This is a genomic window from Tabrizicola sp. TH137 (assembly GCF_002855575.1).
Lineage (GTDB): Bacteria > Pseudomonadota > Alphaproteobacteria > Rhodobacterales > Rhodobacteraceae > Paragemmobacter.
Genome location: NZ_PKRQ01000002.1, coordinates 393,009 through 448,822, shown reverse-complemented (window position 1 = coordinate 448,822; position 55,814 = coordinate 393,009). Strand labels below are relative to the sequence as shown.

General features: G+C 65.5%; 54 protein-coding genes (2 of these 54 cut by a window edge). 32 read left to right on the top strand and 22 right to left on the bottom strand.

The genetic code is table 11. From position 1 onward, the window contains the following. The 4 genes from C0V75_RS07540 to C0V75_RS07525 form a co-directional block, all read left to right on the top strand. Positions 1-718 carry the 3' portion of a PfkB family carbohydrate kinase gene (locus C0V75_RS07540; protein ID WP_101920291.1) on the top strand. It extends 179 nt beyond the left edge of the window, so only the last 718 of its 897 coding nucleotides appear in the window; its start codon lies beyond the left edge, outside the window; it ends in the stop codon at positions 716-718. Beyond that, entirely contained in the window at positions 715-1,296 is a 582-nt protein-coding gene (locus C0V75_RS07535) for a DUF1349 domain-containing protein (protein WP_216821425.1), read from the top strand. Before C0V75_RS07540 ends, C0V75_RS07535 begins: the two co-directional genes overlap by 4 nt. A 1-nt stretch (position 1,297) precedes the next feature. Next, entirely contained in the window at positions 1,298-2,209 is a 912-nt protein-coding gene (locus C0V75_RS07530; protein WP_173861054.1) for a pseudouridine-5'-phosphate glycosidase, read from the top strand. A 62-nt stretch (positions 2,210-2,271) separates the two neighbouring features. After that, on the top strand, positions 2,272-2,949 hold the full coding sequence (locus C0V75_RS07525; protein ID WP_101920289.1) for a DUF502 domain-containing protein: 678 nt from the start codon (positions 2,272-2,274) through the stop codon (positions 2,947-2,949). A gap of 1 nt (position 2,950) precedes the next feature. Here the strand turns inward: C0V75_RS07525 and C0V75_RS07520 are convergent, their stop codons facing one another. Together C0V75_RS07520 and C0V75_RS07515 are read right to left on the bottom strand one after the other, a co-directional pair. Next, the gene (locus C0V75_RS07520) at positions 2,951-3,964 is read right to left on the bottom strand and encodes a patatin-like phospholipase family protein (protein WP_101920288.1); all 1,014 of its coding nucleotides are present in this window, start codon (positions 3,962-3,964) and stop codon (positions 2,951-2,953) included. A gap of 70 nt (positions 3,965-4,034) precedes the next feature. After that, a complete protein-coding gene (locus C0V75_RS07515; RefSeq protein ID WP_101920287.1) occupies positions 4,035-4,808 on the bottom strand; it encodes a 3-hydroxybutyrate dehydrogenase in 774 nt (257 codons plus the stop codon). 280 nt (positions 4,809-5,088) lie between these two features. On the opposite strand from C0V75_RS07515, the gene C0V75_RS07510 reads away from it, so the two are divergent. Further along, positions 5,089-6,900, top strand: a complete 1,812-nt coding sequence (locus C0V75_RS07510; protein WP_101920286.1) for an extracellular solute-binding protein — start codon at positions 5,089-5,091, stop codon at positions 6,898-6,900. Between the two features lie 10 nt (positions 6,901-6,910). Then, on the top strand, positions 6,911-7,027 hold the full coding sequence (locus tag C0V75_RS07505; RefSeq protein ID WP_101920285.1) for an entericidin A/B family lipoprotein: 117 nt from the start codon (positions 6,911-6,913) through the stop codon (positions 7,025-7,027). Positions 7,028-7,128: 101 nt separating this feature from the next. On the opposite strand, the gene C0V75_RS07500 is transcribed toward C0V75_RS07505, so the two are convergent. Further along, positions 7,129-7,752 carry a helix-turn-helix domain-containing protein gene (locus tag C0V75_RS07500; RefSeq protein WP_101920284.1) on the bottom strand — a complete coding sequence of 208 codons (624 nt, stop codon included), beginning with the start codon at positions 7,750-7,752 and terminating at the stop codon, positions 7,129-7,131. Between the two features lie 63 nt (positions 7,753-7,815). Between C0V75_RS07500 and C0V75_RS07495 the strand changes: the two genes are divergently transcribed. The 3 genes from C0V75_RS07495 to C0V75_RS07485 all read left to right on the top strand — a co-directional run bounded on the left by C0V75_RS07495 (position 7,816) and on the right by C0V75_RS07485 (position 11,318). After that, positions 7,816-9,336: a class I adenylate-forming enzyme family protein gene (locus C0V75_RS07495; protein ID WP_101920283.1), complete on the top strand. Its 1,521-nt coding sequence runs from the start codon at positions 7,816-7,818 to the stop codon at positions 9,334-9,336. Positions 9,337-9,340: 4 nt separating this feature from the next. Further along, positions 9,341-9,982 (top strand): DsbA family oxidoreductase, encoded by a 642-nt coding sequence (locus tag C0V75_RS07490; RefSeq protein ID WP_101920282.1) that lies wholly within the window; start codon positions 9,341-9,343, stop codon positions 9,980-9,982. Positions 9,983-10,139: 157 nt separating this feature from the next. Further along, complete coding sequence (locus C0V75_RS07485) at positions 10,140-11,318, top strand: multidrug effflux MFS transporter (protein WP_254216401.1); 1,179 nt, start codon at positions 10,140-10,142, stop codon at positions 11,316-11,318. A 67-nt stretch (positions 11,319-11,385) separates the two neighbouring features. Here C0V75_RS07485 and mfd read toward each other — a convergent pair whose 3' ends face one another. Then, on the bottom strand, positions 11,386-14,829 hold the full coding sequence (mfd, locus tag C0V75_RS07480) for a transcription-repair coupling factor (protein WP_101920280.1): 3,444 nt from the start codon (positions 14,827-14,829) through the stop codon (positions 11,386-11,388). Positions 14,830-14,882: 53 nt separating this feature from the next. Further along, entirely contained in the window at positions 14,883-15,407 is a 525-nt protein-coding gene (locus tag C0V75_RS07475) for a component of SufBCD complex (protein WP_101920279.1), read from the bottom strand. Between the two features lie 202 nt (positions 15,408-15,609). On the opposite strand from C0V75_RS07475, the gene hemB reads away from it, so the two are divergent. After that, positions 15,610-16,623 (top strand): porphobilinogen synthase, encoded by a 1,014-nt coding sequence (hemB, locus tag C0V75_RS07470; RefSeq protein WP_101920278.1) that lies wholly within the window; start codon positions 15,610-15,612, stop codon positions 16,621-16,623. 259 nt (positions 16,624-16,882) lie between these two features. Beyond that, entirely contained in the window at positions 16,883-17,440 is a 558-nt protein-coding gene (locus C0V75_RS07465) for a YSC84-related protein (protein ID WP_101920277.1), read from the top strand. A gap of 30 nt (positions 17,441-17,470) precedes the next feature. On the opposite strand, the gene C0V75_RS07460 is transcribed toward C0V75_RS07465, so the two are convergent. Further along, on the bottom strand, positions 17,471-18,334 hold the full coding sequence (locus C0V75_RS07460) for an NAD(P)-dependent oxidoreductase (RefSeq protein ID WP_101920276.1): 864 nt from the start codon (positions 18,332-18,334) through the stop codon (positions 17,471-17,473). An 81-nt stretch (positions 18,335-18,415) separates the two neighbouring features. Between C0V75_RS07460 and C0V75_RS07455 the strand changes: the two genes are divergently transcribed. From C0V75_RS07455 to C0V75_RS07445, 3 genes are all read left to right on the top strand, one after another. Continuing rightward, positions 18,416-20,884, top strand: coding sequence for a penicillin acylase family protein (locus tag C0V75_RS07455; protein ID WP_101920275.1), 2,469 nt, complete (start codon positions 18,416-18,418; stop codon positions 20,882-20,884). Between the two features lie 85 nt (positions 20,885-20,969). After that, positions 20,970-21,785 carry a MaoC family dehydratase N-terminal domain-containing protein gene (locus C0V75_RS07450; RefSeq protein ID WP_101920274.1) on the top strand — a complete coding sequence of 272 codons (816 nt, stop codon included), beginning with the start codon at positions 20,970-20,972 and terminating at the stop codon, positions 21,783-21,785. Positions 21,786-21,788: 3 nt separating this feature from the next. Then, on the top strand, positions 21,789-23,024 hold the full coding sequence (locus C0V75_RS07445) for a CoA transferase (protein ID WP_101920273.1): 1,236 nt from the start codon (positions 21,789-21,791) through the stop codon (positions 23,022-23,024). A 15-nt stretch (positions 23,025-23,039) separates the two neighbouring features. On the opposite strand, the gene C0V75_RS07440 is transcribed toward C0V75_RS07445, so the two are convergent. Next, positions 23,040-23,879, bottom strand: a complete 840-nt coding sequence (locus C0V75_RS07440; protein WP_101920272.1) for an SDR family oxidoreductase — start codon at positions 23,877-23,879, stop codon at positions 23,040-23,042. 110 nt (positions 23,880-23,989) lie between these two features. On the opposite strand from C0V75_RS07440, the gene C0V75_RS07435 reads away from it, so the two are divergent. Genes C0V75_RS07435 through C0V75_RS07425 form a run of 3 tightly spaced genes read left to right on the top strand, consistent with a single transcriptional unit; the run spans position 23,990 to position 26,248 of the window. After that, a complete protein-coding gene (locus C0V75_RS07435) occupies positions 23,990-24,391 on the top strand; it encodes a helix-turn-helix domain-containing protein (RefSeq protein WP_101920271.1) in 402 nt (133 codons plus the stop codon). A 49-nt stretch (positions 24,392-24,440) separates the two neighbouring features. After that, on the top strand, positions 24,441-25,778 hold the full coding sequence (locus C0V75_RS07430; protein ID WP_101920270.1) for a hypothetical protein: 1,338 nt from the start codon (positions 24,441-24,443) through the stop codon (positions 25,776-25,778). A 5-nt stretch (positions 25,779-25,783) separates the two neighbouring features. After that, the gene (locus tag C0V75_RS07425; RefSeq protein ID WP_143710396.1) at positions 25,784-26,248 is read left to right on the top strand and encodes a CesT family type III secretion system chaperone; all 465 of its coding nucleotides are present in this window, start codon (positions 25,784-25,786) and stop codon (positions 26,246-26,248) included. A 120-nt stretch (positions 26,249-26,368) separates the two neighbouring features. Here C0V75_RS07425 and hflX read toward each other — a convergent pair whose 3' ends face one another. From hflX to dusB, 9 genes are all read right to left on the bottom strand, one after another. After that, entirely contained in the window at positions 26,369-27,676 is a 1,308-nt protein-coding gene (gene hflX, locus C0V75_RS07420; protein WP_371410677.1) for a GTPase HflX, read from the bottom strand. Positions 27,677-27,708: 32 nt separating this feature from the next. Next, a complete protein-coding gene (gene hfq, locus C0V75_RS07415) occupies positions 27,709-27,942 on the bottom strand; it encodes an RNA chaperone Hfq (protein ID WP_023664101.1) in 234 nt (77 codons plus the stop codon). A gap of 170 nt (positions 27,943-28,112) precedes the next feature. Continuing rightward, positions 28,113-29,630 carry a potassium transporter TrkG gene (locus C0V75_RS07410; RefSeq protein WP_101920267.1) on the bottom strand — a complete coding sequence of 506 codons (1,518 nt, stop codon included), beginning with the start codon at positions 29,628-29,630 and terminating at the stop codon, positions 28,113-28,115. Continuing rightward, the gene (trkA, locus tag C0V75_RS07405; RefSeq protein WP_101920266.1) at positions 29,630-31,006 is read right to left on the bottom strand and encodes a Trk system potassium transporter TrkA; all 1,377 of its coding nucleotides are present in this window, start codon (positions 31,004-31,006) and stop codon (positions 29,630-29,632) included. The genes C0V75_RS07410 and trkA overlap by 1 nt, the downstream gene beginning before the upstream one ends. Positions 31,007-31,102: 96 nt before the next feature. After that, positions 31,103-32,527 (bottom strand): sigma-54 dependent transcriptional regulator, encoded by a 1,425-nt coding sequence (locus C0V75_RS07400; RefSeq protein ID WP_101920265.1) that lies wholly within the window; start codon positions 32,525-32,527, stop codon positions 31,103-31,105. Positions 32,528-32,530: 3 nt separating this feature from the next. Next, the gene (locus C0V75_RS07395) at positions 32,531-34,837 is read right to left on the bottom strand and encodes a PAS domain-containing sensor histidine kinase (protein ID WP_173861053.1); all 2,307 of its coding nucleotides are present in this window, start codon (positions 34,835-34,837) and stop codon (positions 32,531-32,533) included. Positions 34,838-34,888: 51 nt separating this feature from the next. After that, positions 34,889-36,253, bottom strand: a complete 1,365-nt coding sequence (locus C0V75_RS07390; protein ID WP_101920264.1) for a response regulator — start codon at positions 36,251-36,253, stop codon at positions 34,889-34,891. Then, positions 36,253-37,356 carry a nitrogen regulation protein NR(II) gene (locus C0V75_RS07385; protein WP_101920263.1) on the bottom strand — a complete coding sequence of 368 codons (1,104 nt, stop codon included), beginning with the start codon at positions 37,354-37,356 and terminating at the stop codon, positions 36,253-36,255. Before C0V75_RS07385 ends, C0V75_RS07390 begins: the two co-directional genes overlap by 1 nt. Next, positions 37,353-38,339, bottom strand: coding sequence for a tRNA dihydrouridine synthase DusB (gene dusB / locus C0V75_RS07380; RefSeq protein ID WP_101920262.1), 987 nt, complete (start codon positions 38,337-38,339; stop codon positions 37,353-37,355). Before dusB ends, C0V75_RS07385 begins: the two co-directional genes overlap by 4 nt. 205 nt (positions 38,340-38,544) lie before the next feature. On the opposite strand from dusB, the gene C0V75_RS07375 reads away from it, so the two are divergent. From C0V75_RS07375 to C0V75_RS07365, 3 genes are read left to right on the top strand one after another with little or no spacing between them, the layout of a single operon-like run. Beyond that, positions 38,545-39,675, top strand: coding sequence for a bifunctional 2-C-methyl-D-erythritol 4-phosphate cytidylyltransferase/2-C-methyl-D-erythritol 2,4-cyclodiphosphate synthase (locus tag C0V75_RS07375; RefSeq protein WP_101920261.1), 1,131 nt, complete (start codon positions 38,545-38,547; stop codon positions 39,673-39,675). Beyond that, positions 39,672-40,154, top strand: a complete 483-nt coding sequence (locus C0V75_RS07370) for a phosphatidylglycerophosphatase A (protein WP_101920260.1) — start codon at positions 39,672-39,674, stop codon at positions 40,152-40,154. Before C0V75_RS07375 ends, C0V75_RS07370 begins: the two co-directional genes overlap by 4 nt. Positions 40,155-40,159: 5 nt before the next feature. Beyond that, on the top strand, positions 40,160-40,630 hold the full coding sequence (locus C0V75_RS07365; RefSeq protein WP_101920259.1) for a CinA family protein: 471 nt from the start codon (positions 40,160-40,162) through the stop codon (positions 40,628-40,630). Between the two features lie 35 nt (positions 40,631-40,665). Here the strand turns inward: C0V75_RS07365 and C0V75_RS07360 are convergent, their stop codons facing one another. Together C0V75_RS07360 and C0V75_RS07355 are read right to left on the bottom strand one after the other, a co-directional pair. Then, positions 40,666-41,514: a PHB depolymerase family esterase gene (locus tag C0V75_RS07360; protein WP_158241797.1), complete on the bottom strand. Its 849-nt coding sequence runs from the start codon at positions 41,512-41,514 to the stop codon at positions 40,666-40,668. Positions 41,515-41,578: 64 nt separating this feature from the next. Further along, entirely contained in the window at positions 41,579-42,034 is a 456-nt protein-coding gene (locus tag C0V75_RS07355; protein ID WP_101920257.1) for a type II toxin-antitoxin system RatA family toxin, read from the bottom strand. A gap of 70 nt (positions 42,035-42,104) precedes the next feature. Here C0V75_RS07355 and hpt point away from each other — a divergent pair, with 70 nt between their 5' ends. The 4 genes from hpt to C0V75_RS07340 all read left to right on the top strand — a co-directional run bounded on the left by hpt (position 42,105) and on the right by C0V75_RS07340 (position 44,768). Further along, complete coding sequence (hpt, locus tag C0V75_RS07350) at positions 42,105-42,644, top strand: hypoxanthine phosphoribosyltransferase (protein ID WP_101920256.1); 540 nt, start codon at positions 42,105-42,107, stop codon at positions 42,642-42,644. Positions 42,645-42,648: 4 nt separating this feature from the next. Next, positions 42,649-42,816: a hypothetical protein gene (locus tag C0V75_RS23150; RefSeq protein ID WP_173861052.1), complete on the top strand. Its 168-nt coding sequence runs from the start codon at positions 42,649-42,651 to the stop codon at positions 42,814-42,816. A gap of 86 nt (positions 42,817-42,902) precedes the next feature. After that, complete coding sequence (locus C0V75_RS07345; protein ID WP_101920255.1) at positions 42,903-43,787, top strand: cytochrome c; 885 nt, start codon at positions 42,903-42,905, stop codon at positions 43,785-43,787. Between the two features lie 99 nt (positions 43,788-43,886). Beyond that, positions 43,887-44,768 carry a hypothetical protein gene (locus tag C0V75_RS07340; protein ID WP_101920254.1) on the top strand — a complete coding sequence of 294 codons (882 nt, stop codon included), beginning with the start codon at positions 43,887-43,889 and terminating at the stop codon, positions 44,766-44,768. A gap of 44 nt (positions 44,769-44,812) precedes the next feature. Here the strand turns inward: C0V75_RS07340 and C0V75_RS07335 are convergent, their stop codons facing one another. Next, positions 44,813-45,646 carry a capsular polysaccharide synthesis protein gene (locus tag C0V75_RS07335; protein WP_101920253.1) on the bottom strand — a complete coding sequence of 278 codons (834 nt, stop codon included), beginning with the start codon at positions 45,644-45,646 and terminating at the stop codon, positions 44,813-44,815. Between the two features lie 2 nt (positions 45,647-45,648). Next, positions 45,649-46,599, bottom strand: a complete 951-nt coding sequence (gene lipA / locus C0V75_RS07330) for a lipoyl synthase (protein WP_254216400.1) — start codon at positions 46,597-46,599, stop codon at positions 45,649-45,651. A 173-nt stretch (positions 46,600-46,772) separates the two neighbouring features. On the opposite strand from lipA, the gene C0V75_RS07325 reads away from it, so the two are divergent. Continuing rightward, complete coding sequence (locus C0V75_RS07325) at positions 46,773-47,345, top strand: hypothetical protein (RefSeq protein WP_101920251.1); 573 nt, start codon at positions 46,773-46,775, stop codon at positions 47,343-47,345. Here the strand turns inward: C0V75_RS07325 and C0V75_RS07320 are convergent. Beyond that, entirely contained in the window at positions 47,342-48,466 is a 1,125-nt protein-coding gene (locus tag C0V75_RS07320; RefSeq protein ID WP_101920250.1) for a DUF6456 domain-containing protein, read from the bottom strand. The two genes, C0V75_RS07325 and C0V75_RS07320, sit on opposite strands and share 4 nt — an antisense overlap. A gap of 209 nt (positions 48,467-48,675) precedes the next feature. Here C0V75_RS07320 and C0V75_RS07315 point away from each other — a divergent pair, with 209 nt between their 5' ends. Further along, entirely contained in the window at positions 48,676-48,975 is a 300-nt protein-coding gene (locus C0V75_RS07315) for a DUF6477 family protein (RefSeq protein ID WP_101920249.1), read from the top strand. A gap of 65 nt (positions 48,976-49,040) precedes the next feature. Here C0V75_RS07315 and C0V75_RS07310 read toward each other — a convergent pair whose 3' ends face one another. After that, the gene (locus tag C0V75_RS07310) at positions 49,041-50,600 is read right to left on the bottom strand and encodes a trimethylamine methyltransferase family protein (RefSeq protein WP_101920248.1); all 1,560 of its coding nucleotides are present in this window, start codon (positions 50,598-50,600) and stop codon (positions 49,041-49,043) included. 293 nt (positions 50,601-50,893) lie between these two features. Between C0V75_RS07310 and guaA the strand changes: the two genes are divergently transcribed. From guaA to C0V75_RS07280, 6 genes are all read left to right on the top strand, one after another. Then, positions 50,894-52,471 (top strand): glutamine-hydrolyzing GMP synthase, encoded by a 1,578-nt coding sequence (guaA, locus tag C0V75_RS07305; protein WP_101920247.1) that lies wholly within the window; start codon positions 50,894-50,896, stop codon positions 52,469-52,471. After that, positions 52,468-52,746, top strand: a complete 279-nt coding sequence (locus C0V75_RS07300; RefSeq protein WP_101920246.1) for a putative quinol monooxygenase — start codon at positions 52,468-52,470, stop codon at positions 52,744-52,746. Before guaA ends, C0V75_RS07300 begins: the two co-directional genes overlap by 4 nt. A 77-nt stretch (positions 52,747-52,823) precedes the next feature. Continuing rightward, entirely contained in the window at positions 52,824-53,621 is a 798-nt protein-coding gene (locus tag C0V75_RS07295; RefSeq protein ID WP_101920245.1) for an FkbM family methyltransferase, read from the top strand. Between the two features lie 58 nt (positions 53,622-53,679). Then, positions 53,680-54,675: a zinc-dependent alcohol dehydrogenase family protein gene (locus tag C0V75_RS07290; protein ID WP_101920244.1), complete on the top strand. Its 996-nt coding sequence runs from the start codon at positions 53,680-53,682 to the stop codon at positions 54,673-54,675. A 3-nt stretch (positions 54,676-54,678) separates the two neighbouring features. Continuing rightward, positions 54,679-55,452, top strand: a complete 774-nt coding sequence (locus C0V75_RS07285) for an SDR family NAD(P)-dependent oxidoreductase (protein ID WP_101920243.1) — start codon at positions 54,679-54,681, stop codon at positions 55,450-55,452. 135 nt (positions 55,453-55,587) lie between these two features. Beyond that, positions 55,588-55,814, top strand: the 5' portion of a protein-coding gene (locus tag C0V75_RS07280) for a hypothetical protein (protein ID WP_101920242.1). 31 nt of this gene lie beyond the right edge of the window; 227 of the gene's 258 nt are visible here — the first part of the coding sequence; the start codon lies at positions 55,588-55,590; its stop codon lies beyond the right edge, outside the window.

Genomic DNA, 55,814 nt, shown 5'->3' with positions numbered 1-55,814 from the left:
GACCTCCATCGGGCGGGATGCGGCGGGGGAGGAACTCGTGGCGGCCTGCGGCCGGCTGGGGGTGGAGACCCGCTTTGCCTATCGGTCAGAGGACCTGCCGACGGATCAGTATATGGCTGTCGAGGGGGCGAACGGGTTGATCGCGGCGATTGCCGATGCGCATTCGCTCGAGGCGGCGGGGGAGAAGATCCTGCGGCCCTTGGCCGATGGCACCCTTGGCACGGAGGCCGCGCCCTGGGGCGGGATGATCGCGCTGGACGGCAATCTGACGGTGCATCTTCTGGCGGAAATCGCGACCTCGGCCCTGTTTGCCGCCGCTGATCTGCGGGTTGCGCCAGCGAGCCCCGGCAAGGCGGAGCGGTTGCTTCCCCTCATGGCGCATGGGCGGGCGGTGCTTTACGTCAATCTGGAGGAGGCGCGGCTGATCGGGCATGAGCCCTACGAGAGCGCGGGGGCCGCAGCCGAAGGCCTGCTGGCGCGCGGCGCGGCGCGGGTTCTGGTGACGGATGGCGGGCGTGCCTGCGCGGAGGGGACGAAGGGCATGGGCGTGATTGTCGATCATCCGCCGCAGGTGATGGTGACGCGGGTCACCGGCGCGGGCGACACCTTCATGGCGGCGCATGTGGTGGCAGAGCGGCGCGGTGCGGATCGCGCCACGGCGCTGGCATCGGCGATCCGGGCGGCGGCGGTCTATGTGAGCGGGGAGGCCCCGGCATGAGCCGCTTTTCCCGCATGACATGGCTGAACCCGCCCGAGGAGGCGACCGAAACTCCGGGCGGGATCGAGGTGGTGACCGGCGAGCGGACGGATTTCTGGCGCGAGACCTTTTACGGGTTCATCCGCCACAATGGGCATTTCCTGTGGGAATCGGTGCAGGGTGATTTCACCGCGGAGGTGACCATCGCGGGGAAATATCGCGCGCTTTATGATCAGGCGGGGCTGATGATGCTGCTGTCGGACCAGCACTGGATCAAATGCGGGGTGGAGGTGAATGACGGGGTGCCGGTGTTTTCGACCGTGGTGACCAATCTGCGGTCGGACTGGGCGACGATGCCCCTGCCCTTTGACCCTGCCACCGTCCGGCTGCGGCTGTCGCGGCATGGCGATGCGGTGCGTGTGGACGTGGCGCGGCCCGAGGGCGGCTGGTGGCTCGCACGGCTGGGCTATATGCCGGCGGGGCTGCCTGCCAAGGTGGGGATCATGGCCTGTTCGCCGGAGCGGGCGCGGTTTCGGGTGATGTTCAGCGATTATCGCTGCGGTCCGGCGATTGCCCGCGACCTGCATAACGGGGAATGAGATGGACGGTCTGATCTTTGCGCCGGAGGTGGCGCGGGCGCTGAAGGATGGGGCGCCGGTGGTGGCGCTGGAATCGACGATCATCACGCATGGGATGCCCTGGCCACAGAATGTGGAGACGGCGCGGCGGGTGGAGGCCGAGGTGCGCGCCCATGGCGCTGTGCCGGCCACCATGGCGGTGATGGCGGGGCGTATCCATGTCGGGCTGACCGAGGCGGAACTTGACGCGCTGGGTCAGGCGAAGGGGGTGGCGAAGCTGTCGCGGGCGGATCTTGCAGCCTGTCTTGCAACGGGTGGCACGGGGGCGACGACGGTGGCTGCAACGATGATCTGCGCGCGGCTGGCGGGGATTGCCGTCTTTGCCACGGGGGGGATCGGTGGTGTGCATCGCGGCGCGGAGACGAGTTTCGACATTTCCGCCGATCTGCCGGAACTGGCGCAGACGGCGGTGACGGTGGTGGCGGCGGGGGCGAAGGCCATTCTGGACCTGCCGAAGACGCTGGAATGGCTGGAGACGGCGGGGGTGCCGGTGATCGCCTTCGGGCAGGACCCGTTTCCCGCCTTCTGGTCGCGCGACTCGGGCCTGAAGGCACCACTCCGGATGGACCGGGCCGAGGAGATCGCGGCGGCGGCACGGATGCGGGCGGCGCTGGGTCTGCCGGGGGGGCAGCTTGTGGCCAATCCGATTCCCGCAGCGGCGGAGATCCCGCGGGCCGAGATCATGCCGGTGGTGGAGACGGCGCTGGCCGAGGCCGCGGCGCGGGGGATCGCGGCCAAGGCCGTGACGCCCTTCCTGTTGCAGCGCATCTTCGAACTGACGGGCGGGCGGTCGCTTGAGGCGAATATCGCCCTTGTTCTGAACAATGCGCGCCTTGCGGCGGCGATTGCGGGGGCCATGGCGCGCGGCGTGTGAAGGTTCGGGTTGTGCGGGCCCGTCGCTGTTCCTAGATTGGCGGGAAAAAGGGAACCGGGGCAATGAGCGAAGCAACACCGCCGCGGCGCAGCCTTCTTGGCGCGCTGCGGGCGAGTTTTCTGACAGGGCTGGTCGTCGTCTTGCCCACAGGGTTGACCCTGTGGCTGATCTGGTCGGTCGTGGGCTGGCTGGACGGGTGGATCCTGCCCCTGATCCCGGCGGCCTATCAGCCCGAGGCGCTGATGCAGCGCCTGTTCGGGCCGGAGGTGAATTTCCCGCTGCGCGGCGTGGGGGTGGCGGTTTTCCTCGTCTTCACGGTGCTGATCGGCTGGATGGCGCGGGGCTTTCTGGGCCGGACGCTGATGGGTCAGGCCGAACTTCTGGTGGACCGGGTGCCTGTGGTGCGGTCGGTCTATGGCGGGTTGAAGCAGATCACCGAGACGGTCTTTGCGCAGAAGGAAAAGACCTTTGACCGGACCTGTCTGCTGGAGTTTCCCCGACCCGGCGCCTGGGCGGTGGGCCTTGTCGCCTCGTCACCCAAGGGAGAGATAGCGGCGAAGCTGCCCGGCGACATGATCGCGGTTTTCGTCGCGCTGACGCCGCTGACCTCGGGCGTGCTGATCTATGTGCCGCGCGAGTCGGTGATCCTTCTGGAGATGAAGCCGGACGAGGCGGCCAAGCTGGTGGTTTCGGGCGGGCTGGTCTATCCGGCGCAGAAGGAACCGCTGATTTCCAAATAGGTCAGCCGAAGAGCGCGCCGAGGTCGAGGCTGGCGCGATGGCCGAGATCGCCGCGATGGGTGGCAAGGAAGCTGTGGCAGGCGTCGCGCCCGGCTGTGAAGAGGTGGTCGATCAGCGCCGGGTTCGGGCTGAGCTTCGAGGTGGCGGAAAGCTCGGTCATCGTGGCGTCATCGGCGACGAGGTGAAGGAGGACGTCCTTCATGCGGCCCTTGTCCATGCGGCCTTCGGCGATCAGGCGCTTGACGAATTTTACGGCGCGCAGTTCGCCCAGAAGGGCGGCGTGGAAGCTGATTTCGTTGATGCGGTTCTGGATGTCGAGCGGGGACATCGGCACCGCGTCGCGCAGCCAGGGATTGATCGAGACGATGACGATGTCGTCGGGCAGGTCGGGCGCATAGAGCGGGAAGAGCGCCGGGTTGCCGGAATAGCCGCCGTCCCAATAGGTTTCGCCTTCGATGGTGACGGCCTGAAAGACGGTCGGCAGGCAGGCGGAGGCGAGAAGCGCCTCGGGCGTGAGGTCGTCGCCTTCGAAGATGCGGATGCGGCCCGTGCGGACATTGGTCGCGCCGATGAAGAGGCGCGGGCCCTCCGTGCGGCAGACATGGCTGAAATCGAGGCGGCGGACGACGGGTTCGAGCGGGTTTTCCCAGAACGGACCCCAGCCATAGGGGGACCAGACCTGTGCGGCGATGCCCTGCGGCGAGACGGGGAAGGCGTTCTCCACCGCCTCGGACATCAGGCGGGAGGCGGACCAGAAGGGTTGCATCCAGCGGGCCATGCGGAAATCGCCGACATTGGCGACCTGCGCCCAGAGCGCGGCGAGGCTGTCTTTGGCGCCTTGCCTGCCGCCCGTGATCATGCCGGCCTTGAGCGCCGCCGCGTTGAGCGCCCCGGCAGAGGTGCCGGAGAGGGCGGCGATGTCGAGACCCTCATCCTCCAGCAAACGGTCGAGGACACCCCAGGTGAAGGCGCCATGGGCGCCCCCGCCCTGAAGCGCGAGGTTGAGGCGGATCATGCGCGCCACCCGGGATGGCGGCGCCAAATTTCTTCGAAGAAATTTGCAAAAATCTTCGAAGATTTTTGGGTCATAGCGCCGTCCATCCGCCATCCACGCTGATCGTGGTGCCGGTCACCTGATCGGCATAGGGCGAGCAGAGATAGAGCACCGTGCCGCCGATCTGTTCGGTCGTGGCGAATTGGCGCGAGGGTTGGCGCAGGAGCATCACCTCGCGGATGACGGTGTCGCGGTCCATGTTGTGGACCTTCATCTGATCGGGGATCTGCGCCTCGACCAGCGGGGTGAGGACATAGCCGGGGCAGATGGCATTGCAGGTGATCCCCTGCCCCGCCGTTTCCAGCGCGACGGTCTTGGTCAGGCCGACCACGGCATGTTTGGACGCGACATAGGCGCTTTTGTAGGGGCTGGCCGTGAGGCCATGGGCAGAGGCGATGTCGATGATCCGGCCCCACCCCTTGGCGCGCATGCCCGGCAGGGCGGCGGCGATGGTGTGGAAGGCGGAAGAAAGGTTGATCGCGATGATCTGGTTCCACTTGTCGATCGGGAAGTCCTCGACCGGGGCGACATGCTGGATGCCCGCATTGTTCACGAGGATGTCGCAGCCCCCGGCCTTGGCGATCAGGGCGCGGCAGTCTTCGGCCTTGGACATGTCGGCGGCGATGTAGCGGGCCTCGACGCCGTGATCGGCGGCGATTCGGGCGGCGAGGGCGTGATCCTCGGGCCGGTCGGTGAAGCTGTTGATCACGACGGTTGCACCGGCCTTGGCCAGTTCCTCGGCCACGCCGAGGCCGATGCCGGAATTCGATCCGGTGATGATGGCGGTCTTGCCCTTCAGGTCCATGTCGGCCCCCTTTTGCTGCATGTGCGAAGCTATGCCTGCTGCGGGGGCGAAATCCAGCCCTGATGCGCCATCATCGCGGGGGCGTGAAGCATAAAAAAACGCCGGCGCGAGGCCGGCGTTCAGTTATTGAGGCAGGTTTCATACAGGCAAGAAACCTATCGAGCAGTGCCCTCTATATACGCGCCCTGTTGCCGGTATCCAAGCTAAAAGTTTGAAAAGGCAGGCAAGCGGGTCTAGGGTCTGAGCCAAGAAAAACAATCGGTGTGGGAGTGTCGCAGGAATGGCAACAGTGATTTTCGCCCGTCTGAAGGGGTTCGCGGCGGCGGTGGCATGCAGCGTGATTCCGCTGGTGGCGGCGGCGGACACGCATGGCATAGCTATGTATGGCAAGCCCGCCCTGCCCCCGGATTTTGTGTCCTTGCCCTATGCCAACCCGGATGCGCCAAAGGGCGGGCGGATCGTTTTCGGGGAAAGCGGGGGGTTCGATTCCCTCAATCCCTTCATCGTGAACGGTATCGCGCCGGCGGGCGTCAGCGCCCATACCATCGAGACGCTGCTGGGCCGATCCTATGACGAGCCCTTCACCCTTTATGGCCTGCTGGCCGAATCGGTGGTGACCGATGATGCGCGGAGTTTCGTGGAATTCACCCTGCGCCCTGAGGCCCGATTCTCGGATGGCAGCCCGGTGACGGTGGAGGATGTGATCTGGTCCTTCGAGACGCTGGGGACGCAGGGGCATCCGCGCTTTGCGGCGGCCTATGGGAAGGTGTCGAAGGTGGAGAAGGTGGGAGAGCGCGGCGTGCGATTCACCTTCAACACGGAGGACCGGGAATTGCCGCTGCTTCTGGGCCTGCGCCCGGTGCTGAAGAAGGCGCAGTGGGAGGGGAAGGATTTCACCGTCTCTTCGCTGGAGCCGATCATCGGGTCAGGCCCCTATGTGGTGGCCGAGGTCGAGGCGGGCCGTTTCATCACCTATCGCAAGAACCCTGACTGGTGGGGGGCGGATCTGGCCTTCAACCGGGGTCAGCATAACCTGGACGAGATCCGCTATGACTATTTCGGCGATGCGGGCGTGGTGTTCGAGGCCTTCAAGGCGGGCGAGATCACATCCTGGCGCGAGACGAACCCGGTGAAATGGGACCAGCAATATGACTTCCCGGCCGTAACTTCCGGAGATGTCGTAAAGTCCGTCATTCCCCATGCGCGGCCTTCGGGGATCGAGGGGTTCGTGTTCAACACGCGGCGCCCCTTGTTCCAGGACTGGCGGGTGCGCGAGGCGCTGATCACCGCCTTCAATTTCGAGCTGATCAACAAGACGCTGAACGGGGGCATCCCGCCGCGCATCCAGAGCTATTTCTCCAACTCGCCGCTGGGCATGACGCCCGGCGCACCCGCCGAGGGGCGCGTTGCCGAACTGCTGGAACCGTTCAAGGCGGAACTGCTGCCCGGTGCGTTGGAGGGCTACTCCCTGCCCGTCGGCGACGGGTCCGAGGCGAACAGGGGCGCGATCCGCAAGGCGACGGCGTTGTTGGAAGAGGCGGGCTGGACGGTGCAGGACGGCGTGTTGAAGAACGCGGCCGGGGAACCCTTCGCCTTCGAGATCGTGCTGGTGAACGGGGCGACGGATATCATCAACGCGGCGACGATCTACGTCGAGGGGCTGAAGCGGCTGGGGATCGAGGCGACGCTGACCACCATCGATTCGGCGCAATACAAGGAACGGACAACGAATTACGATTTCGACATGACCCATTACATCCGGTCGCTGTCGCTGTCGCCGGGGAATGAGCAGACGCTCTATTGGGGATCGGGCGGGGTGACGGAGCCCGGCACGCGCAACTGGATGGGCATGAATTCGCCTGCCGCCGAGGCGATGATCGCCACGATGGTTGCCGCGCGCAACCCGGACGAGTTCATTGCCGCGGTGCAGGCCCTGGACCGCATCCTGACGAGCGGGCGCTATGTCATTCCGATCTGGTATTCGGATGTGTCGCGCCTTGCGCATCGGAAGGAGTTGAAGTTCCCCGAGCGCCTGCCGCTTTATGGCGACTGGCCGGGCTTTCAGCCGGAAGTCTGGTGGTATGAGGAATGAGGAGCGGGCGATGAAGAAAGCGATGGTTCTGATGGCCATGCTGGCGGCGCTGGCAGGCTGTGCGACGATCGAGGGCGCGGGTCAGGACATTTCGTCCGGGGCGCGGGCGGTGGGGAACCTGTTCTAGGGCGTTTCCTGCGGGGTAAGGGGTGCGGGCCGGGCGTGATGCCCGGCCTTTTGCTTTGGGGGGCGAGCCCGCGCGCATCCTGCATCAGGACAGGCGGGCGGTCAGGCGAGCGAGGTGACCCAGAGGATGGTTGCATCCTCTTCCGACAGGCTGATCACGTTATGCCCCATCGAGGCATCGTAATAGGCGCTGTCGCCCCGGCGCAGATCGACGGGTTCGTAGAATTCGGTGTAGAGGCGGATGACCCCGGTCAGGACGTACAGAAACTCTTCGCCGTCATGGCGGACCCAGCCGTCGAATTCCTCGATGTCGCGGGCGCGGATGCGGGCGCGGTAGGGCAGCATCTGCTTGCGCGTGAGCTGGCCTGCGAGGAGTTCATGTTCATAGGTGGCAGTCGCATGGCCCTGCCCTTCGCCCTGTTTCGTCACCGCCATCCGCCCCGAGACCTGAGCGCGGGAGGGCGGGGTGAAAAGCTGGGGCACGGAGATGGCAAGGCCTTCGGCCAGTTTCTTGAGCGCCTCGTAAGTGGGCGACATCTGGCCGTTCTCGATCTTGGAGAGCGTGGAGCGGGCAAGACCGGCCTGGGTGGCGGCCTGTTCCAGTGTCCAGCCGCGGGCCTTCCGCAGGTCGCGCACCCTTTCGCCGAGATTGAGCGGCGCGACAGGCGCATCTGCCCCGCTCTCGCGGGCGATGCGGATGAGGGTCTTGGGATCGGAACCGGCCATGGGCGGGGATTACTTGCTTCGGCCCGCGCTTGCAACGGCGGCGTGGGCGGCTAGAACCGCGGGATGCTGTCCGAGATCGACCTTTCGCCCTGGCCCCCCTGCCCTGCGCCCTTCAACCTGGCGCGGCATGTGCTGGAGGCATCGACGGAGCGCTTTGCGGACCGGATGGCGTTGCAGATCCTGAGCCCGAGGGGCGCGGAGCGGTGGAGCTATGCCCGGCTGATGGCGGCGGTCAGGGGTTGCGGGACGGGGCTGCTGGCGCAGGGTCTGCGGCCTGGTGACCGGGTGCTGATGCGGCTGGGCAATGAGGTGGCCTTTCCGGTGCTGTTCCTTGGGGCGATTGCGGCGGGGCTGGTGCCGGTGCCGACATCGGCCGCGTTGACGGAAGCGGAGATCACGCGGATGGCGGGGGTGGTTGCGCCTGCACTGATCGTGGCGGGGGATGGGGTGGCCTTGCCCGACACCCTGCCCTGCCCCGTGGTGGCCGCGGCGGAGGTGATGGGATGGGAGCGGCTGCCGCCCTGCGACTGGGACATGGGTGATCCGGAGCGGCTGGCCTATGCGGTGTTCACCTCCGGCACCTCGGGGCGGGCGCAGGCGGTGGGACATGCGCATCGGGCGATCTGGGCGCGGGGGATGATGCATCGCGGTTGGGAGGGATTCACGGAGGCGGACCGGGTGCTGCATGCCGGGGCCTTCAACTGGACCTATACGCTGGGCACGGGGCTGCTGGACCCCTGGACGCTGGGGGCGGTGGCGATGGTGCCGGCACGGGGTGTGGAGGTGGCGGCCCTGCCCTTGCTGATGAAGCGCTTCGATGTGACGGTCTTTGCGGCCGCACCCGGGGTTTACCGGCAGATGCTGCGCGCGCCGATGCCCGCCCTGCCGAGGCTGCGGCACGGGTTGAGCGCGGGGGAGGCGATGACGGCGGAGGTGCGCGCGGCCTGGGAGGCGGCGACGGGGCGGCCCGTGCATGAGGCGCTGGGGATGACGGAGGTTTCGACCTATGTGTCGGGCTGTCCGGATCATGCAGCGCGGGCCGGATCGGCGGGATGGGCGCAGCCCGGCCGTCATGTGGCGGTGCTGGGCGAGGATGGTCTTCCCGTGCCGCGCGGCGCGCAAGGCGTGCTGGCGGTGCATCGGACCGATCCGGGGCTGATGCTGGGCTATCTGGGGGACGCGGCTGCGACGGCGGCGCGGTATCGCGGTGACTGGTTCGTGACCGGCGATCTGGCCGAGATGGCAGAGGATGGCGCGATCTTCTATCGCGGGCGGGGGGATGACCTGATGAATGCGGGCGGGTTCCGGGTGTCGCCTCTGGAGGTGGAGGGGGCGATGGCGTCCCTGCCCGGTCTGGCCGATTGCGCGGTGACGGAGGTCGAGGTGGCGGCAGGGGTGCGGGTCATCGGCTGCTTCTACGTCAGCGATGCCCCGCTGGAGGTGGCGGTGCTGCACGCCCATGCGGAGCGCTGTCTCGCGCGCTACAAGCAGCCGAGGCTTTGGGTCAGGCTTGACGCCCTGCCCCGTTCGGCGAACAACAAGTTGAACCGTCGCGCCCTGCCGGGCCTGATCCCGAAGGAGTGAGGGGATGATCCGTCTCGACATCTTTTCCGATCCCGTCTGCCCATGGTGCCTGATCGGGAAGACCAATCTGGACCGCGCGCTGGAAAGCCGACCGGACCATCCGTTCCGCATCGAATGGCACCCGTTCCAGTTGAACCCCGAAATGCCCAAGGAAGGCGTGGGGCATGTGGAGTATCTGGCCGGGAAATTCGGCGGCAAGCAGCGCGCGATACAGGCAATGCTTCAGGTGGCGGAGCATGCGAAGAAGGCCGGGGCCGAGATCAACATGGACAAGGTCCTGCGGCTGCCCAACACGCTGGACGCGCATCGGGTGATCCATTGGGCGGGGATCGAGGGCAGGCAGACGCCGATGGTGGCGCGGCTGATGCGGGCGCATTGGCGCGATGGCGAGGATATCGGGGACCCTGCGACGCTGGCGCGGCTGGCAGGCGAGGTGGGGATGGATGCGGCGGCGGTGGCGCGGCTGCTGGCCACGGATGCCGATGCAGAGGATATCGCAGCGCGCGACATGGATGCGCGGCGGAAAGGCGTGACGGCCGTGCCGACCTTCCTGATCGCGCAGCACTATGTGGTGTCGGGGGCGCAGCCCGTCGAGGTCTGGCAGCGGGTGATCGACGAGCTGGGCGAGAAGCTGGCCGAGGGGTGAGCTGCGGGGCTGCCGTCCTGCCGCGCGCGCCGGCCTATCGGGGCCGGGACTGTGCGGGATATCCGGGGGGTCTGTGCGTGGCGGGTGCTGTCGGCTGCGGGCCGCGCGTGGTAAGCGCGGAGCCATGACACAAAGCGCCCCCCCGTCCGCGCCCCGCATGGGGCAGACCGAATTCATCGTGATGATCGCGCTGCTCTTTGCGACCATCGCCTTTTCCATCGACGCGATGCTGCCCGCCCTGCCCGAGATCGCGGCGGAACTGTCGCCGGATGCGCCGAATGCGGCGCAGCTTATCCTGACATCCTTCGTGCTGGGCATGGGGATCGGGACGCTGTTTGCGGGCCCGCTGTCGGATGCCTTCGGGCGGAAGCCCGTGATCCTAGCGGGAGCGGCCCTTTACTGTGTGGCGGCTCTGGTCGCCTATGTGTCGCCCACGCTGGAAGGGGTGCTGGTCGCGCGGCTGTTGCAGGGGCTGGGATCGGCGGGGCCGCGGGTGGTGTCGCTGGCGCTGGTGCGCGACCTTTACAAGGGGCGCGAGATGGCGCGGGTGGTGAGTTTCGCCATGATGATCTTTACCCTCGTGCCTGCGATCGCCCCCTTCATCGGGCAGGGGATCATCTGGGTGGCGGGGTGGCGGGGGATTTTCCTGTCCTTCGTGGTGTTCTCGCTTCTGTCGATGCTGTGGTTCTGGCTGCGGCAACCCGAGACGATGCCGAAGGCGGCGCGGCGGCCCTTGCAGGGGGCGGTGCTGAAGGCGGCCTTCCGGGAGGTGCTGTCGCATCGGGTGGTGGTGGTGTCCATCGCGGTTCAGACGCTGGTTTTCGCCTGCCTGTTCGCCACGCTGTCGGCGACGCAGCCGATCCTTGACCAGGTCTATGGCGAGGGGGAGAGGTTCCCGATCTGGTTCGCGCTGATCGCGCTGGTTTCGGGGACGGCGAGCCTGATCAACGCGCGGCTTGTGGTCCGGCTGGGGATGCGGCGGATGATCACGGCGACGCTGGCGGCGCAGGTGGTGTTCTCGGTGGTGATGCTGGCGGCGAAGGCGGGCGGGGTCTGGCCTGCGGCCCTGGCCTTTCCGGCGCATCTGCTGTGGACGACCGGGGTCTTTTTCATGACGGGGCTGACCATCGGCAATCTGAATGCGCTGGGCCTTGAACCTGTGGGCCATGTCGCCGGGATGGCGGCAAGCGTCATGGGGGCGATTGCCACGGTGGCCTCGGTGATGCTGGCCGCGCCGGTGGGGTTGATGTTCGACGGGACGGCCTATCCGCTGATGGCCGGGGTGGCGGTGTTTGCGGCGGCCGGGTGGGGGTTGATGCGGTTGATCCCGCGGTGACGCCCGCGCGTGGCGGGGAGACCCTCGCCCCACGGCGGCGGTTAGGCATGGCGGGGAGACCCCCGCCCTACCCTTTCGGGCGCGCCACCTTTTCCGCCAGATCCTTCGCAATCGCGAAGGCGCCCTTGATGCGGTCGCCTTCCGTCTTCCAGTCGCGCATGAGGACGATCTTGTTGCCCTGCACCCGCGCCGCCGGATCGGCCTTGATAAAATCGACCAGCCCCGCCGGATTGGCGAATTTATCATTGTGGAACTGGACCGTGGCCCCTTTCGGCCCGGCATCCAGGCGGCTGATGCCGGCGCGTTTGCACATCGACTTGATCCGCATGATGAGGAGCAGGGTGTTCACTTCCTTGGGCAGCGGACCGAAGCGGTCGATCAGTTCGGCGGCGAAGCCTTCCAGTTCCACCTTTGTGGTGAGGCTGGTCAGGCGGCGGTAAAGGCCGAGGCGGATGTCGAGGTCGGGGATATAGTCTTCGGGGATCAGGACCGGGACGCCGAGGTTGATCTGCGGTGCCCATTGGTCATCCAGCGCGGCGGGACCGGCGAGTTCGCCCGATTTCAGCTTGGCAATCGTTTCTTCCAGCATCTGCTGGTAGAGTTCATAGCCCACTTCCTTGATATGGCCCGACTGTTCCTCGCCCAGAAGGTTGCCGGCGCCGCGCAGGTCGAGGTCGTGGGAGGCGAGGTTGAAGCCCGCGCCAAGGCTATCGAGCGAGCCGAGGAGGCGCAGGCGTTTCATGGCCTGCGGGGTTAGGGGCGTGCGGGGGCGCGTGGTCAGGAAGCAATAGGCGCGGGTCTTGGCGCGGCCGACGCGGCCGCGGATCTGGTAGAGCTGCGAGAGGCCGAACATGTCGGCCCGGTGGATGATCATCGTATTGGCGGTGGGGATGTCGAGACCGGATTCCACGATGGTGGTGGAGAGCAGCACGTCATACTTGCCGTCGTAGAATTCGTTCATCCGTTCGTCGAGATCGCCCGCCGCAAGCTGGCCATGGGCGATGATATAGCTGGCCTCGGGCACGTGGGTTTTCAGGAAATCCTCGATCTCTGGCAGATCGGCGATGCGGGGGACGACGATGAAGCTCTGCCCCCCGCGATAGCGTTCGCGCAGTAGCGCCTCGCGCAGGGTGACGGGGTCGAATTCGCTGACATAGGTGCGGATCGCCAGACGATCGACCGGCGGCGTGGCGATGATCGACAGGTCGCGGACCCCGGTGAGCGAGAGTTGCAGCGTGCGCGGGATGGGGGTGGCGGTGAGGGTCAGGACGTGGATTTCCGACCGCATCTCCTTGAGCCGTTCCTTGTGGGCGACGCCGAAATGCTGTTCCTCGTCGATCACCAGAAGGCCGAGGGAATTGAAGCGGATGTCCTTGGCCAGAAGGGCATGGGTGCCGACGCAGATGTCCACCGTGCCTGCGGCGAGCCCTTCGCGGGTGGCCTTGGCCTCCTTGGCAGAGACGAAGCGCGAGAGGGGTTTGACGTTGATCGGAAAGCCGCGGAACCGTTCGGCGAAGCTGCGGTAATGCTGCCGGGCGAGGAGTGTGGTGGGGCAGACGACAGCGACCTGCATGCCCGCCAGCGCCGCGACGAAGGCGGCGCGCATGGCGACTTCGGTCTTGCCGAAGCCCACATCGCCCACGACCAGCCGGTCCATGGGCCGGCCGGATTCCAGATCGGCCACCACATCGGCGATGGCGGCAAGCTGGTCATCCGTCTCTTGCCAGGGGAAGCGGGCGGCGAAAGCCTCCCACAGGGAATGCGGCGCCTCGAGGATCGGCGCGTGGCGCAGGGCGCGTTCGGCGGCGATGCGCATGAGACGATCGGCAATCTCGCGGATGCGTTCCTTGAGTTTCGCCTTCTTGGCCTGCCAGGCGCCACCCCCGAGACGGTCGAGCAGCCCCTCTTCATGCCCGTAGCGGGAGAGAAGTTCGATATTCTCCACCGGCAGATAGAGCTTGGCCCCTTCGGCATATTCCAGCGCCACACAGGCATGGGGCGCGCCGAGGGCGGTGATGGTTTCGATGCCGAGATAGCGCCCGACGCCATGTTCGACATGTACGACCAGATCGCCGGGGGTGAGGCTGTCCACCTCGCGCAGGAAGTTTTCGGCCTTGCGCTTGCGCTTTGTCTTGCCGACCAGACGGTCGCCCAGCACATCCTGTTCGGAGATGACGGCAAGGCCGGGGGCGGTGAAACCTGCCTCCAGCGCCCAGACAAGGAGGAACAATCCCCCCTTGCCATCCGGGACATCGCGCATGTCCTTGATGCGGCGGGCGCCGGTCACGCCCTGATCGGCGAGCAGCCCTTCGAGACGTTCGCGCGCGCCATCGGACCAGGAGGCGATGATGACCTGCCGATCCTGAAGCAACTCCTTAAGATGGGCGGCCAAGGCACCGAAAAGGCTTATGCTTTCCTGCTGCCGCTCGGGCGCGAAATTGCGCCCCATGCGGCCGCCGGCATCCAGCACGCCGGGGCCGGGGGATTGCGGATTGGGCGAAAGCTGGATCACGCGGTGGCGGGCGGTCGCCCCATCCCATGCGGCATCGTCGAGATAGAGCAGGCCGGGGGCGCAGGGCTTGTACACGGAATCGAGCCGCCCCTTTGCCTGCATCGCCTCGCGCCGGGCGTCATACTGGTCTTCGATCCCTTCCCAGCGCGACAGGCGGGCGGGGGTGATCTGGTCATCCAGCATCACCGTCGCCTCGGGCATGTAGTCGAAGATCGTTTCCAGCCGATCATGGAAGAAGGGGAGCCAATGTTCCATCCCCTGATGCTTGCGCCCGGCGCTGACCGCCTCATAGAGCGGATCGTCCGATCCCCCTGCCCCGAATTCCAGCCGGTAGCTCTGGCGGAAACGGGTGATGGCGGCCTCGTCGAGAATGACTTCAGACATGGGGGCGAGGTCGATGGCGGCGAGCTTTTCTGTCGTGCGCTGGGTTTCGGGATCGAAGCGCCGCGCGCCATCCAGCACGTCACCGAAGAAATCGAGCCGGATGGGCGTGCGGCTGCCCGGCGGCCAGAGGTCAACGATCCCGCCCCGGATGGCATAATCGCCGGGTTCGGCCACGGTGGAGGCGGGCGAGAACCCCATGCGCGACAGAAAGGCCTTGAGCCGGCCCTCATCCACCCGTTCGCCGACGCGGGCGGAGAAGGAGGACGTGCGGATCACCTCGCGCGACGGAAGGCGCTGGGTGGCGGCGTTGAGCGTGGTCAAGAGGACGAAGGGGCCGGAGAGTCCTTCGGCCAGGGCGGCCAGCGTGGACATGCGACGGGCGCAGAGCGCCGGATTGGGCGAGACGCGGTCATAGGGCAGGCAGTCCCAGGCCGGGAAATCCAGCACCACCGCATCGGGTGCCATCACGGCCAGCGCCGCCGCCATCGCCTCGGCCCGCTTGTCGTCACGGGCGATATGGAGGATGGGCGCGCCCTTCTGAAGCTCGCGGGCAAGGAGGCGGGCGTCATAGCCTTCGGGCGCGCCGCCGAGGAGGAGGGGAGTGGCTGTCTGCATGATGCGCCGTGACTTAACCGCAGGGGCGGCGACGTCAACGGCTTTCGGGCCGGTCAGCCGAAGACCCCGAGGGTCAGGTTCTGATACATGCCGAACAGGCTGGTGAAGAAGAGCGCGAACATCCCGATGACCTGGATCATGGTCCGGTGCCGACGCAGGCGCGCCATCAGGGGCCGGCCTTCAAGACCATCCCTTTCGATGATGCGGCAAATTCGCAGGGTGAGAAAGCCGATGAGTTGCAGCGGGATGAGCAGGCAAAGCACGGCCTGGGCGAATTCCACCGCGTAGAAGACCGCCAGCAGAAGCAGGCCCGTGGTCACGAAAGACGCGAAAGCGACGAGGAAAATCCCCCCCTGACGCGCGATGTATAGCACCCGGCGGGTGTAGATGAGGGCCAGCGCCTCGGCATCGGCGAGGGCGACCCCGCCTTCGCGTTCGGCGCGGCGGATCAGGTCATGCGGGACCCCGACGACGAAATGGCTGACCGTGGACCACATGACCGCCAATGCCAGCCAGAACCAGAGGTTCGAGAAGGATCGCATGTCGATCACTTCGAAGATCGTCTCGTACCAGTCCAAGCCGCCCTATCCCCGCCCTAGTCCCGCCGCCTGCCCGCAGGCGCGCGGCCCCTGCTGCCCTCCGACCTTCTGATGGCTTGAGGCGCGCCCCTTTCTCTGGCAGGCAAGGCGCGGGGGTGCAAGCCCCTGCTTGATCCGGCGACATGGCCGTCGCCTTGCCTCTTGCGGTGCCTGCGCCGCTCTGAACCCCGGAGTTATCCTGATGCGCCCGATCTCTGCCCCCGTTCCGGCCGCCCGCTTTCGCAGGCTGCGCCGGACCCCTGCCCTGCGGGCGCTGTCGCAGGAGACGCTGCTGGCCGTGGGCGATCTGATCTGGCCGGTCTTCGTGCGGGATGGCGTGGGGGTGCGGGAACCCGTCGCCTCGATGCCGGGCGTGGAGCGGCTGAGCGTCGATCTGGTCGTGGCGGCGGCAGAGATGGCGGCGGGGCTGGGGATACCGGCCATCTGCCTGTTCCCCTACACCGACCCGGCGCTGAAGACCGAGGGCTGCGAAGAGGCCTGGAACCCCGACAACCTTGCCAACCGGGCCATCCGGGCGATCAAGGCGGCGGTGCCGGAGATCGCGGTGATGACGGATGTGGCGCTGGACCCCTATAACGCCAATGGCCATGACGGGCTGGTGCGGGATGGCATCATCCTGAATGACGAGACGGTGGAGGCGCTGGTGCGGATGGCGCTGGTGCAGGCCGAATGCGGGGCCGATATCCTGGGTCCGTCCGACATGATGGACGGGCGGATCGGCGCGATGCGCAGTGCGCTGGAAGCGGCGGGGCACAAGGATGTGGCGATCCTCTCCTATGCGGCGAAATATGCCTCGGCCTTTTACGGGCCCTTCCGCGATGCGGTGGGGGCCTCCGGGGCGCTGAAGGGGGACAAGAAGACCTATCAGATGAACCCCGCCAATTCCGACGAGGCGCTGCGTCTGGTCGAACGCGACCTGCGCGAAGGGGCCGACATGGTGATGGTCAAGCCGGGGATGCCCTATCTCGACATCTGCCGCCGTGTGAAGGAGGCCTTCGGCGCGCCGACTTATGCCTATCAGGTGTCGGGGGAATATGCGATGATCCGGGGCGCGGCAGAGCGGGGCTGGATCGACGGCGAGAAGGCGATGATGGAAAGCCTGATGGGGTTCAAGCGCGCCGGCTGCGACGGCATCCTGACCTATTTCGCCCCCGAGGTGGCCCGCAAGCTGCGCGCCGGGTGGAGCTGGGGCTGACCGGGAAACGCCCCTTGCCCGGATGCCCTCACTTTCTGTCGGAAAATATCCTCGGGGGGTGAGGCGCGGCACGCGCCGAGGGGGGCAGACAGCCCCCCTGCCCGGCCTGCCGCCCCTGGACTAGGTTTCCGGGAAAGCGCGCCTCGGCAAGGCTTTGCCGCCCGTTGTTGCAGGCCATGACAGGGCCGGGCAAAGGCGCTATCTTGTGCTCGAGCGGGGTCGGATGAGAACCCTGCCACAGGCAAGAGAGGGCGGTTTCATGGATCGGATGACGAGACGGGCGGTTCTGGCCGGGGCCGGGGCGAGCATGCTCTTGACCGCGGCCTGCGGCAATGGCGTGGGCTCGAACGGGGCGCAGCAGATCGACGCGCGGGTGGAGGCGACCAAGAGTTTCCTCTTCGACCGCTATCCCGGCACGCGCGATCTGGCGAGCCGGGCGAATGGCGTGCTCTACATGCCGCTGATCACCGAGGCCGGGTTCTTTGTGGGCGGCGCCTATGGGCGCGGTGCCTTGCAGATCCGCGACGTGACGGTGGATTACTATTCCTCCACCAAGGCGAGCTATGGATTGCAGATCGGGGCGCAGCAATATGCCCATGCCCTGTTCTTCATGACCGATGCCGCGCTGGCGGAATTCCGCGCCTCGACCGGATGGGCGGCAAGCGCGGACCTCAAATATGCCACGCCCGAACAGGGGGCGAGCATCGGCAAGGAAACGACCGAGATCGACCCCGTGGTCGCGCTGGTCTTCGGTCAGCAGGGGCTGATCGCCGGGGCGACGCTGGCCGGTGTGAAATACACGCGGATCATTCCCTGACACGCCCAAGGATGGGCAGCACTGCCCATCCTACCGCAGCCGCCGGATCAGGCTGGACGTGTCGTTGCGCCCGCCGCCCATCAGTTGCACATCCTTGTAGAACTGATCCACGAGGGCGGTGACGGGAAGGCTGGCCCCGATCGCATCCGCCGTGTCCAGGCAGATGCCCAGATCCTTGCGCATCCAGTCCACGGCGAAGCCGAAGTCGAACTCATCCCTCAGCATCGTCTTGTGCCGGTTGACCATCTGCCAGGACCCTGCGGCGCCCTGGCTGATGACTTCGACCACCGCCTCGCCATCGAGCCCGGCCTTCTGGGCGAAGGCCAGCGCCTCGGACAGGCCCTGCATGAGCCCCGCGATGCAGATCTGGTTCACCATCTTGGCCAGTTGTCCCGAACCGCTGTCCCCCAGACGGCGGCAGATCCGGGCATAGGCGGCCATGATGGGTTCGGCACGGGCATAATCGGCCTCGGTGCCGCCGCACATGATGGAGAGGGCGCCGTTCTCGGCCCCTGCCTGGCCGCCGGAGACGGGGGCATCGACAAAGCCGATCCCCTGCCCTGCGGCAATGGCGGCGAGGTCGCGCGTGACCTGCGCCGAGACGGTGGTGTGATCGATGAAGAGCGTGCCGGGGGCCATGCCGCTGAAGGCCCCGTCGGGGCCGGTGCAGACGGCGCGCAGGTCATCGTCATTGCCGACGCAGGCCAGGACGGCCTCGGCGCCCGCCGCTGCCGCCGCCGGCGTGGCCGCCTGGCCGCCGCCATGGGCGGCGACCCAGGCGGCGGCGCGGGAGGGGGTGCGGTTGTAGACCGTCACCTCATGCCCCTTTGCCGCGAGATGGCGTGCCATCGGCCCGCCCATCACGCCCAGACCCAGAAAGGCCAGTCTTGCCATCCTCACCCCCGCTTGCATTGCCCTTTGTCCGCCGATGGACTAGGAAGCCATCCGTCACCCGTCGTCAAGAACAGGGCCCGAATGTTCCTCGTCTTCCGCTGGATGTTGCGCCTGTTCACAGGAATGATCGTTCTGGCGCTGCTGGCGCTGGTCATCCTCTATTATTTCCTGTCGCGCTCGCTGCCTGATTACAGCGAAAGCTTCACCATCGACGGGATCACCGCTCCGGTCGAGATCGTGCGGAACAATGATAATGTTCCGCATATCTTCGGGGCGACGGATGAGGATGTCTATTTCGCCCTGGGCTTTGCCCATGCGCAGGATCGGCTGTGGCAGATGACCATGCTCCGCCGCACCGTGCAGGGGCGGTTGTCGGAAGTGTTCGGCGAACGGACACTGAAGATCGACGAATTGCTGCGGCGCTATGACCTTTACACCCTGGCCCTGCAATCGGTGGAGGTGCAGGACGAGCCGACGCAGCGCGCGCTGGAGGCCTATGCGCGGGGGGTGAATGCCTGGATCGGACAGGTGAACGAGGATGCGCGCGGGCGCGGGGCGCCCGAGTTCTTCCTGTTCTCCAACGAGATCGCGGCCTGGCAACCGGCGGATTCCATCGCCATCCTGAAGCTGATGGCGCTACAGCTTTCGGGGCAGATCGAAAGCGAGGTTCTGCGCGCCCGCGTCTCGCTGGTGCTGCCCGAGGCGCGGCTTGGCGATATCCTGCCGGATGATCCCGGCCAGGGCGTGATGGCGCTGCCCGATTATGCCGAGATCGTGCCGGGCGTGCCGGCAGGGACCGGGCCGCTGCGGCGCGCTTCTGCCGATCCGCTGTCGCCCTTCCCGACGCGCGAGCGGGCGGGGGCCTCGAATGCCTGGGCCGCCGCCCCGGCCCGATCGGCCGCGGGCGGGTCGATCCTGGCCAATGACCCGCATCTGGGCTTTACCGCGCCGACGGTGTGGTATCTGGCGCGGCTGGAGCTTGCCAGCGGGGGGGTGATCGGCGGGACGATTCCGGGCATTCCGGCCGTGCTGCTGGGCCGGTCGGAGCGGCTGGGCTGGGGGCTGACCTCCAGCTATCTGGACGATCAGGACCTGTTCATCGAAGAGGTGAATCCGGAGAATCCGGAACAGTACCGCACGCCGGACGGGTGGAAGGAGTTCACCACCCGGCGGTCGATCATCACGGTCAAGGATGCCGCCCCGGTGACGATCACCCTGCGCTGGACCGATAACGGGCCGGTGCTGCCGGGAAGCCATTACGACCTTGCCTCGGTGACGCCGCCCGGACATGTGGTGTCGCTGGCCTGGACGGCGCTGAGCGGGGCCGATACCTCGATGACGGCGGCGATCCGCACCATGCAGGCGGGCAGCATCACCGAGGCGATGGAGGCGGGGCGGCTGTTCGTGGCCCCGGCGCAGAATGTGATGCTGGCCGACCAGCGCGGCATCGCCTTGCAGATGGTGGGGGCGATGCCCGCCCGCGACCGGGCGCATCAGAGCCAGGGGCGGATGCCCGCGCCGGGCTGGATCGCGGCGAACCGCTGGCAGGGCGTGCTGCCCTATGAGGTGAACCCGCGCGAGATGAACCCGGTCTCGGGCCTTCTGGGCAATACGAACAACAAGACGGTGGACCGGCCCTTCCCCGAACATGTCAGCTTTGACTGGGGTGACACGCAGCGCATCCAGCGCTGGCTGACGCTGATGAAGGCGCGCGAGGTGCATACGCGGGAAAGCTTCATCGAGGCGCAGCTTGATACGGTGAGTTTCACCGCGCGGTCGCTGCTGCCCCTGATCGGGGCGGATCTGTGGTTCACGGGGGAAGCCGCGCCGGAGGGCACGCCGGAACGGCTGCGCCAGCGGGCGCTGGAGATCTTGGCGGCCTGGAATGGCGAGATGAGCGAGCATTTGCCGGAACCGCTGATCTATCAGGCCTGGGTGCGCGCCTTGCAGGAGCGGCTGATCCGCGACGAGATGGGGCCTTTGGCCGATGCCTTCACCCATATCCAGCCGCTGTTCCTGGAGCGGGTCTATCGCAATGTGGACGGGGCGAGCGTCTGGTGCGACGTGGTGCAGTCGGCGGCGGTGGAAAGCTGCACCGACCTGGCCCGGATCGCGCTGGACGAGGCGCTGCTGACTCTGGTGGAGACCTATGGGCCGAACCCCGAAAGCTGGCGCTGGGGCGACGCGCATCAGGCGACGCATGACCATCCGGTGCTGGGCAACCTGCCGCTGCTGCGGTATTTCGTGAATATCCGGCAGTCCACCAGCGGCGATGACCATACGCTGCTGCGTGGCAAGACACGGGGCGAAGGGCCGGAGCCCTTCCAGAACGTGCATGGGGCGGGCTATCGCGGGGTCTATGACTTTGCCGATCCGGATTCGTCGGTCTTCATCACCTCGACCGGGCAATCTGGCCATCCGCTGAGCCGGTTCTATGATGATCTGGGCGAGATGTGGCGGAGGGGCGAATATGTGCCCATGTCGTTGGACCCGGAACTCGCGCGGGCGGCGGCGGTGGGCGTGACGGTGCTGTCCCCTTCCCGGCCCTGAGGCCGCCTGCTGCCCCTTGACCTTTGCCCGGGGCGCAACACCTTGCGCAATAATATTGCGTGACGGCAGGGATCGGGGAAAAAAGATGACCGGCGCTTTCGACCCTTGGCTGGGTCGGGTCGAAGAGGCCCGCGACTCGATCACTGCAAGGCAGGCGCGGCAGATGGCGGCGACGCTGGCCGTGGCCGGGGATTTCGCATCGGGGGCGATGCTGCCGCCGCTGTGGCACTGGATGGGCTGGACGCCCGAAGCGCCGATGACGGAACTGGGCCCCGACGGGCATCCGGCGCGGGGCGGCTTCCTGCCGCCCGTGCCGCTGGAACGGCGGATGTGGGCGGGCGGGCGGCTGCGGTTCCATGCGCCGCTGCGGATCGGGGAAGAGATGTTCCGCCGCTCGGAGATTACGAAGGTTTCGGAAAAGACGGGAAATACGGGGCGGATGGTCTTTGTCACCGTGCGCCATGATGTGCATGGCGCGGCCGGGCTGGCGGTGGAGGAGGAGCAGGACATCGTCTTCATCGCGATGCCGGACCGCTTTGCCCCGCCACCTCCGGTGGAGGCCCCTGCCCCGGACTGGCGCGAGGCGGTGGTGGTGGATGAGGTGCGGCTGTTCCGCTTTTCGGCGCTGACGTTCAACGCGCATCGCATCCATTTCGACTTGCCCTACGCGACCGGCGTGGAGAAATACCCCGGCCTTGTGGTGCATGGGCCGTTGCAGGCGATGCTGCTGATGGAGGCCGCGCGGGCACGGCGCGCAGGGGCGGTGCCTGCGGGATACCGGTTCCGGGGCGTGCGGCCTGCCTTCCATTTCGACCGCCTGTCGTTGCAGGGGGTGGCGGATCGGCTGGCGACGGTGAACGGGGACGGGCTGGTCTGCATGCAGGCCGAGTGGGAGGGATAGGCGATGGCGGGCGTGCTGGCGGGGATGCGGGTTGTTGAGGGATCGGCCTTCGTGGCTGTGCCGCTTGCGGGGATGACCCTGGCGCAGATGGGGGCGGATGTGATCCGGTTCGATCGGCCGCAGGGCGGGTTGGACGCCCATCGCTGGCCGGTGACGAAGGAGGGGACGAGCCTCTTCTGGGCGGGGCTGAACAAGGGGAAGCGGTCGCTGGCGGTGGATATGACGCGCCCCGAGGGGCAGGAGATCGTGACCGATCTGATCTGTGCGCCGGGGCCGGATGCGGGGCTGTTCCTGACCAATCTGCGGGTGCGGGGCTGGATGGATTACCCTGCCCTTCAGGCGCGGCGGGAGGATCTGATCATGGTCTCGCTGACCGGGACGCGGCGGGGGGAGCCTGCGGTGGATTACACGGTGAACCCCTCGCTGGGCTTTCCGATGACGACGGGACCGGAAGGATCGGCGGAGCCGGTGGCGCATGTCCTGCCGGCCTGGGATTGCATCGCGGGGGGCATGGTGGTGAATGCCCTGCTGGCGGCAGAACGGCACCGGTTGCGGACAGGGCGCGGGCAGTTGGCGGAACTGGCACTGAAGGATGTGGCGGCGGCGATGCTGGCCAATCTGGGGATCGTCGGCGAGGTTGTGGCGAATGGGGTGGACCGGCCGAAGGCCGGAAACGCCCTTTACGGGGCCTATGGGCAGGATTTCGTGCTGGCCTGCGGGCGGCGGATCATGGTGATCGGACTGACGGACCGGCAATGGCGCGGCCTGGTGAAGCTGCTGGCCGTGGACCGCGAGATGGCGCAGCTTGGGCAGCGGCTGGGGCTGGACCTTGCACGCGAGGGAGATCGCTGGCTGGCCCGGAAGGACATCACGGCCATCCTTGCGCCCTGGTTTGCGGCGCGGCGGCTGGAGGAGGTGGGGCCGCTGTTCGACGGGGCGGGGTTGACCTGGTCGGTCTTCCGGTCCTTCGCGCAGGCGGTGGCCGAGGACCCCGACCTGTCGCCGGACAATCCGATGATCCGGATGGTGCATCAGCCGGGGGTCGGGATGCTGCCCGTGCCGGGATCGCCGGTGACCTTTTCCGATCTGGAGCGGATGGCACCTGCCCCGGCCCCGGTTCTGGGCGAGCATACGGAAGAGATTCTGGGCGATGTGCTGGGGCTGGGATCCGGGCAGATCGGCAGGCTGATGGATGCGGGGGTGGTGGCGCAGGGGGCCGTGCCGAAGCGCGCGGCCTGACCCCCTGCCCTTCGGTCAGGCCAGCGCCTGCGCGACGGTATCGGCCATCGGCGTGGTCGGCCGCCCGATGAGGCGCGAGAGGGTGCGGCTGTCGTCATAAAGCGCGCCCTGCCCTGCCTGAACGTCGCTGTCGGCCAGGACATGCGCGAAACCTGCGGGAAGGCCGAAGGATTCGAGGATGCCCGCATAGGTGGCGGGGGGCAGGTCATTGTAGGGGATGGTCTTGCCGGTCTGGCGCGACACTTCGGCGGCGAGTTCCGCATAGCTGTAGCCCACATCGCCGGCGAGTTCGTAAATCTTGCCGACATGGCCCTCTGTCGTGGCGGTGACGGCGATGGCTTCGGCATAGTCGGCACGGGCGGCGGAGGAGAAGCGCCCGTCACCGGCAGAGCCGATCAGCGCGCCGGCGGCGATGGCGCCGCCAAGGCTGCCGGTGTGGTTTTCGGTGTACCAGCCGTTGCGCAGGAACGTGAAACCAAGACCGGAGGCGCGGATCAGCCCCTCGGTCGCCTTGTGATCGGCAGCGAGCAGCATGGGCGTGGTTTCGGCGCGCAGGATGGAGGTGTAGAGGATGCGGGACACGCCCGCCTTCTGTGCCGCGTCGATCACGTTGCGATGCTGGCCCATGCGATCGTCGAAATCGTTGGAGGAGATGAGGACGAGCGTCGTCACCCCGGCCAGAGCGGGGGCGAGGGTCGATGTGGCCTTGTAATCGAAGGCGCGGGCCTCGGTGCCGAGATCGGCGGCCTTGGCCAGATCGCGGACCAGCGCGATGGGGGCGTGGCCGCGTGCCTTGAGGGCGGCGATGGCAAGGCGGCCGAGTTGGCCGGTGGCTCCGGTAAGGGCGAGGGTCATGGGTCACTCCGTTCACATGATTGATGGGAAGGAGATGACGCCTTTACTTACCAAAAGGAAGTACCTACATTTCTGTTAGTGTTCCACATTTCGATACAGGACCCTGTGCGATGAAGGATTATCCGGCCCCACCGCCCGGCGCGGCGGCGAATGTGCTACATCCGCGCTGCCCGTCGCGGCAGGTGCTGGGAATGCTGACCAGCCGTTGGGGCGCCCTGATCCTTGTTGCCCTGGCGGGGCGGACGCTGCGTTTTTCGCAGTTGCGGCGCGAATTGGGGGATGTGAGCGAACGGATGCTGGCGCAGACCCTGCAAGGGCTGGAAGCGCATGGCATGGTGCGGCGGGTGGCCCATGAGGTGGTGCCGCCGCATGTGGATTATTCCCTGACCGAGATCGGCGAGGAGGCGGCAGGTCTGGTGCGCGGTCTGGCCGGCTGGGTGGAGCGGCGGCTGCCGGAGATTTTGGCAACGCGATGTGTTCCGGCTTCTGTGTCGGACAATACAAGTGGTTAGCCTGAACGGGCTTAGACAGTGAGGGCAACTCAGGTGATAGAGGCCCAGCATGCCAATCGATTTCAGGACCGGCAACGCCTACAACTTCAATCCGAAGAATATGCAAGTCCCGACGAAAGTCGTCGAACGGTTGAATGAAAAGGGCGAGCTGATCCGTGAAAGGGTTGTGGATCGTGAAGCCTTTCTTGGCCTGAACAAGATTGAACTCCGCTACAATGTCAGACGAGGGCAACCCGAATACAAAGCGATGGAGTCGCTTTACAAGTTGCGCTCGGTCTTTGGGTATCGGCTTGGCGGTGCGATCCGCCGCGCCTATGTGAAACTGGCAGAAGTGACGCGTCACGGGCATAATTTAGTGAGCTTGTGCAAGGCGATATCCAAAACCCAAAGTCAAAAGGCCGAAGCAAAAAAGAACGACGAGGATATCGGTCAAACGAAGCTTGACAAGCATGTGCGCCAGTACTCTACGCGCGATATCATGCTTGCCTTGAGTAAAAATCATCAAGGTGACCCGAACAGCGTAAAATACCTGAAATATCTGACTTGGAACCAGCATGGCCAGACGGAGCACAAGATTGCTGCCACGCAGGACTATTCATTCCGCAAACTTGTAATCGACGGCGTAAAGAACCTGGCGAATACCAAGACAGATACAAATGCGCTTGAGAACCTTGGATGGCAGGAGGAAGTCAGATTTTATCTATTGAACGTTGAAGGTGAACAGAAGTTCAACGAACAGAAGCCAGTGCTGTTGCAGGAGACGAAAGAGAAGGTCGTCAACCTGGAAACACGGCTTTGGCAAGAGAAGCTTGATAGTGCAATTTTCTACAAGAAAAATACCGACAAGAACCATGGCACATACAATGAAACGATCAAGGAAGCGCGAGAGCGTTTGAACCTTCTTGAAAACGGGACAATAGATCAGCTTGCTGAAGTGTATCCCGAAATCAAGGAAGCGCGTGACGCGGTTTACGTGCCAAAAGAACCGTCCATTCGGAAGGAAGTCTTTGAAGAGGGCGCCTTCTTGCAAAAGGTTGAAAACAAGGTTGGCGGCCTTAGCCGTTTCCTTTCTGAAAACACGCCCTTCAAGATCATCGAACGCAACTACGAGCATGTGAAAGTCGCCATCGGCAAGGCGAGATTCAGTTTCGGGCATAAAGAAGAAGCGGACAGGACCAGGATTGCGCAAATTGACTTGGACAAACCTATCGTCAATTCGAAGACACAGGAAATGAACATGAGTGACGTGGCGCTGAAAGACCTGCTCAAAGGTGTGAATTTCAACAAAGGGTCCGGCAAAGACCTGGCCTTTCCTGATCTTGCCCCCGATCCAATTGTTCCCGATGAACTGGCCCCTGAAAACACCAACAAGAAGAACGTGGAGTGACGGCGATGCAGGACGAAGAGATCAAGTCCGCGCTGCGGTTGTTTTGTGAGTTCAACGGCATCGAGGTTCCCGAAACGATTGACGATGACGTGATTGCCATCGACGTCAACGGGGTGACGGAGATCTGGCTGTCTTATCTCGACGCGGGGGAGCTTGAGGTTTATGCCGAGATCGAAGGCATCGATACCGACGATCCGGGCATCCAGCGCTTGTTGCTTGAGTCGAATTTCATGGGCATGGCGACAGGGTCGGCTCGGTTTGCGATCAGCCCGGTGAATGACAAGGCGGTCTTGTCCGAACGCTGGAATTACGAACGCCTTCTGGCAGAGAACGCCCCCGAAGGCTTGGGCCGCTTTGCGGCGATGGTCGAGAGTTGGCGAACGGAGGGCGTGGCGTTGCTGCAATCCAAAGCGCGCGGTGATGAGGAACAACCCGGGGTGCCGGAGAACGCCGAGATTTTCAGGCTGTGACCGGACCCCGGTTTCGCAAGCTATGGCCCCCCGCATGACGGAGACCGGGGACCAACCACTGGTCACCCAGGATTCGTCTTGCAGTGAAAACCGAGCCTAGAGAAGTGGAGCGGCCTTGGATTAGCCGAGATCGCGATACCGCTTTTCCTGCCGCGCCGTCCATCTGACGGTCACGGCGAAACCTGTGTCCGTGGCACGCTCGTCCAGCACCACCCCTTCGGCATGGAGCCAGGCGCGACGGCGGCCGTCGGTGAAGGGCACGGCGAGCAGGCGTTCGGTCTTTTCCTCGTCGAAGGCGGCGGAGATGGCGTCAAGCAGGCGCGGGATGCCCTCGCCCGTCAGGGCTGAGACGGGGAAGACGCCCTCGCGGGTTTCGGCCTGGACTGTCAGCGCCTCGCGCTGGCTGGGATCGACGAGGTCGAGCTTGTTCCAGATCTCGAACTGTGCCGTGGCGGGTCCGACGCCGAGGGATTGCAGAATCTCGGCCACATCGGCGGCCTGTTCATTCGTTTCGGGATGGGCAATGTCGCGGACATGGAGGATGAGATCAGCCTCCAGCACCTCTTCCAGCGTCGCGCGGAAGGCGGCGACGAGCTGGGTGGGGAGGTCGGAGATGAAACCCACCGTATCGGACAGGATGATCTTGCGCCCCGACGGCAGGGTGATGCCCCGCATCGTCGGGTCCAGCGTGGCGAAGAGCATGTCCTTGGCCAGAACCTCGGCACCCGTGGCCCGGTTGAAGAGGGTGCTTTTCCCGGCATTCGTGTAGCCAACAAGCGCCACGATCGGAAAGGGCACCTTGCGGCGGGCGGCGCGGTGCAACTCGCGCGTCTTCACCACCTTGTCGAGTTGCCGTTTCAGCCGGATCACCTGATCGTCGATGGCGCGGCGGTCGCTTTCGATCTGCGTCTCGCCCGGGCCGCCGACAAAGCCGAAGCCGCCCCTCTGGCGTTCGAGGTGGGTCCAGGCCCGCACGAGGCGGGAGCGTTGATAGCTGAGGGCGGCAAGTTCCACCTGAAGCACGCCTTCGCGGGTGCGGGCGCGGTCGGCAAAAATCTCGAGGATGAGGGAGGTGCGGTCGAGCAGTTTCAGCCCCCATTCCTTTTCGAGGTTGCGCTGCTGGATCGGGGAGACGGGACCATCGACCAGCACAAGGCCGATGTCGAGGTCGTGGAACCTTTGCTTCAGCTCGGCCACCTTGCCGGACCCGAAGAGCATGCCGGGATGGACGCGGGGGAGGCGCACCACCTCGGCCCCCAGCACGTCAAGGTCGGGCAGCGCGGCGGCGAGGCTGACGGCTTCGGCGAGACCATGTTCGGGCAGACGGCGCCGGCCGTCATGGCGGATGTCGGGATGCAGCACGTAGGCGCGCGTCGCCAGCGCGGCCGTGGACCGGTCACGCTGTTCCCGCCCCTTCAGAAGGGGCAGGTCATCATCATCCTCTTCCGGAAGATCGGAAATCAGTCTTCGCCTTCATAGAGGTTGATCGGCGCGCCCGGCATGATGGTGGAAATCGCATGCTTGTAGACAAGCTGCGACTGGCCATCGCGACGCAGGAGCACACAGAAGTTATCGAACCAGGTAATGACACCCTGCAACTTCACCCCGTTGATCAGGAAAATCGTCACCGGAACCTTTGCCTTCCGGACGTGATTGAGAAAAGCGTCCTGCAAATTCTGTTTATCGCCGGCCATTTTTTGTCTTTGCCTTTGTTATGGTCTTGTTTGCGCGACCGGATTTTCCCGCTCCCTCGCTGCGGGGAAAGGTCCGGTCTGGAAAGTATGTAACGGGATGCAGACAGTTTCCAGCCCAAAAACAGGGTTCCCGATATCTGTTACCCGGCTGTCACTGGCAGGGCGCGGCCTCAGCGGCGCCAGCCATCGGGGGTGAGCAGGACGAGGATCGCCAGAAGCTCCAGCCGACCGACAACCATGGTCAATGCGATGATCGTCTTTGCGGCCTGCGAGAGGGGGGCAAGGGCGATGGGGTCGGACCCGGCCACTTCGGCCAGGGGGCCGGTTGTGGTGAGCGCGCCGAGGGTGAGGATGAGGGCCGGTTCGAAGGCGATCCCGGCAAGGGCGAGGGCCGCGACGGCGGCCGCGATGGAAAGCGCGAAGAGCATGAAGAAGATCCAGGCGAGATAGGCCCCTTCCCGGCGCAGGCGGCGCGCGGTCTGTCCGGCGCCACCGACGGAATTGGGATGGATCAGCTTTTCCAGCTCGCGCTGACCATGGCGGAACAGGGCATAGACGCGCAGCAGCTTTACCCCGCCCGCTGTGGTGGCGATGCCGCCGCCGAAGATGGCAAGCCCGGCAAGGATCAGCCCCGGCGTTTCCAGCCCCGACCAATCCTTGGCCGTGGCCCAGTCGGCGGAGGTGAAGCCGGTGGTGGTGAGGAAGGACAGCGTGGTGAAGACCGCCCCCCAGAGCGACCGCAGCGCGGCGATGAGGTCGGCCTCCCCTGCCCCTTCGGTGGCGGCAAGCCAGTGGCGCAGGAAGAGGAGAAGCGGCACGATCAGCAGCAGCGCGAGGGCGAGGCGCAGTTCCGGGTCGCGGGAAAAGCGGCTGCCGCTGTCATGGATCATCGAGCCGGGCCAGAGGCGCCGGGTGATGCCTGCAAAAAGGACAAGGAAGATCGCAAGTTCGGCGAGGAAGGTCGGTCCATTGGCGGGCAGGCCGTTGCCGGGGCTGATGCCCGAGGTCGAGACCGTGGACATGGCATGGATCAGGGCGGGAAAATTCGGCTGACCGCCCATCAGGAGCGCGACCCAGAGCGTGACGGTGACGGCGCCATAGACGGGCAGGATGACGGCGGCCTGCTGGGCCACACGGCGGGCGGGATCGGCGGTTTCGGTGATCTGCGACAGGCCTTCGGCGCCACGGCCGGGGACACGGCCGGAGAGCACCTCCATCCCGCCCAGAGTCATGGGCGCCAGGATGGCGACGGCCGCCACGAGGATGAAGAGCCCCCCCATCCAGCCCACCTGCGCGCGCCAGAGATGGATGGAGGGCGGCAGACGATCGGGGGCATAGACCGTCATGCCGGTGGTGGTGAAGGAGGAGACCATCTCGAACCAGGCATTCGCGAGGCTGGTATCCGGCAGGGCCTGGACGAAGGGAATGGCCATCATCACGGGCAGCACCGCATAGGCCGCGACAAGGGCCGTCAGGTTGGCGCGGGCCGGGTTGCGGGCGCGGCGGTTCACGGTGGCAAGACCGATCATCGCCGTCAGGATGAAGAGGATGACCGAGGAATAGAAGAAGGCCCGCGCCGTTTCATGATCGCGCAGGATTACCGCATGGGCGGCGGGCAGCCACATGGACAGGGCCGTGATCCCCATGAGGAGGACGAGGAGCGGCAGTTCCCAGAGCCGCCGGAGCATCAGAAGAAGTCGATGGAGACTTGCAGGAGGCGTTCGACCTCGCGCACGTCCTTGGCCATGGCGAAAAGGGCGATGATGTCGCCCGATTCGATCCGCGTGTCGCCGGTCGGCTTCAGCACCTTGTCGCCCTTCATCAGCGCGCCGACGAGGACGCCTTCGGGAAATTCGATCTCGCGGATCAGGCGGCCTGCAAGCGGAGAGGTGGAGAGGACCTGCGCCTCGATCATCTCGGCCTCGGCATCGCCCAGCGAATAGATGGCGCGCACCTTGCCATGGCGGATGTGGCGCAGGATGGAGGAGACGGTGGTGGCGCGCGGGTTGATATAGGCGTCGATGTCCAGGGGCCCCATCAGCGGGGCCAGCGTGGGATCGTTGACCAGCGCGATGGACATGGGGCAACCCGCCTGTTTCGCGCGGACGGCGACGAGGAGGTTGGTCTTGTCATCATCGGTGACAGCAAGGACGGCATCGGCGCGGTCGATGGCGGCTTCGAGGAGGATATCCATATCCATCCCGTCCCCATTCAGGACGATGGTGCGTTCAAGGCTGTCGGCGGCGCGTTCGGCGCGGGCGCGGTTCTTCTCGATCACCTTGACGCGGATGCGGTCGGTCCGCGCCTCCAGTGCGCGGGCGACGCCAAGGCCGACATTGCCGCCGCCGATGATGACGACGCGTTCCTGTTTCTTGGTCTGCTTGCCGAAGATTTCCAGGGTGCGGTTGACGTCTTCGGAATGGGTGAAGACGTAGATCTGATCCTGCGCGAAAAGCTGATCTCCTGCTTCGGGGGCGAAGAGGCGACCGTCGCGGCGCACGCCCACGACGATGGCGCGCAGGGTGGAGAAAAGCTCGTTCAACTGGCGGAGCGGGGTGTCGAGGACGGGGCAATCCTCGTCAAGCTGGATGCCAAGAAGCTGCGCCCGGCCGAGCATGAAGCTTTCGGTGTCGAAGGTGGCGGGGGCGGCGAGGCGTTGCAGGGCGGCCTCGGCCACTTCGCGTTCAGGGCTGATCACCACGTCGATGGGGAGATGGTCGCGGCGGTAGAGATCGGAATAGATCGCATCAAGATAGGATTGCGCGCGCAGGCGGGCAATCTTGCGCGGGATGGAGAAGATGGCATGGGCGACTTCGCAGGCGACCATGTTCACTTCGTCGGAATGGGTGGCGGCGATGATCATGTCCGCGTCGCGGGCACCGGCCTTTTCCAGCACGTCCGGATAGGAGGCGAAGCCCACAACCCCCTGAACATCCAGCGTATCCGTGGCGCGACGGACAAGATCGGCATTGACATCGACAAGGGTGACGTCGTTGCGCTCACTCGAAAGCTGGCGGGCGATCTGCCAGCCCACCTGCCCTGCCCCGCAGATGATCACCTTCATGAGTGCCTCCGGTTCATCCTGGCCCCTGAGTGGCAGAAGGGGGGCGGTGGGTCAATGGCAGGGCCGGAGGTCTGCCCGCCCCGCCGCGCTGGGTGATCACACCTCCTCGCCCTCATCCTCGTCCATATCCTCGTCCAGACGGGCCATGCGGCCGCCGGCCTTGGCGGTGGTCACGACGCCGAGCGACTTGAGCTTGCGGTGAAGGGCGGAGCGTTCCATGCCCACGAAACTGGCCGTGCGGCTGATATTGCCGCCAAAGCGGTTGATCTGGGTCAGAAGATATTCGCGTTCAAAGACTTCGCGCGCCTCGCGCAGCGGCAAGGTGGCCATGGCACCGCCGAGGACAAGGCGACCCGTATCGCCTTCGGGAGTTTCCTGCCCCGGAAGTTCGCGCGCCTCGATCGGGCCGGTGCCATCGCCGAGGATGAGGACCCGTTCGATCACATTGCGCAACTGGCGCACGTTTCCAGGCCAGGACATGGTTTGCAAAAGCGCCTCTGCCTCGCCCGACAATGCCCGCAGCGGCAGGCCCTGGGAGCGGTGGAACATGTCGATGAAATGGCGGGTGAGATCGGGGATATCCTCGCGCCGGTCCTCAAGGCTCGGGACGCTGATCGGCACGACATTGAGACGGTCATAGAGTTCCTGCCGGAAGCGGCCCGAGGCGATTTCGCTGCGCAGGTCGCGGGTGGTGGAAGAGATGACGCGCAGGTCCACGCGGACCTTGTCGGTGCCGCCAGCGCGGGTGAATTGCTGTTCGACCAGCACGCGCAGGATCTTGGACTGGGTGCCGAGGGGCATGTCCGCCACCTCGTCGAAATAGACGACGCCGCCATGGGCCTGTTCGAGAAGCCCCTTTTCGACACCCCTTTCGCTGGTTTCCCGGCCGAAAAGCACCTCTTCCATCCGTTCGGGTTCGATCGTGGCCGAAGAAACGGAGATGAACGGCGCGCCGGCGCGGTTGGAATGGGCATGGATGAAACGGGCGGCCATTTCCTTGCCCGATCCTGCGGGGCCGGAGAGCATCACCCGCCCGTTCGACTTCGTTACCTTTTCAAGCTGCGATTTCAGGGCCTTGAAGGCGGGACTTGATCCCAGCATCTCGGCCGAGGTGACGTCCTTGCGGCGCAGTTCCGAGTTTTCGCGGCGCAGGCGCGAGGTTTCCATCGCGCGGGAGACGACGACCATGAGCTGGTCGATGTTGAAGGGCTTTTCTATGAAGTCATAGGCGCCCTGCTTGATGGCTGCGACGGCGATTTCGATATTGCCGTGACCCGAAATGATGACCACGGGCACATCCGGGTTGTCACGCTTGACGGTTTTCAGGATGTCGATGCCGTCCATGCGGCTGTCCTTGAGCCAGATGTCGAGGATCATCAGCGCGGGCGGTTCGGCATTGATCTCGGCCATGCAATCGTCGGAATTTCCGGCGAGGCGGACGGAATAGCCTTCGTCCTTCAGGATATCGGCGATGAGTTCGCGGATGTCCTTTTCATCGTCCACAATCAGAATGCTGCTCATGATCTATCCCCCCTGGGCGGCCAATGCCGCGGGTTTGCGGGTGCGGACCTTGGGGGCGCGCGGAAGCCGGATCTCGGCCATGGCGCCCGGTCGGTCATTGCCCTGGAAAATGGGTGCGTCGAGGAGGGCGAGCGTGCCGCCATGTTCCTCGATGATCTTCTTGACGATGGGCAGGCCGAGGCCGGTGCCCTTTTCGCGGGTGGTCACGTAGGGTTCGAAGAGCCGCGCGCGGTCGGGCGGCAGGCCGACGCCATTGTCCATGATGCGAATGATCGCGACATCGGCTTCGGCTGCAAAGCTGATGCGGATTTCCGGCCGATGGCCGGCGGGCGCGCCTTTTTCGTGAAGCGTTTCAATTGCTTCTCCGGCGTTCTTGATGAGGTTTGTCAGCGCCTGGCTGATCATGGTGGCGTCGAGATCCGTCAGCACCGGTTCCGTCGGGATGTCGGTGACGAAGGTCACGCCGGGCTGGCCGCTTTCCTGAAGGAGGGTCGCGTCGCGGACCAGGGTCGTCAGATCATTCTCGCGCCGGTCAGGTTCGGGCATGCGGGCGAACTTGGAAAACTCGTCCACGATCCGGCGCAGGTCGTTTGTCTGGCGGACGATGACATCGGTGTATTGATCGAGATCGTCAGGCTCGTTCACCTGCGGGCGGAACTTGCGCTTGATGCGTTCGGCCGAGAGCGCGATGGGCGTGAGGGGGTTCTTGATCTCATGCGCGATGCGGCGGGCCACATCCCCCCAGGCGGCCATGCGCTGGGCGGAGACGAGGTCTGTCACGTCGTCGAAGGCGACGACATAGCCTTCGAGCCCCCCCTCCTCGTTCCGGCGTTCGGACATGCGGACAAGCAGGCTTTCCAGTTTGCCCTTCCGGGTGAGGCGCACCTCTTCCTGTGCGGCAGAACTGCCGCTTTCCAGCAGGCGGTCGAAGAGCGGGCCGAATTCGGGCACGGCCACGGCCAGGGGCGTATCGCCCCCCGCCCCCATGTCCAGCAGACGTTCGGCGGCACGGTTGGCAAAATCCATCCGGCCATCGGAGTTCAGCCCGATCACCCCTGCGGTGACGTTGGAGAGCACGGAATCGAAGAGGCGACGGCGGGCCTCGGTCTGGCTGTGCGAATCCACCAGCGCTTCGCGCTGGCCCTTGAGCTGACGCGTCATGCGGTTGAAGGAGCGACCGAGCGAGGCGATTTCGTCATCGCCCTCTTCCTCGCGGACCTGCACGTCGAGATTGCCTTCGCCGACCTGTTCCGCCGCTTCGGCCAGACGGCCCACGGGGCGCGAAAGCCGTTCGGCGAACCACAGGCCAAGCCAGACGGCAGCCAGAATGAGGATGAGCGCGAAGCCGAGATAGAGGAGGCCGAATTCGAACAGAAGGCGCCCGCGTTCGGATTCGAGCTGGTGGTAGAGCGCCACGGTTTCGCGCGTGCCGTCCAGCAGCGAGAGGATGGAGCCGTCCACCGTGCGGGAGACGTAGAGATAGCGATCGGCGAAGGCATCGAGATGGATCAGGGCGCGGAATTCGTTGTTGCCCCAATCCTGGATCAGCACGGTTTCGCCCGCCCGCGCGCGTTGCAGGTCTTCCGCCGAGGGCTGTTCGAAATCAAAGAGATAGGAGCGTTCGCCCCGCGTCATCAATTCCCCTGCGCCATTCGTCAGATAAGCTTCTTTCAGGCCGCGCTGAATGGTGGCCTGCGCCTGGGTGAGGACGGGGCGCATCTGGCTGTCATCCACGAAGAACATGGACTGCTTGAAGAGGTTGAGTTCGCGGGCCAGCGCCTCGGCATCGGTGATGAGGTCCTGACGGTGCTCCTCTTCATAGGCTTCGGCCGCCGAAAGGGAGGAGCCGACGACCGAGCGGACACGATCCGAGAACCAGCCTTCGAGACCGAAATTCACCGTGATGACGGCGAAGACGGCGACGAGGACGGTGGGGATCAGGGCGACCACGGCGAAGACGACCGTGAGGCGCATGTGAAGGCGGGAGCCTGCGGATTTGCTGCGGCGATCCGCGATCATGCGGGCGACGCGGGCAAGGACGAGCGTGGCCACGACCAGTACATAGACGAGGTCGGCCAGCAGGATCAGGCGCAGGGCGGGCGAGTTGCCGCCCTGGCTGAGCGGGCCGAGGGCGAGGAAGGTCGCGACGGCAAGCAGCGGGCCGAGGAAGACCAGACCGAAGGTCATGGCGTTCTGGACCTGACGCTGGCGGCGCAGGCGGGTCAGGCGGGCCCAGGTATTGTTGCCGACGCTGCGATGCACCGCGTCCGATCCCCTGAAATGGCGGGACCAGGTCCCCGCAATCCACATCTTGTGCGCCTGCCCCGCTGCGGCGCGGGGGACACGCTTGATGTTGCGGTTTTACATCAGCTTGCGGCGGCGTGTCACGCGGATATCGAGATCGGTGATCTTCTTGCGCAAAGTATTGCGATTGATCCCGAGGAGATCGGCACATTTGGCCTGATTTCCGGCGGTTGCATCCAGCGCGATCTCGATCAGGGGCATCTCCACCTCGCGCAATATCCGCTGATAGACGCCTGCGGGCGGAAGCTGGCCACCGTGCAGGTCGAAATAGCGCTTCAGGTGGCGGGCGACGGAGGCCGACAGCTTTTCCCCCTCTCCACCGCCCTTGAGAGGTTCCATCGCCGGCTGGTTGCCCAGAACGGCCTCTACCTCGGTCTTGGTGATTTCCGTTTCGGACGAGGTGACCATCAGACGACGCAGCGTGTTTTCCAGTTGCCGGACATTGCCGGGCCAGGAATAGGCGCGGATGAGTTCGCGCGCATCGTTGGACAGGCGCCGCAGGCTGCCGTAATCGCGTTCGCCGCGGGCTAGGAAATGTTCGGCCAGAAGCGGGATGTCATCCACCCTTTCGCGCAGGGCCGGAACATGCAGCGTGACGCCGGAGAGGCGATAGAACAGGTCCTGCCGGAAGTTGCCCCCCTCCATCCGGGCGGACAGGTCGCTTTGCGAGGTGGCCATGATGCGGGGCGCGTTGTCGCCTGCCAGATCGAGCATGCGGACGATGCGCGCCTGCATGTCATCGTCGTAATCGGCGATCTCGTCGAAGACGAGGCTGCCGCCGCGGGCGCGGGACATGAGGGCGGAGGGGCCATCCATCCCGGCCAGATCGGAGGCCTGGGCAACCACGAAGGGTTGTGACCGGCGGTCGGAGAAATCGTGGATGGCCTTTGCGATCAGGCTTTTGCCGGTGCCCGACTCGCCGGTGATGAGGACGGCGAGATCGGTGTTCATCACCCGCGCCACGAGGCGGTAGAGCGCCTGCATCGCGGTGGTGCGACCCACCAGCGGCAGGTCATCCCCCGCCTCGCGCGGCTGGACCGGGCGCGCAGGCGCGCGGCGTTTCTGTTCCAGCGCGCGGGCGGAGCGTTTCATCAGATCGGGCAGGTCAAAGGGTTTGGGCAGGTAATCGAAGGCCTCGGCCTCGGCCGCCTGGATGGCGGTCATGATGGTGTTCTGGGCCGAGATGACGATGACCGGCAGGCCGGGCCGCATCTTCGAGATCCGGGGAAGCGCATCCAGACCGTTGCCATCGGGCATGATGACATCGGAGATGACCAGATCGCCCTTTCCTTCCTCGACCCAGCGCATCAGGGTCATGAGCGAGGAGGTCGCATGGACCTTGCAGCCGGCCCGCGTCAGGGCCTGCGTCAGAACGGTTCGGATCGTGCGGTCGTCATCGGCGACGAGGACGGTGCCATCCATCAGGCTTTCTCCTTCTTGTCCTTCGGCACCATGGGGAGGGAGACGCGGAACACGGTGCGCCCGGGCACCGAATCCACGGAGATCCATCCTTCATGGTCGGAAATGATCTTTGAGACGAGGGCGAGCCCCAGCCCGGTGCCGTTCTCGCGGCCCGAAACGAAGGGTTCGAAAATGTCGGCGGCGATTTCGGGCGGAATGCCCGGACCATCGTCGATGATCTCGATCTGCAAGGGCAGCGCGGCGGGGCGGCCATCCTTGCCGCGAATGCGCAGCGACAGGTCATAAAAGGTGTGCAGCCGGATCGTCGAACCTTCGGAGGCGCGCTGGCAGGCCTCGGCCGCGTTCTTGATGAGGTTGAGGAAGACCTGCATCAACTGATCGGGATCGGCATAGGTGGGCGGCAGCGAGGGATCGTAATCCTCGATGATCTGCATATGGGCGGCAAAGCCCACCATGGCCGATTTGCGCGCCCGGTCGAGCGCGTCATGGATGTTGACGGGGCGGCGTTCCGGCGGGCGAAGATTGCCGAACTGTTCCACCTGTTCCAGAAGCTTCACGATGCGGCGTGTCTCTTCGACGATGAGATCGGCCAGTTCGCGGTCTTCGGGCGGCAGGTTCATCCCGATGAGTTGCGCCGCGCCGGAGATGCCCGCGAGCGGGTTCTTGATCTCATGCGCCAGCATCTCGGCCATGCCGATGGCGGATTTGGCGGCGGATTTCACCTGCATGGCGCGACCGAGGCGGTCGGCAATGTCGCGGGGCGAGATGATCAGAAGGATCACCTCGGCATTGTCATGCATCGGTGCGACCTGGATGTTGCATTGAACCGGCGCGCGTTCGCCGGTGGTCACATCCACATCGTTGATGAACAGCGGTGACTGGTTGACGCGGGCGCGGGCCAGCGCCTCGTCCATCGGGGCGTCGATGGACAGCCTGTCGAAGGCGGGTTGGCCCATCAGGGATTTCGAGGAGGCGTTCAGGAAGATCTCGCCCGCCGGATTGACCTCGGCGATCCGGTTGTCGGGACCGATCAGCAGCGCAGGCAGCGGCAGCGAGGCCCAGACGACACCCGGAACCGGGTATGGCGTGCGATAGGGCGTCATGCCGCCACCTGTTTTCGGGCCGTGTCGGCAAAGGCCGCGCGGACGAGGCGCAGGACCTGTGCCGGGTCATCGGAGGTCAGGATGGCGTGGCGGGGGGCATCGCCTTCGACCCCATCGAGATACCAGCCCAGATGTTTGCGGGCGCAGCGCAGGCCGAGGGAGGGGCCATAGAAGGCCAGCATCGCCTCGTAATGTTCGGCAACGAGGTCGGCCAGGGCCGGACCTTCGGGGATCGCCGGGGCCGCCGTTCCATAAAGCGCATGGGCGATTTCGGCCAGCCGCCAGGGCGCGCCCTGCGCGCCGCGGCCGACCATCACGCCATCGGCGCCCGAAAGCGCCAGCGCCTGCCGCGCCGTGGCGGCATCGACGATGTCGCCATTTGCGATGACCGGGATGGTGACCGCCTGTTTCACCCGCGCGATGGCGGCCCAGTCGGCCTTGCCCTTGTAGAACTGACAACGGGTGCGGCCATGGATCACGATCATCCGCACCCCCGCCCCTTCGGCCCGGCGGGCGAGTTCGGGCGCGTTGAGCAGGTCGTCATCCCAGCCAAGCCGCGTTTTCAGCGTGACGGGAAGCTTGACCGCCTTCACCACGCTGTCGATCAGATCGAGGGCAAGGTCGAGATCGCGCAACAGGGCCGAACCGCAGAGGCCGGTCGTCACCCGTTTCGAGGGGCATCCCATGTTGATGTCGATGATCCTTGCGCCATTCGCCTCCATCAAGCGGGCAGCTTCAGCCATCCAGTAGGGATCGCGCCCGGCAAGCTGGACCGAGGTCGCCTGATCTTCAAGGCCAAGCTCGGCCCGGGCGCGGGCTTCGGGCTGGGCCTGTACGACTTCCTGGCTGGCGACCATCTCGGACACGACAAGGCCCGCCCCGAAGCGCGCGACGAGGCGGCGATAGGGCAGATCAGTGATCCCCGCGAGCGGGGCAAGCAGCACCGGCGGCGTGATCGTCTGGGGTCCGAGGCAGAGGGCCAATTGCCTGTTCCTTGTGCAGATAGGTCGGTGGTAGGGGCGATCCGGGCGCAAAGCCAAGCGCCATGCAACTCAGTATGTCTGAAAAACTGGCGTTGCACATTATTTAGGCATGTTTGCCGCAGGGCGCGCCAGATTGTCAGGCGCGGCGGTGTGGCCTAGGAAGGGAGCAAGCGCAAGTCGCGCAAGGATGGGAGTCGCGCCGGGAATGACAACGGCAGCCGTGATCGTGGCCGCAGGGCGCGGCAGCCGTGCCGGGGGCACGCTGCCCAAGCAGTGGCAGATGCTGGCGGGCCGGCCCGTGCTGGCGCATACGATCGACGCCTTCCGTGGCCATGTGGACAGGATCGTGGTGGTGATCCATCCCGATGACCGGAGCATGGCCGAGGCGGTGGCGGCGGGCTGTGACCTTGTCGATGGCGGGCCGACGCGGGATGCCTCGGTCGGGAATGCGCTGGAGGCGCTGGCGGGCAGCGCGGTGATGCAGGTCCTGATCCATGACGGGGCGCGGCCGCTTGTTTCCGGCGCGGTGATCGCGCGGGTGCTGACCGCGTTGCAAGGGCATCCGGGCGCGGCCCCTGCCCTGCCCGTGACGGATGCGCTGTGGCGCGGGGCGGAAGGACTTGTCGCGGGGACGCAGGACCGCAGTGGATTGTGGCGGGCGCAGACGCCGCAGGGGTTCCGGTTTGCCGAGATCCTCGCCGCCCATCGCGCGCATATGGGGGCTGCCGCGGATGATGTGGAAGTGGCGCGGGCGGCGGGCCTTGACGTGGCCATCGTGGAGGGCGAGGAAGCCAATCTGAAACTGACCTTCGCGGCGGATTTCGCACGGGCGGAGGCGATCCTGAAAGGGCGCGGGATGGAGGTGCGGCTGGGCAACGGCTATGACGTGCATGCCTTCACGGAGGGGGATCATGTCTGGCTGTGCGGGGTGAAGGTGCCGCATGGGCGCGCGCTGCTGGGCCATTCGGATGCCGATGTGGGGATGCATGCCCTGACGGATGCGATCTATGGCGCGCTTGCCGAGGGCGATATCGGGCGGCATTTCCCGCCGAGCGACCCGCAGTGGAAGGGGGCGGAAAGCCATATCTTCCTGCGCCATGCGACCGAGCTCATGCGGGCGCGCGGCTTCGACCTGGGCAATTGCGACGTGACGCTGGTCTGCGAGCGGCCGAAGATCGGGCCCCATGCGGCGGCGATGCAGGCTGCGCTGGCCCAGATCATGGGGGTGGAGCCGGATCGGGTGAGCGTCAAGGCCACCACGTCGGAACGCCTTGGCTTCACCGGCCGGGAGGAAGGCATCGCCGCGCTGGCGACGGCCTGCCTGGTGAAGGCGTGAGGTGGCTGGCGACCTTTTTCGGCGTGGGGCTCCTGCGGCCGGCGCCGGGGACCTGGGGATCGGCGGTTGCGCTGGGCCTTGGCGTGGTGATCGACCGTTTTGCGGGGTTTCCGGGGCTGGCGCTGGCGACGGTGGCGGTGCTGGTCGCGGGCTTTGCCGCCTGCAAGGCGGTCTGCGGGCCGGGGGATGACCCTGGAGAAGTGGTGATCGACGAGGTGGCAGGGCAGTGGATCGCGCTGCTTTTTCCCTCTTTCGCCTTCTGGTGGCGGGATTTCGAGGGGTGGATGCCCTATCCCGGCTGGCTGGTGGCTTTCCTTCTGTTCCGGCTGTTCGACATCTGGAAGCCCTGGCTGGTGGGGCGGGCGGATGCGCGGGGGGATGCCCTTGGCGTGATGCTGGATGACATCTGGGCGGGGCTTTTTGCCGGGGTCGGCGTGGTGATCGCGGCGGGCGTGGCGCATGGCCTTCTGATGGGGTGAGGCGGATGGCGACGGCGACGGAGGTCTTGCAGGCGGCGCGGTATTGGGGGGTGCGGATCGCCACCGCCGAAAGCTGCACCGGCGGGCTGATCGCCGGGGCGCTGACGGATGTGGCGGGATCGTCGGATGTGTTCGAGCGGGGGTTCGTGACCTATTCGAATGACGCCAAGCGCGAGATGCTGGGGGTCAGGGCGGAGACACTGGCCGCCCGGGGCGCGGTGTCGGAAGAGGTGGCGCAGGAGATGGCGGAAGGGGCGCTGCGCGCGTCGCGCGCCACGCTGGCCGTTTCGGTGACCGGGATCGCGGGACCGGGTGGATCGGAGTTCAAGCCGGAGGGGCGCGTGTGCTTCGGGCTGGCGCAGGCGGGCAAGCCGACAGTGGTGGAGACGGTCGAATTCGGGCCGCTTGGCCGTGCCGCCGTGCGGCGGGCGACGGTGGAGCATGCGCTGGCGCTGCTGGCAAGGGCGCTCGCCTGAAGGCCGGGGCGCGACGACCTGCGCCCCTCCCATGATCAGGGATGTTCGGCGAAGAAACGCAACACTTCGGCATTGGCGGTGATGTCGGCAGTGCCGCCCTGACGCGCCGCGCGGCGGCTGCCGGGCCAGGCATGGCCGCCCCCTTCGATGGTCAGGATGCGGAGCTGCGTCACGCCGCGGCTGTCGGTGTAGTTGCGTTCGATGACCCGCATCCCGTCATCCGCGCCGTCGATCACCCTTTCGGTGCGGGCGAGGACGGGGAACGGGGCGAGGAAAGCCGCTTCGACCGAGGCGACCGAGGCGAAGCGGGTTCGGGTGAGGCTGGTATCCCCCTGCCCGCCCGCATAGGGGACCATGCTGTCGGCGGTGCCATGGATATGCAGGAGCGGGACAGGACCGGTGGGCCGGAAGCGGCGGGTGTCCATCGTTCCGGCCACGCCCGCCACGGCGCGCACCCGGGCGGGACGCAGGGCGGCATAGGTTTCGGCCATGATCGCACCGTTCGACATGCCGGTGACATAGACCCGACCGCCGTCCAACCGGAACCGGGCGACAGCATCCGCTATGACGGCATCGAGGAAGGCGATGTCGTCAATCCTTTGGCGTTGCGCGGCGCCACAGCAGTAGCCGCCATTCCAGGTGCCGGCGCGGCCGGTGCCTTCGGGATAGATCACCGCATAGCCCTGCCGGTTGGCCGGGCCCGACAGGCCGGAGGAGCGCGCGAACTGATCGGCGCTGCCGCCGCCGCCATGCAGGGCGAGGATGATGGGCGCGCCGGTCGCGCGGGGTGGCAGGTCGATGCGATAGGCACGGTCGCCGAGGCGGATGGTTTCGGCGCTTGCCGGAAAGGCGATGACGAGAAGGAGCATGAGAAGGCGGAGCATGGCAATTCCCCTGGACAGGACGGTGAATGGTCCTGTTACGCCCCGCGGCGCGGTTTCCGTCGCGTCACATCCGGGGGCCGTGCAGTTCCGCCGCGCGGCGTTCGAAGGCGCGCACCACCCGTTGCATGGCATCGTTGAACACGACCCCGATGATCCCCTGGAGGATGGCATTGCGGAATTCGAAATCGACGAAGAATTCCACCTCGCAGCCGCCTTCGACATCGCGGAAGGCCCAGGTGGATTTCATGTGCTTGAAGGGACCTTCGATATAGACCGTGTCGATCTTCTTCGTCGCGGGCCAGAGCGTGACGCGGCTGCCGAACCTTTCGCGGAAAACCTTGAAGGAGATCACGAGATCGGCCTCCATCACCTCGGACCCGTCGGGAAGGGATTTGCGCGAACGAATCCGGGCGGCGGAGTTCCAGGGCAGGAATTTCGGATAGGAGCCGACATCGGCGACGAGGTCGTACATCTGCTGTGCCGTATAGGGCAGGCGCTTGGTTTCGTGATGGGTGGGCATGGCGGCGCCTGACTTCGTGACACAGTCCCCCGTTTTGGGTAGACCGGGGCGGGAAATCAAGGGGGACGGGATGCCGGAGCGGCCTTATGTCATAGATCAGATGATCAGCGCCAAGGCGATTGCCGCGCGGGTCGAGGCGCTTGCGGCCGAGATCACGACGCATTTCTCGGGGACAGACAAGCTTGTGGTGGTGGGACTTCTGCGGGGGTCCTTCGTCTTCATCGCCGATCTGGTGCGCGAGATCGACCTGCCGGTGGAGGTGGATTTCCTTGAGGCGTCCTCCTACGGCGATGCGATGCATTCCAGCCGCGAGGTGCGCATCCTGAAAGACCTGCGCGGCGAGATCGCGGGGCGCGATGTGCTGGTGGTGGAGGATATCGTGGATACCGGCTTTACCCTGCATCATGTGAAGAACCTGCTACTGAGCCGGGAGCCGAAGCGGCTGGAGGTCTGTGCCCTGCTGGACAAGCCGTCGCGCCGCGAGGTGGAGATCAAGGCGACCTGGACGGGGTTCGAAATCCCCGATGAATTCGTGGTGGGCTACGGGATTGATTTCGCACAGCGCAATCGCAACCTTCCCTATATCGGGAAGGTGCGGTTTACGGAGTGAGCGGATGAATCCGATGTGGCTGGTCCGGATGGCGCAATGGGCGCGCAACCCGCCTTCGCCCGAACGGGTGAAGCTGGTTTTCGGCGTGATTGCCTTGTGTCTGCTGATCTTCGGCTATGAATGGATGTTCGGCTGGCCCGAATGGCTGGTGCCGCAGAAGATCAAGCCCTGAGGGAAGGCTTCGCGACTTCGTCACTGGTCGGGAGGGGACGGTGCGGCTAGGCTGCGGCCACCACCTTTGCCGACGGAGGCTTTGCCATGCGCCTGATCCCCGCCCTTGCCATCCTTGCCCTTGGCGGCGCCGCCGGGGGATGGTGGATCACCGGACCTGATCCCCTGCCGGCCGCCACCTTCGACGGGCTTGTCGGCGATCCGGCGCGGGGCGAACTGGTCTTCGCCGCGGCAGGCTGCGCCTCGTGCCACATGGCACCGGGGGCGACGGGCGAGGCGGAGCTTGTGCTGGCGGGAGGGCAGCGGTTCCCGTCGGATTTCGGGACCTTCATCGCCCCCAACATCTCGCCCTCCGAAGCGGGGATCGGAGGGTGGTCCGTGGCCGATCTGGGCAATGCCCTGATGAGGGGGGTGTCACCCGAGGGGGCGCATTACTACCCTGCCCTGCCCTATGCCTCTTACGCGAAGATGCAGCCGCAGGATGTGGCGGATATCCATGCCCATATGCAGACCCTCCCGCCCTCCGATGCGGCAAGCCTGCCGCATGAGATGGGCTTTCCCTTCAACATCCGGCGCAGTGTGGGGGTGTGGAAGGCGCTGTTCCTGAATACCGACTGGGTCCTGACGGGTGAGTTGACGCCGGAAGAAACGCGGGGGCGCGAGATCGTGGAGGCCCTGGCCCATTGCGGCGAATGCCACACCCCGCGCAATGCGCTGGGTGCGATGGATACCGGGCGCTGGCTTGCCGGGGCGCCGAATCCATCGGGCGAGGGCCAGATTCCGAACATCACGCCGGCCAAGCTGACCTGGTCCACGGGCGAGATCGTCACCTATCTGACCAGCGGCTTCACGCCAGAGTTCGACAGCGCGGGCGGGCATATGGCGCATGTGGTTTCAAACATGGCCAAACTGCCGGATGCCGACCGGCAGGCCGTGGCGGCCTATCTGAAGAAGGTGCCCGCCGCAGAATAGGACATATCCTGATAATCGCGCAGAGGCACCGCCTTGTGATTGCAGGGAAACCCCATACGTGGTAGGTCTGTAAAAAAACAGAGCAGTATGGTGTATCCAATGAACAGGCTTTCGGGCGGCGCGCTGGCGCTGCTGTGTTTTCTTGCACCGGTTCCCGTGGTCGCGCAGGGCATGGATGCCCTGAGCTTTTCGGGGGACATCGAGTTCGAACATACGCGCCGCAACGGCGCCTCCGGCACCCTTGGCGCGGCCGAGCTGATGCTGCGCTATGAGGGGCCGTTCGGTTTCGAACTGGGCGGCGAGATCGACGAGAATCTGGAGACGGGCGCAGATGCCTCGCTTCCCTTCGCGGCGGTGACCTTCGGGGTCGGTCTGGGCGAGCTTGCGCTTGGTGCGCCGCAGCCTGTGGCGGATAAATTCATCGACATTCCGGATTTCGCGGGGATCCGGGAACAGCAGATCGGCTTTGAGGCGCGGACCACGTCGATCGCGAGCGGGCTGGCCAAGTCGCTCGACGAACAGATCTATGGTGCGCGCTTCACGGCGGAAACCGGGATGCTGCGCTATGGTGCGTCCATCCACCGCCTGACGCATCAATCGGGGACGCATTGGCAGGTGGCCGGGGAATACGAGGCCGGGATCGACAGCCAGATCGAGGGCGTGATCGAAGGCGAGGATGGCAATCTGGGGATCACGCTGGGCGCGGCCCATGCGTCGGGTCAATTCGACATGGGGCTTTACCTGATCAGCCAGCGGATCGTGGGCGCCACTGATGCGGCGCTGGCCTATGTGGGCTTCTCGGTCAGCGACTCCCTGACAGTGCGGGGCCATATCCGCACCGAGGATGGGACCGTGCAGAACAACCTTGTGGGGGTTGAGGCGGAATACGGCTTTTCCAACGGGGCCTATGCGCAGTTCGGTGCCGCAGACGGGAACAACACCAGCATGACGCTGGACGCATCGGTCGGGTTCAAGTTCTGAGCGCTGCCTGGGCTGACCTGCCGGACCTTGGAGAGCGGATGGCGTCAGCCGACGGAAATGCCGTTGATTTCTGCAACCATGCTTGCAATCCGGGAAAAGCGTCCATCCCGATGGTTCAGCTTGTGCACCGGTGAGAGGGGCAGGTATTCGGGAACGGTTTTGAAGAAGGTGTCCTCGGGTGTTTCCGGGTCTTGCGACGACCGTCCGAGAGCGAGCGGCAGATCGGCCGTTCGAAAGGGAACCCTATTCCAGATCGCGCGGACGTCAGTGCGGGAGGCAAGGACCTGGGCGAGACAGTAGTTGTGCGCCGCATAGGGATAGAACAGGCAGTTGCGCCCGCGCGCGGGATCGACGAACCATGTCATGTCGCGCCGTCTGACAGCCAGACGATGGCGGATAAAGTCCACTGGCCTGCCATGATAGAGGGCGCGCTTCCAGCTTGGCCAACGGCGTTCTGACTGGAAGTAGTCGGCGTAATTCGCCAGCCATGCCTGAATGAGGGTGTTTTCGGGCCGCGCGGCAAGAAACCAGTTTTGCAGGACGAGATTTGGATCGCCTGAGGATGAGAAGGCAAAGAACCCTGCCGGATCAAGAAGATCGGGCAGCCAGCTTTCGAGGGATCGCGTGGGCAGGAGGGTTGAGTCAACCCAGACCCCGCCCTCATTCGCCAAAAGCCAGGTGCGAACGAAATTCGCCTGAACCTGCGGCGACAGATGGTCCTTCCTGAGCCCGATTGTGCCGAGGATGCGGTCCGCATCCGCCTTTTCAAGCACGGTCACCTTACAGCCAGGGTTCAACGCTTCCCAAAGGAGAAAAACCTTCTGGACGAACTCCGGCGCAGCTTTGCGCCCCTGCAACCAGAGCGTCCATATCTTCATCTTCAGCCGCGCCCGAGCTTTGCGAAGCGCGCCGCCCGGAGACGGTCGAAATCGTCGCCGGCATGGTAGGAGGACCGCGTGAGCGGCGTGGCGGAGACCATCAGAAAGCCCTTGCCATAGGCAGCCGTCTCATAGCCCTTGAATTCATTCGGGGTGACGAAACGCGCGACATGGTGGTGCTTTGGCGTCGGTTGCAGATACTGGCCGATGGTGAGGAAATCGACATCCGCGGCACGCATGTCATCCATGACCTGTAGAACCGATTGCCGATCCTCGCCGAGCCCGACCATGATGCCGGATTTGGTGAACATGCCGGGGTCCATCTCCTTCACCTTCTGCAAAAGGCGCAAGGAATGGAAGTAGCGGGCGCCGGGGCGCACTTCGGGATAGAGGCCGGGAACGGTTTCGAGATTGTGGTTGAAGACATCGGGCCGCGCCTCGACCACGGTTTCCAGCGCCGAAGGCGGGCATTTCAGGAAATCCGGCGTGAGAATTTCGATCGTCGTGCCGGGGGCGCGATGGCGGATGGCGCGGATGGTCTGGGCGAAATGCTCTGCCCCGCCATCTTCCAGATCATCCCGGTCAACCGAGGTGATGACCACATGCTTCAAGCCGAGCTGTTCCACCGCATGGGCCACACGCCCCGGCTCGAAAGCGTCGAGCGCCTGCGGCTTGCCGGTGGCGACGTTGCAGAAGGTGCAGCCACGGGTGCAGATTTCCCCCATGATCATCATGGTAGCATGGCCCTGCGACCAGCATTCACCGACATTCGGACAGCCCGCCTCTTCGCACACCGTCACAAGTTTCTTTTCCTTCAGGATATCGCGTGTCTTCTTGTAACCTTCGGACGTGGGGGCCTTGACGCGAATCCAGTCTGGCTTCTTCGGCTGGGCATTGTCCGGGCGGTGCGCCTTTTCGGGGTGGCGCTGATCGGGAAGCTTGAGGTCGCGCAAAGGGTTTTCCTCCCAAGGGATGGGTCTGGAAATACGCCCTTGCGCCTTCGGGCGCAACCGGCGCGGATGACGCGGGGGGTTGCAGGAGATGCAGGACTGCCCCTCTTGATCCAGATCATGGGGGCGCGCGGGGCGCATGGTAACAGGGGGCGCTGTCCGAGGGAGGCCGGAGAATGACCCATCTTGAACTGACCCTTGCCCTGCTGGCCTTGCTGCTGACGCCGGGGCCGACCAATACGTTGATGCTGGTTGCGGGCAGCGAAGGCGGCTGGGCCCGGGTGGCGCGGCTGATCCCGGTGGAGTTGGCGGCCTATCTTTCGGTGATCCTTCCCCTTGCGCTCTTGTCCGACAGGCTTGCCGGGCCGATGGCGGCGGCGCGGCCAGTGGTTGCGGTGGCGGCAGGGATTTGGGTTCTTTATCTTGCGGTGCGGCTGTGGCGACCGGACGAGGCGATGGCCGAGACGGGAACGGTGACGGCCAGGCGCCTTGCCCTGACGACGGCGCTGAACCCGAAGGGCGTGGTGATGGGGGTCGTGCTCCTGCCCGCAGCCGGGGCGACGGCAACGGGCTTTGCCCTGCTCGGCGCCTGCATCGTGGTGGTGGCCATGCTGTGGGGCGGGATGGGCGTGGTGCTGCCCCGGGCGGGACGTGCCGCGCCGGGGATGGGGGTCATGCGGCGGGCTGCCTCGGTCTGGCTGATGGGCCTTTCGGTGCTGCTCGTGCTGGGCGGGATCGGCAGCGCCTAGCCGATCCGGCTGCGGTGGCCGTTTTCCTCGTAGAAGCGCTTCAGCCGCTGCAAGGCGATCCGCAGCACGATCTTTCCGGACCGGGCGGCCCAGCCAAGATGACGTTCGGTCGTTTCGATCCCTTCGAGGAAGCAGCAGACCCGCAGGACCACATCGCCCAGGCCGGGGCCAAGATCGCGCAGCGCATCTGCCACGCGGTCGCGTGCGGCGCGCGGGCCTTCGGCGGGGTGATGGGACGAACCAAACGTGCCACGATCCCCGCCCGTCAGGAAACGTTCCCAATTCTGCGCCACCCGCGGCCCCATCTGGGCCAGTTCGAAATCCTCGCGCAGCCGCTCCGCCACCCGGACGAGATCGGCCGAGAGATAGGGTTTTCCGTCGCGATCCACCTTGCGACCGAGCGCGCAAACCGGGCTTTCCGCCGCATTGTAGCGCAAGCGGCGCGGGCCATCGGCACCGTCCTCGGTGCGGCTGTCCATGATCCGATGCTGATCGGCATAGATGAACTGGGCCTCGCGCACACCACCGACCCGCATCTCGTCTTCCGACAGAAGTCGGCGCAGGGCGGAGCGGCCCGCGGCGGTGATCGCATAGGCCGAAATGCGGCCGGGGCGGTCGCAGGCGACCCAGTCCTTCAGGGCGAAAGCCTGGGCCACGCTGCGCGCCACAGTACAAAGCCGCGCTTGCCCGCCGCCCGGTTCCGACCGCAGCACCACCGCGCGGTCAAGATCGGCGGAGACGGCGAGGATCGCCCCCGGTTCGGCAAGGCGCCGCAGCACGCGGCGCGCCTCGGCGGCAAGGGTGGCGGCGTCCTGGGGCATGGGGTTGCTGCGCAGCGGGGCTGTCATGCGGTCCTCGTCATGGCTGGGGGTTTGCCCCGTTCCATCGGCGACGAGACCCTGCCGCAGCGCCTCGAGCGCGGCATCGACGAGCGGATCGTCGCGCCGCATCTCGCACAGCCTTACCTGACGCATCACGGTGGAGGCGGAGACGCCATCGCGGCGAGCCAGCGCGCGCAGGCTGCTGCCTGAGGCCGTGTGGTCAAGGTAGTGCCGGACGGCCTCGGGCAGCCATGGCGGCAGGGTTTCGATCGGGGAGCGGGTCTTGGTGTCGTGCATCATCGTCTTTCTGCCCGCCCCGTGATCACTGCAGCCTTCACGGCTCAACCCAAACGAGAATTGGTTACCCAAAGGTTAACGAGGGCGGACAAAACCGAGAATTGCCCGGAAATTGTCAACTCAACCTGACAGCGGCGCGCGCTGACTCCCGTCACCGCGCAACACCGGCTTGGCCGCCCCTAGGATGGAGGCCCGATCTGGAGGAGCCTGCCATGTCCCCTGTTCCTGCTGCCCGCACCCTGCCTGCCTGCGCCTCCGAGGCTGCCCCGACACGTCGGCCGCGCCTGCTCATCTCGGCCGCGCGCCATGGGATGGAAGAGTATCGGAGTGACAGGGACCTGCCCCGGCTGATCGGCACCGGTGTAAGGTCCGACGCGGTGATCGGTGTTCTGGCCGGGCTGGAAGAAAGGCTGGAACTGGCGCGGCGGTCGGGTGACCCGACATGGTCCTGCCTGCGCCATGTCGAGGTGATGATCGCCCTTCTGGCGGAGAAATCCCTGCGTCACGAATGACCCTGGAAAAGATCGGGGGGCGCCGGTTGCCCGCGCCCCCCTGCCCTGCCGAATTGCAGCCAGTGTCAGATGAAGGCATCCGGCATGGAGGCCTTTGTCCTGGCCACATAATCCTCCAGCGCGTCGCGGATGCCTTGGTCAAGCGCGGGCTGCTGGTAATCGTTCAACTGCTTCTTCACCCGCTCGTTCGCGAGTTGCATCGTGTCGCGCGCGCCTTCTTCGGCCCAAGTCTCGAACGGCTTGTAATCCAGCAGGTCGGAACGCCAGAAGGCCGATTTGAAATTCGCCTGCGTGTGCTCGCAGCCAAGGTAATGGCCGCCGGGGCCGACCTCGCGGATGGCATCCATGCCCTGCCCGTTCTGATCCATGATGATCCCCTGGGCGAGGTGATGCAGCGTGCCAAGCTGATCTGCATCCATCACGAATTTCTCGTAGGAGGAGACAAGACCGCCTTCCAGCCAGCCGCAGGCATGCAGCATGAAGTTGACGCCCGCCAGCAGCGCCATGTTCAGGCTGTTCGCCGTTTCATAGGCGGCCTGCGCATCCGGCAGCTTCGATCCGCAGAAGGACCCGCCGGAGCGGTAGGGAAGGTTCAGGCGGCGGGCAAGCTGGCCCGCGCCATAGGTGATATGCGCGGCTTCCGGCGTGCCGAAGGTGGGGGCGCCGGAGTTCATGTCGATCGAGGTCACAAAGGCGCCGAAGATCACCGGCGCGCCCTTGCGGATCAACTGGCTATAGGCCACGCCGGCCAGCACCTCGGCCAGCACCTGTGTCAGGGTGCCTGCCACGGTCACCGGGGCCATTGCGCCCCCCACGATGAAGGGCGACACGATGGCCGCCTGGTTGGCGCGGGCATAGACTTCCAGCGCGCCCATCATGATCCCGTCAAAGGTCAGCGGGCTGTTGATGTTGATGAGCGAGGTCATCACCGTGTTCTGATCGACGAAATCCGACCCGAACAGGATCTTGGACATTTCCACCGAATCCTCGGCGCGGCTGGGTTCGGTGACGGACCCCATGAAGGGTTTGTCGGACAGGGTCATATGCGCCAGCAGCATGTCGAGATGGCGCTTGTTCACGGCGATGTCGGTCGGTTCGCAGACCGTACCGCCGGAATGGTGCAGCCATTTGGACATGTAGCCCAGTTTCACGAAATTGCGGAAATCCTCGATGGTCGCATAGCGGCGGCCGCCTTCCATGTCGCGCACGAAGGGGGGGCCATAGACCGGGGCGAGGACGAGGTTGCGTCCGCCGATCTCGACATTCCGCTCCGGGTTGCGGGCATGCTGGGTGAAGGTCGAAGGGGCGGTGGCGCAGAGCGCGCGGGCGAGGCCACGCGGAATGCGGACACGCTCGCCCTGCACATCGGCACCTGCATCCTTCCAGCGCTTCAGCGCTTCGGGATTTTCAACGAAGTTCACGCCGATCTCTTCCAGAACCGTCTCGGCATTCCATTCGATGATCTGAAGCGCCTCTTCGTTCAGGATCTCGAAATTCGGGATGTTGCGCTGGATGAACTTCGCGGTTTCCAGGCTGACCGCCGTCCGTTCGGCGCGACGGGCCGATCCGCCGCCGCCCCGCGCCCTGCGCCCTGCCCCGGCCACTGCAACATCCGCGTCGCTCATCTTTCTCTCCATGTCTGCCGCCGCATGAGGGGGCGGAACGTTTTGCCTGCTTATGCGCCCAAAGCCCCGGCCCGCGCCCGTCGAATGCGGCGCTTGAGGTGCAAAAGCGACATGCGCACTCGCCGTCCGCGACACCGGGCCGGGAGCGGCCCCGGCTTCCTTCTGGTGGAAATCGTCGGGTCTGCCGACCGGTTCGCCCGCGGTTCGGGAACCGGCCGGCACAGGGGCAAGACCCCCGGCCTTCCTGACCTGCGCCCCCTTGCGAAATCCGGTCGCAACGGCTACGCGGGCGCATGACCCAGAGCATCCATGACCGCCTTCTCATCATCGACTTCGGCAGCCAGGTGACGCAGCTCATCGCGCGCCGACTGCGCGAGTTGAACGTCTATTGCGAGATCCATCCCTTCAACAAGGTGGATGACGCCTTCCTTGCGGCCTTTGCCCCCAAGGCGGTGATCTTCTCGGGCGGCCCCGCCTCGGTCTTTGCCGAAGGCGCGCCGATGCCGCCGAAAGGTGTGTTCGATCTTGGCATCCCGATCCTCGGCATCTGCTATGGCCAGCAGGTGATGATGCATTGCCTGGGCGGCAAGGTGGAGCGCGGCCATGGCACAGCCGAATTCGGCCGGGCCTTTGTGACCCCCACGCCGACGACCCATCCCATCCTGTCGGGCTGGTTCGACACCGATGATGGCCATGGCGGGCGCGAACAGGTCTGGATGTCGCATGGCGACCACGTCTCCGCGATCGCGCCGGGCTTTCAGGTGCTGGGCACCTCGCCCAACGCGCCTTTCGCCATCACTGCGAACCCGGAACGCCATTTCTACGCCGTCCAGTTTCACCCCGAGGTGCACCACACCCCGAAGGGCGCGAAACTCTATGAGAATTTCATCCGCCTCGCCGGCTTCAAGGGCGACTGGACGATGGGCGCCTATCGCGAGGAAGCGATCCGTAAGATCCGCGAACAGGTCGGCGACCAGAAGGTGATCTGCGGCCTGTCGGGCGGTGTGGACAGCTCTGTCGCCGCCGTCCTGATCCACGAGGCGATCGGGGACCAACTGACCTGCGTCTTCGTCGATCACGGCCTTCTGCGTCTGGGCGAGGCGGAACAGGTCGTCACCATGTTCCGCGATCATTACAACATGCCGCTCATCCATGCCGATGAAAGCGACCTGTTCCTCGGCGCGCTCGAGGGCGTGTCCGACCCGGAGGTGAAGCGCAAGACCATCGGCCGCCTCTTCATCGAGGTTTTCGAAAAACATGCAAAATCCGTGGGCGGGGCCACCTTCCTCGCGCAAGGCACACTCTACCCGGATGTGATCGAAAGCGTCTCCTTCTCGGGTGGCCCGTCGGTCACCATCAAGTCGCATCACAATGTGGGCGGCCTGCCGGAGAAGATGGGGATGAAACTGGTCGAACCCCTGCGCGAGCTGTTCAAGGACGAAGTGCGCGCATTGGGCCGCGAACTGGGCCTGCCGGATGCCTTCATCGGCCGCCACCCCTTCCCCGGCCCCGGCCTTGCCATCCGCTGCCCCGGCGAGATCACGCGCGAGAAGCTGGATATCCTGCGCCGCGCCGATGCCGTCTATATCGACCAGATCCGCAAGCACGGGCTTTACGACGACATCTGGCAGGCCTTCGCCGCGATCCTTCCGATGCGAACCGTCGGCGTAATGGGCGACGGGCGCACCTATGATTATGCGCTGGCCCTGCGCGCCGTGACCTCGGTTGACGGCATGACGGCGGATTACTACCCCTTCACCCATGATTTCCTCGGCGAGACCGCCACGCGGATCATCAACGAGGTGCCGGGTGTGAACCGCGTCTTCTACGATTGCACGTCGAAGCCGCCCGGGACGATCGAACTCGAATGATCCGGCTGTCGGGACGACTGGTCTGCATGAGCGAGGCGGAACGGGCGGCGGTGCTGGAGCATCGCCCCGCGCATGTCGCGGCGACGCGGGCGGAGGCGGGGTGTCTGTCCTTCAGCATCGACGAGACGGATGATCCGATGATCTTCGATGTCATGGAAAGCTTCCGCGACCGCGCCGCCTTTGACGCGCATCAGGCCCGCACCCGTGAGAGCGCCTGGTTTGCGGCCACGAAGGGCATCCTGCGTGATTTCAGGGTTGAGGAGTTGCGGAATTAACCTTTACGTGATGTGATTTCGACAGTCGTTCGAGTGCCGCAGGTTTCCACTGAACAAGATCAGATTGGCATGCAGACGTGAAGAAGTTTGACCGCGCGGTCGCAGTTTATCGAACCGAAGGGCTTGGCGGACTGACCCGGCGCCTGAAAAATCGGGCTTACCGGGTTGTGGTTGCGTTGCAGCGCGGACTTCGACGTCCCGTTGTTTCCTCGGCTTACGGCATCCGGCTTGCCGCGAACTGGCAGGATACGACGTTCAGATTCTACGTCTATGGCAGCTACGGGAATTACCTGTCGGACCTGATTGCCGGGATTGGCAGGGACTTTCATTTCATGGACATCGGTGCCAATCAGGGCCTTTATTCCATTCTTGCTGCACGTAACCCCAATTGCAGGGGCTGCGTTGCATTCGAACCAGTGCCAGGAACTGCGGCACTTCTGCGAAAGAACCTGGCCTTGAACGCCGTATCTGGTTCGGTCGAGGTGATCGAGGCGGCCGTCTCTGGACAGGTTGGACGTACTGTCATCCATCTGAATGAAAGTCATTCCGGCGGCGCAAGCCTGCGTTCCTCGGAAGGTTCGACATCGCTGCGCGCCATCGAGATCGAGCTTGTTGATGCTGTTGGTCTGCTCCGTTGGCGCCGGATCCCCGGCTTGCCCATCGTCGTCAAGATCGACGTAGAAGGGCACGAACCCGTGGTCGTGAAGGAATTGTTGAAGTCGAGCCTCGCCGAAGACATCAGCATGATCTTCTATGAGTGCGATGAAGCCTGGCTGGACGCCGGCAGCTTCGAGACCATGCTACGGGATGCCGGATTTAGGAAGTTCGAGAAGATCGGATCTGGCACGCATTATGATGTGCTGGCGCAGCGCTGACGGGCAGGATTGACCTTCTTGACTCTGCCTGCCCCTATGGCTGCGGGAGGACAGCACAATGAAGGCCACACGACTTTTTTCTATCGGCGATGTGCGCACGGCTGATGTGCCCATCCCCACCCCTGCCCCGGGCGAAGTGCTGATCCGGGTGGAGGCTTGCGGCATCTGCGGGACGGACCGTCATTTGCTGCATGGGACGTTTCCGTCAAAGCCGCCCCTGACGCTGGGGCATGAATTCGCGGGGATCGTGGTCGCCTGCGGTGAGGGCGTTTCGCTGCCCGAAGGCGCGCGGGTCACCTGCGATCCGAACACATGGTGCGGAACCTGCGAGAACTGCCGCCGGGGGCGGGTGAACCTGTGCCTCAGGAATGTGGCGACCGGACTTGGGCGCGATGGCGGTTTTGCGGAATTCTGCGCCTTTCCGGCCCACAAGGCGCATCTTCTGCCCTCCGATCTCGACCCTCTGCATGGGGCCTTTTGCGAGCCGCTGGCCTGCACCATCCACGGCATCGACATCGGCGCGCCCGTGGCGGGTGAACGGGTGATGATCCTTGGCGGCGGGGTCATCGGGATGCTGGCGCTGCAACTCTGTGCGCTGGCGGGGGCCGAGGTGATGCTGGTCACGCGGTCGGACAGCAAACAGGCGCTGGGGCGCAGCCTGGGCGCGGCAGAGGCGGCGGGAAGTGAGGCTGAGGCGCGGGCGATCTGGCCGAATGGGGCGGATCTGGTGGTGGAATGCGCGGGCGTCAGCGAGACGGTCGAAAGCGCCCCCCGGCTGGCGCGCGATGGCGGGCGGGTGGTGATCCTTGGTGTCCTTTCGGCGGGCCAGAAAGTCCAGATCGAGCCTTTCGATCTGCTTTTCCGCGAGGTGCAGTTCCTGTCCTCCTTCATCAATCCCTTCACGCAGGACCGTGCGGCGGCGATGATCGCAGCCGGGCGGGTGCGGCTTGATCCGCTGATCTCGCGCACCCTGCCGCTGAACGAGGCGGCGGCGGCCATCGCGAACCCCGCGCGACCGGGGGAAATCCGCGCCATCGTCCTGCCGGGTGGCTGACGGATGGAGGGTATCTTTGCGCCCGGACTCTTTTCGGCGAAGACCATCGTGGTGACCGGGGCCGCGGGCGGGGTCGGCGGCGCGGTGGCGCGATTGCTGGCCGCTCTCGGGGCAGAGGTCGTGGCGACCGATCTGCCCGCCGCGGGCCTTGAGGCGGTGCCGTCTGCCCTGCGGATCGGGGCCGATCTGCGCGACATCGCGGCCTGCGAGGCAGTTGTCACGCAGACGGTTGCCCGTTTCGGACGGATCGACGCGCTGGTCAACGCGGCGGGAGTCTGGGTCGAGGGTCCGTCCGAGCTTGCGACAGAGGCGGAGTGGAACCGCTGTCTTGACGTGAACCTGAAGGCCGCCTTTTTCCTGTCATCCCGCGCCATCCCGGCCCTGTCACAGACGCGCGGGGCGATTGTCAACATCGCCTCGGATGCCGGAATCATGGGCAATGCGGGGGCGGCGATCTATTGCGCCTCGAAGGGGGGGCTGGTGCTGATGACGCGGGCGCTGGCGCGCGAACTGGCGCCGAAGGGCATCAGGGTCAACGCCCTCTGCCCGTCCGACATCCGCACGCCGATGCTGGACCATCAGGCAGAGCGTTATGGCGACGGTGACCCTGAGGCCTATCTTTCCCGCCTTCTTGCGCTTTACCCGCAGGGCGAAAGCGCGCGTTTCCTGACGGCCGAAGAGGTGGCGGCACAGGTGGCCTTCCTGCTGTCCCCTGCCAGCGCAGGGGTGACCGGGGCCAGCGTCCTGCTGGATTTCGGGCTTACGGCAGGGTATTGACCATGTCGCAAGCAAGATCGACCCGGAACCCGGGCCGCTCTGGCGCCATGGCAGGCGGGAGTGAATTCCGTTCCGAAAATATGCCATATTCCATCCGTAGGGGATGAGGGACGCTTGCAAGACAGATCGGGAGAGATGACCGAAGACTTCGTCCAAGCCGTGGCGCGGGCCGCGTCGCCGCTGGTCCGCCTGGGGGGGCATCTGCGCGCCGGGCTGGCGCGCTGGCCGTGGCTGAGGCTTGTCGTTGCCCCCGTCATCCTGCTGGTGGCGGCGGGTCTTGCCCTGATGGCCTTGCTGGCGGGGCGGCACGGCCTTGCCATGCTGACGCTGTTCGTCGCCTTGCCGCTGGCCACGCTCTGCCT

Bases quoted from the DNA above. Each gene is read 5' to 3' on its own strand.
- C0V75_RS07430 (WP_101920270.1), top strand. From the start codon at position 24,441: ATGCCAATCGATTTCAGGACCGGCAACGCCTACAACTTCAATCCGAAG.
- C0V75_RS07410 (WP_101920267.1), bottom strand. From the start codon at position 29,630: ATGCTCCGGCGGCTCTGGGAACTGCCGCTCCTCGTCCTCCTCATGGGG.
- trkA (WP_101920266.1), bottom strand. From the start codon at position 31,006: ATGAAGGTGATCATCTGCGGGGCAGGGCAGGTGGGCTGGCAGATCGCC.
- C0V75_RS07515 (WP_101920287.1), bottom strand. From the start codon at position 4,808: ATGGACCTGAAGGGCAAGACCGCCATCATCACCGGATCGAATTCCGGC.
- C0V75_RS07290 (WP_101920244.1), top strand. From the start codon at position 53,680: ATGAAGGCCACACGACTTTTTTCTATCGGCGATGTGCGCACGGCTGAT.
- C0V75_RS07500 (WP_101920284.1), bottom strand. From the start codon at position 7,752: ATGGCCGGTTCCGATCCCAAGACCCTCATCCGCATCGCCCGCGAGAGC.
- C0V75_RS07355 (WP_101920257.1), bottom strand. From the start codon at position 42,034: ATGCCCACCCATCACGAAACCAAGCGCCTGCCCTATACGGCACAGCAG.
- C0V75_RS07435 (WP_101920271.1), top strand. From the start codon at position 23,990: ATGAAGGATTATCCGGCCCCACCGCCCGGCGCGGCGGCGAATGTGCTA.
- hpt (WP_101920256.1), top strand. From the start codon at position 42,105: ATGCCGGAGCGGCCTTATGTCATAGATCAGATGATCAGCGCCAAGGCG.
- C0V75_RS07365 (WP_101920259.1), top strand. From the start codon at position 40,160: ATGGCGACGGCGACGGAGGTCTTGCAGGCGGCGCGGTATTGGGGGGTG.
- C0V75_RS07460 (WP_101920276.1), bottom strand. From the start codon at position 18,334: ATGGCAAGACTGGCCTTTCTGGGTCTGGGCGTGATGGGCGGGCCGATG.
- C0V75_RS07300 (WP_101920246.1), top strand. From the start codon at position 52,468: ATGATCCGGCTGTCGGGACGACTGGTCTGCATGAGCGAGGCGGAACGG.
- C0V75_RS07390 (WP_101920264.1), bottom strand. From the start codon at position 36,253: ATGGATGGCACCGTCCTCGTCGCCGATGACGACCGCACGATCCGAACC.
- C0V75_RS07495 (WP_101920283.1), top strand. From the start codon at position 7,816: ATGCTGTCCGAGATCGACCTTTCGCCCTGGCCCCCCTGCCCTGCGCCC.
- C0V75_RS07425 (WP_143710396.1), top strand. From the start codon at position 25,784: ATGCAGGACGAAGAGATCAAGTCCGCGCTGCGGTTGTTTTGTGAGTTC.
- C0V75_RS07310 (WP_101920248.1), bottom strand. From the start codon at position 50,600: ATGAGCGACGCGGATGTTGCAGTGGCCGGGGCAGGGCGCAGGGCGCGG.
- C0V75_RS07360 (WP_158241797.1), bottom strand. From the start codon at position 41,514: ATGCTCCGCCTTCTCATGCTCCTTCTCGTCATCGCCTTTCCGGCAAGC.
- C0V75_RS07510 (WP_101920286.1), top strand. From the start codon at position 5,089: ATGGCAACAGTGATTTTCGCCCGTCTGAAGGGGTTCGCGGCGGCGGTG.
- C0V75_RS07445 (WP_101920273.1), top strand. From the start codon at position 21,789: ATGGCGGGCGTGCTGGCGGGGATGCGGGTTGTTGAGGGATCGGCCTTC.
- C0V75_RS07340 (WP_101920254.1), top strand. From the start codon at position 43,887: ATGAACAGGCTTTCGGGCGGCGCGCTGGCGCTGCTGTGTTTTCTTGCA.
- guaA (WP_101920247.1), top strand. From the start codon at position 50,894: ATGACCCAGAGCATCCATGACCGCCTTCTCATCATCGACTTCGGCAGC.
- C0V75_RS07450 (WP_101920274.1), top strand. From the start codon at position 20,970: ATGACCGGCGCTTTCGACCCTTGGCTGGGTCGGGTCGAAGAGGCCCGC.
- C0V75_RS07285 (WP_101920243.1), top strand. From the start codon at position 54,679: ATGGAGGGTATCTTTGCGCCCGGACTCTTTTCGGCGAAGACCATCGTG.
- hfq (WP_023664101.1), bottom strand. From the start codon at position 27,942: ATGGCCGGCGATAAACAGAATTTGCAGGACGCTTTTCTCAATCACGTC.
- C0V75_RS07320 (WP_101920250.1), bottom strand. From the start codon at position 48,466: ATGATGCACGACACCAAGACCCGCTCCCCGATCGAAACCCTGCCGCCA.
- C0V75_RS07335 (WP_101920253.1), bottom strand. From the start codon at position 45,646: ATGAAGATATGGACGCTCTGGTTGCAGGGGCGCAAAGCTGCGCCGGAG.
- C0V75_RS07465 (WP_101920277.1), top strand. From the start codon at position 16,883: ATGGATCGGATGACGAGACGGGCGGTTCTGGCCGGGGCCGGGGCGAGC.
- C0V75_RS07345 (WP_101920255.1), top strand. From the start codon at position 42,903: ATGCGCCTGATCCCCGCCCTTGCCATCCTTGCCCTTGGCGGCGCCGCC.
- C0V75_RS07505 (WP_101920285.1), top strand. From the start codon at position 6,911: ATGAAGAAAGCGATGGTTCTGATGGCCATGCTGGCGGCGCTGGCAGGC.
- C0V75_RS07325 (WP_101920251.1), top strand. From the start codon at position 46,773: ATGACCCATCTTGAACTGACCCTTGCCCTGCTGGCCTTGCTGCTGACG.
- C0V75_RS23150 (WP_173861052.1), top strand. From the start codon at position 42,649: ATGAATCCGATGTGGCTGGTCCGGATGGCGCAATGGGCGCGCAACCCG.
- C0V75_RS07395 (WP_173861053.1), bottom strand. From the start codon at position 34,837: ATGTGGATTGCGGGGACCTGGTCCCGCCATTTCAGGGGATCGGACGCG.
- C0V75_RS07455 (WP_101920275.1), top strand. From the start codon at position 18,416: ATGTTCCTCGTCTTCCGCTGGATGTTGCGCCTGTTCACAGGAATGATC.
- mfd (WP_101920280.1), bottom strand. From the start codon at position 14,829: ATGCAGACAGCCACTCCCCTCCTCCTCGGCGGCGCGCCCGAAGGCTAT.
- C0V75_RS07385 (WP_101920263.1), bottom strand. From the start codon at position 37,356: ATGACGCCCTATCGCACGCCATACCCGGTTCCGGGTGTCGTCTGGGCC.
- C0V75_RS07440 (WP_101920272.1), bottom strand. From the start codon at position 23,879: ATGACCCTCGCCCTTACCGGAGCCACCGGCCAACTCGGCCGCCTTGCC.
- C0V75_RS07485 (WP_254216401.1), top strand. From the start codon at position 10,140: ATGGGGCAGACCGAATTCATCGTGATGATCGCGCTGCTCTTTGCGACC.
- C0V75_RS07375 (WP_101920261.1), top strand. From the start codon at position 38,545: ATGACAACGGCAGCCGTGATCGTGGCCGCAGGGCGCGGCAGCCGTGCC.
- hemB (WP_101920278.1), top strand. From the start codon at position 15,610: ATGCGCCCGATCTCTGCCCCCGTTCCGGCCGCCCGCTTTCGCAGGCTG.
- C0V75_RS07400 (WP_101920265.1), bottom strand. From the start codon at position 32,527: ATGAGCAGCATTCTGATTGTGGACGATGAAAAGGACATCCGCGAACTC.
- C0V75_RS07490 (WP_101920282.1), top strand. From the start codon at position 9,341: ATGATCCGTCTCGACATCTTTTCCGATCCCGTCTGCCCATGGTGCCTG.
- C0V75_RS07525 (WP_101920289.1), top strand. From the start codon at position 2,272: ATGAGCGAAGCAACACCGCCGCGGCGCAGCCTTCTTGGCGCGCTGCGG.
- C0V75_RS07535 (WP_216821425.1), top strand. From the start codon at position 715: ATGAGCCGCTTTTCCCGCATGACATGGCTGAACCCGCCCGAGGAGGCG.
- C0V75_RS07520 (WP_101920288.1), bottom strand. From the start codon at position 3,964: ATGATCCGCCTCAACCTCGCGCTTCAGGGCGGGGGCGCCCATGGCGCC.
- C0V75_RS07530 (WP_173861054.1), top strand. From the start codon at position 1,298: ATGGACGGTCTGATCTTTGCGCCGGAGGTGGCGCGGGCGCTGAAGGAT.
- C0V75_RS07315 (WP_101920249.1), top strand. From the start codon at position 48,676: ATGTCCCCTGTTCCTGCTGCCCGCACCCTGCCTGCCTGCGCCTCCGAG.